The organism is Pseudoalteromonas shioyasakiensis (assembly GCF_022398475.1).
Taxonomy (GTDB): domain Bacteria; phylum Pseudomonadota; class Gammaproteobacteria; order Enterobacterales; family Alteromonadaceae; genus Pseudoalteromonas.
The window spans coordinates 1-41,287 of sequence record NZ_JAKEVM010000023.1 but is presented as its reverse complement, the minus strand read 5'-3'; the positions used below and the strand labels follow the sequence as shown (position 1 = coordinate 41,287).

Here is a 41,287-nt window from a genome sequence, read left to right as displayed (position 1 = left end):
AAATAAATACATTAGTATTTTTCTTGTGTCATTGTACGAGAACTTTATGTCTAAAGTATTTTCAAAAGTCTTAGTAATAACGCTTATGTTGGTTGCCTTCGTTGGTCAAACATTTGCGTACTCTGCTATGCCTTGCGAAATGCCGTTAGGTTCTCACGAGTCACATGTGAGCTTAGATCTTCCGAAGTTGAGTCATCATGAAGGAATGAATCATGGTGAAGTGAATAAAAGCAGTAATAATCAATCAAAAGATTGTTGTGATGTTGAATGTGTTTGTCCTGCAAATGCTTGTTCATCTAGTACAGTCCTAAATTCGAGTATTGATTCTACAGGTATGCATATATTGAGTGAATCTGTAGCTGCTCTGGAATCTAAACAACCTCATTCAATTTCATCTTCCCTTTATCGCCCACCAATTTTTGCTTAATACAGGATTAGTGCGTCCAAATTTCGCGCACATGTAATTAATTTTTCTGTTAGTCAATATAGCGTCGTAGCGCTATAGCTATTTTCCAGCGATGTCTGGGGGCAAAAATGATCAATAAGTATTTAAAAATAGCAGTTGTAATGCTGCTTTCACCTGCGTTTGCAAACGCCAATGAACATAAGCATGCACACAATAACGACGTAACACCTTTGGAGTTAATCGTTTATAAAACCCCAACTTGTGGGTGTTGTAAAAAATGGATAACTCATATTGAAGACAAAGGGATCGTTGCGTATTCCAAAGATTTCCGAAACATCGGCAACATCAAAACTAAATATGGTATCAAACCTAATTACCGTTCATGCCACACGGCAGTGAGTAAAAATGGATTTGCCTTTGAAGGTCATGTACCCGCTAAGTTTATTCAGCAGTTCTTGTCAGAAGAGCACCCCAATGCGATTGGATTATCTGTCCCAGCAATGCCTGTTGGCTCTCCGGGCATGGAAGTCGGCGACCGCTTTATGTCATATAACGTATTAATTTTATTTAAAGATGGAACGAGTAAAGTATATGCAGAAGTTAAGGCTTATGAGGAGCAATTCTAATGAGATTAAATGTTTCAAGCCTTACTCTACTTTCAACTTCGCTAATGCTCGGCTTGTCTGTATTCTCAGCTCAAGCTGAGAAAGTAGTGTCACTTGAACAAGCTATCACCTTGGCTCAGCAAAATGATCCTTGGCTTCATGGGAGTCGGTTAAAACAAAGTGCGGTTGAAAATAGAAGTATCGCTTCAGGTACTTTGCCTGACCCCAAAGTATCACTAGGGATAATGAATTTACCAACAGATACTTGGGACTTAGATCAGGAAGGAATGACTCAACTAAAGGTTGGTGTTTCTCAAATGTTTCCTAGAGGTGATAGTTTAAAGATTAAACAAGAGCAATTAAAAATTGAGTCAACGAAATTTCCACTGCTACGAGAGGATCGTAAGGCTAAACTGATAAGCCAAGTATCACAGTTATGGTTAGATGCTTACTTAGCCCAACAAACCATTAAATTGATTGAAGCGGATTGGGCGCTCTTTGAGCAGATGGCGGAAGTTACTAAAGCTAGCTACTCAAATGTTGTTGGTAAAACCAGACAACAAGATGTTATTCGTGCTCAATTGGAAATCGTGCAGTTAGATGACCGATTAACTTCGCAAAAGCAGAAACTAGAAACAACAATCGCTCGCCTTAATGAGTGGCTTCATATCTACGATGCTGCTGGCTTGAATGAATCATTCAACTTTGATACGCAACCATTAGAGTTTAGGGTTTCTAAAAAGTTGCCTGCAATTCATTTGAACAATTCAACAGTCCTAAAAGCATCTAATTACTCAAGAAATCTATTGGCTCAGGAGCTTTCGAATCACCCAGCCATACTTGCAATTGATATAAAACGCAAAGCTTCAGAAAAAGCAGTTGAGTTAGCTAAACAGCAATATGAGCCGCAATGGGGTGTTAATGCTAGTTATGCCTATCGTGACAATATGCCCACTGGTGATAGCCGAGCTGATTTATTTTCTGTTGGAGTAACGTTTGATTTACCCTTGTTCACCGAGAACAGACAAGATAAGCAAGTTGCAGCTTCTATTGCAGATTCAGAGACTATTAAAACCGAGAAACTATTACTGACGAAGCAAATGATCAGTATGGTGGAAAAGGAGCTTAGACAGCTTAAGCGTTTATCTGATAGGCAATCTATCTATCAAGAACAACTCCTTAAACAAACTCATGACCAAGCAGAAGCGTCATTGACAGCTTACACAAATGATGATGGCGATTTTGCCGAAGTTGTTCGAGCAAGAATCGCAGAATTAAATGCCAGAATATCAGCCTTAAGAATTGATGTTGACGCACTTAAAACAGTTGCTCGTATCAACTATTTCTTTTCGCATTCTCAATCTAACTCAAATGCTGAACATAAGTCGATGCAAACTTCACACAAAACGAATCAGCACTTATCCAATCAGCAGTTTGGAGTAAAATAATGTCAACGAATACTAAAACAATTATTGCCATCATCATTGGTGCTGCACTAGGTGCAGGAGTATTGAGCTTATATCAAGGTGCAGGTTCAAACAGTAATACAGATGAAACAATGTCAGCAGAGAAAAAGCCTCTGTATTGGGTTGCACCGATGGATTCTAATTACCGCCGGGACAAGCCCGGTAAGTCGCCTATGGGGATGGATTTAATTCCTGTGTATGAGGAAGAATCATCTGGTGATGATTTTGGTCCCGGAGCAGTAAAAATTGCGCCTCATGTAGTGAATAATCTAGGGGTTCGCACTGCACCTGTTGAGCTGAAAAATATGCATACTGAAATATCAACGGTTGGTTACGTTCAATATGATGAAGATAAGCTAATTCATATCCACCCACGTGTTGATGGTTGGATTGAAAAACTCTATGTCAAAGCGGCAGGTAACCCTGTAGAGAAAGGGCAGCCTCTTTATACACTGTATTCTCCTCAGTTAGTTAATGCGCAAGAAGAACTTTTAATAGCTTTAAAGCGCGACAATAGTTCCTTAATTTCGGCGGCGAAAGATCGCCTTAAAGCGTTACAGCTTTCAGCAGATTTCATTCAAAAGCTAGAAAAGACTAGAAAAGTTCAGCAAACCATCACCTTTTATTCGCCACAAGCAGGTGTTGTAGACGGTTTGAAGATTAGAGAAGGCTTTTATGTCAAGCCGGGAAACACCTTATTAAGCATTGGCCAACTAGATCAAGTTTGGGTTGAAGCAGAAGTGTTTGAACGTGACGCAGCCTTAATTAAAGAAGGACTGCCTGTATCAATCACACTTGACTATTTACCCGGTGAGGACTGGGCTGGTGTCGTTGATTATGTCTATCCAACATTGAACAGTAAAACACGTACACTCAGAGTGCGACTGAAATTTGATAACCCAGACTATCAATTAAAACCAAACATGTTTGCCCAAGTATCTATTCACGCTAATCAAGCTGATAGCACGATACTCGTACCTAAAGAAGCCGTCATTCGCACTGGGAAACAAGACAGAGTTGTACTTGCCTTGGGGGATGGGCAATTTAAGTCTATCGAAGTGACAATAGGCCGGGTTGATATCGATAGTATCGAAATTTTAGAGGGTCTTAACGAAGATGATGTTGTGGTGACATCTGCTCAATTCTTGATTGACTCTGAATCAAGTAAAAACTCTGATTTTAAACGAATGACTCATGACGAAGTACCTAGCTCTGTTTGGCTGGAAGGCGAAATCAACAGCGTCATGGCAGGACATCGTATGGTTAATATAACTCATGGTCCTGCTGAGGCTTGGGATTGGCCTGAAATGACAATGGACTTCGATTTGGGTGAAAGGGTAGATATTGATTCACTGAAGTCTGGTCAGTCTTTGCACTTTGAAGTGAGCAAAACCGAAGACGGTGGGTATGAAGTTACTGGAATTCATATCATGAGTGAGTCTGAAGTATCTTCTGCAACAGTATCAGGTCTAATCAATACGATTGATATTGATACACGGATTCTAAATATTAGCCGGGGCCCAATAGAGAAATGGGATAGACCTGCGGCGACGATAGATTTTATCGTTGCGGACAATATAGAAATGGTTGATTTCAATGTTGGGGATAACGTCAATTTCACTTTTGAGGTGAGAGAAGACTTCGTAATCACTGAAATCTCTCTTGAATCAGATGAACAACACGGCAAGGAAAATAAGCCTGTAGTTGAACACTCGAATCATTAAATTGGGAGATAAATGATGATTGAATCAATTATTAGATGGTCGATAGGTAATCGATTTTTCGTAATATTGGCGGCCTTAATTCTGATTGGTGGTGGGCTTTTTTCTCTAAAGAATACGCCTGTCGATGCAATACCAGATTTGTCTGATGTACAAGTGATCATTAAGACGAACTATCCCGGTCAGGCACCACAGGTTGTTCAGGATCAAGTAACTTACCCTTTAACAACCGCAATGTTGTCGGTTCCGGGGGCCGTTACTGTTCGTGGCTACTCATTTTTTGGTGACTCATTTGTTTACGTAATTTTTGATGAAGACACCGATCTTTATTGGGCAAGGAGCCGAGTGCTTGAATATCTTAGTCAAGTTGCCCCTTCGTTACCTGCAAGTGCTCGACCTCAATTGGGGCCTGATGCCACTGGTGTTGGCTGGGTTTATTTATACTCATTAATTGATAAAACAGGTAACTTGGATATTAGCCAATTGCGCAGTATTCAAGACTGGTTCTTAAAGTATGAACTTCAGACAGTTCCCGGCGTTTCTGAAGTTGCAGCTATTGGGGGGATGGTTAAACAATACCAAGTACAAGTCGAACCAGATAAATTAAGAGCCTATGGTGTGCCGCTTAGTCATGTTCAAATGGCGCTTAAACGAGGTAACCAAGAAACAGGCGCCTCTGTTGTTGAAATGGCAGAAGCTGAGTACATGGTAACTGCATCTGGCTATATTAAGAGTATTTCAGACATTGAATCCATTCCGCTTGGTATCAATTCCCAAGGTACGCCTCTTACCATTGGAGATGTAGCACAAGTCAACCTAGGACCACAAATGCGTCGAGGCATAGCGGAGTTAAATGGTGAGGGTGAAGTCGTTGGTGGTGTTGTTGTCATGCGCTTTGGCGAAAATGCACAAAAAACCATTGATGGTGTTAAAGCTAAATTAGAAGACTTGAAAAAAGGGTTACCTGAAGGGGTCGAAATAGTCACGGTTTATGATCGTTCAGGTTTAATTGGTGAGGCAGTTGAGAACCTTTGGTATAAGCTACTAGAAGAGTTTGTGGTAGTGGCACTCGTTTGTATTGTTTTCTTATTTCACGTGCGTTCATCATTAGTCGCCATTTTCAGTTTACCTGTAGGCATTCTTGCAGCATTTATCGTGATGCATATGCAAGGAATTAACGCTAACATCATGTCATTAGGGGGAATAGCAATCGCCATAGGTGCGATGATCGATGGTGCAATTGTCATGATTGAAAATATGCATAAGCATATGGAGAAAACGCCATTAACTAAAGAAAATCGATGGCAAATCGTTGCCGAATCTGCCAGTGAAGTCGGCCCAGCACTGTTCTTCTCGTTGTTGATCATTACCGTTTCATTTGTTCCTGTGTTTACTCTAGAAGCACAGGAAGGACGTATGTTCTCGCCATTAGCATTTACTAAAACGTATGCAATGGCAGCTTCAGCGGCCCTTGCAGTGACTTTAGTACCTGTATTAATGGGATATTTCATTCGAGGAAAAGTATTACCAGAGCATAAAAATCCAGTTAATCGTCTATTAACAGCAGTTTATATGCCAGTACTAAAATTAGTGCTGAACTTCCCTAAATCAACAGTTGTTGGTGCTATTTTTGTGACTATCGTTGGATTTTGGCCTGTCGATAAGATCGGTAGTGAGTTTATTCCTCCTCTAGATGAGGGAGATTTAATGTATATGCCAACTACTTATCCGGGTATCTCTATTGGTAAAGCGCGGGAGCTATTACAGCAAACAGACAAATTGATTAAAACCGTGCCTGAGGTTGAGTCGGTATTCGGAAAAGTGGGTCGTGCAGAGACGGCTACTGACCCTGCGCCGCTGACTATGATAGAAACCTTTATCCAGTTAAAGCCACGTTCAGAATGGAGAGAGGGCGTGACAACGGAAAGTCTTAAAAAGGAATTCGACAAACTAGTTAAGTTTCCGGGGTTAACAAATGCTTGGGTAATGCCAATTAAGACTCGAATTGATATGTTAGCAACTGGTATCAAAACACCTGTAGGTATCAAGATCGCTGGCTCAGAACTTTCGGTGATCCAAGATATTGGTAAGCAGTTAGAGACGATCATGATGGATATTCCGGGAACAGCATCGGTTTATTCTGAACGTGTTGCTGGAGGTCGTTACTTAAAAGTTGATATTAAGCGTGATTTAGCTGCCCGGTATGGACTTAATATTGCGGATGTTCAGCAGATCGTTGCTTCGGCTATTGGCGGTATGAACGTCACTCAAACGGTTGAAGGGCAAGAGCGTTACCCTGTAAACCTTCGCTACCCTCAAGACTATCGAGATTCACCGGAACAACTCGCTCGACTACCAATAGTAACACCAAAAGGGTTGCGTATTTCCTTAGCCGATGTCGCCTCTGTTTATGTTGAAGATGGGCCTCCGGGCATTAAGAGTGAGAATGCTCGCATTAATGGTTGGGTCTTTGTTGATATTGACGGTGTAGATGTGGGTACATATGTCGTTGAGGCACAGAAAGTTGTTGCTGAGAAGCTGGTATTACCTGCGGGGTATTCTTTAAGTTGGTCAGGCCAATATGAATATATGCTTAGAGCCAAAGAAAAGCTTACCTATGTTATTCCATTGACATTGGCGATCATCATTGTTCTGTTATATCTGAACTTCAGAAACTTTGCCGAAGTAGCGATCATTATGGGCACATTGCCGCTGGCGATGATCGGAAGTATCTGGTTGATGTACATACAAGGGTTTAATTTCTCAGTCGCTGTAGGGGTTGGTTTCATCGCGCTTGCAGGAGTTGCTGTGGAGATTGGCGTGATCATGTTGGTGTATTTAAATCAGTCATACAATGCTTTAAAAGAACGTTGTATCGCTGAAAATAAATCAGCAAGTATTGCAGATTTACGTGAGGCTGTTTTAGAAGGCGCTGGGATGCGAGTACGACCAGTAATGATGACCGCCGCAGCGATAATCGTTGGTCTTCTCCCAATTCTCTACGGTACAGGGACGGGGGCCGAGGTCATGAGTAGAATTGCGGCACCTATGGTTGGTGGGATGGCGAGTTCTGTAGTACTTACACTTCTTGTATTGCCAGCAATCTATTTCTTGACGCGTATTCCTGCAACCAAGAATCTCGCGAAGGAAAGCTGATGCTTCGATTTGCACGTAAATACCACAAATGGCTAATGGCTTTTGTGGGAGTACAATTCCTTTTCTGGTCTATTACTGGCGTGTATATGGTGACTATGGATATTCACTATATACACGGCGAGTCATTAGCTAAGAGTGAGAAAACCGAAATAGATTTAACAAGTGTGGATTATTCCATTGCAGAGTTTGCTGTTGCTTACCCTGAAGCTAGCCAAGTCAAGCTTACCCAAAGTATGGGCAAACCTTTGTATTCTTTTATTAATGGTGAACATGGGAAAGTAGCAATTGATGCTCAAACAGGGGCTGTTCAAGCCATGGTTGATGAAATCAAAGCTAAAAAAATCGCACAATACCATTATGCGATGAGTCATAAAATGGACAGCATAAGATTGATTAAGTCAGCGACAGATATGCCTGCTGAGTTGTCCCCAAGGCATTTACCTGTTTGGAGAGTGACGTTTGAGCAATTCTCAACACCGACATTTTATATAAGTCAACAAACAGGAGAACTTGTTGCCAAGCGTCATGATTACTGGCGATTGTTTGATTGGATGTGGCGGTTCCACATTATGGATTACTATGATGGAGAAAACGTATCTAACTGGTTTTTGTTCTTGGTCGCAACTCTAGGTCTAATGGGAGCAATTACTGGCGCAGTATTGACTTATTACCGAGTGCTTTCCCCAAATAAAAAGAGAGTCATTTGATGCGACTATTTAAGTTAAATACAACGATACACAAGTGGCTTTCTTTATTTGTTGGTTTACAACTGCTTATTTGGTTGGGAACGGGCCTTTACTTCAATTTGATGGATCACAGTAAAGCCAGTGGTAATGAACTTAGAGTTCATTCTCATCATGAAGGTAGCATTACAGGCTTTGACCTATTCCCTATTAAAGACATTACTAGTAATGCTCCGCAGGAAGTAAACCTTATATGGGTTTTACATCAGCCTTACTATCATTTTGTGTTCGATAAGGGGCAGCATAGCTATCAAGAACGCCACTCAAAGCTATTTGATGCTGTAACAGGAAAACCATTTAATTTGTCTGAAGAACAAGTACTAACTTTGGCAAAAAACTCCTACTCAGGACAGGGTAAGTTAACTACTCCAGTGTTATCTCAACCTCCGTTTTCTGATCACGTAAGGCAGCAAAATCCTATGTGGCAAGTTGCCGTTGAGGATGAGAACAATACAACTATTTATTTAGATAGTATTACAGGTCAAGTACTTCGCCATGCCAATGATGATTTCAGATTGAAAGATCTGATGATGAAGCTTCACTTTATGGACTATGGCAATTCTGGAGGATTTAACCATTGGTTGATCATTGCATTTGCTTTTGCAACGTTATTCCTTTCAATTACTGGTGTTACTTGGCTGATACAACAGTATCGAAGTGGTTTACTGAAGCTAGGTTGGGGCACTAACAGGCAAAAAGTGGCAGTGACGTTTTCCAATGAAAATACTATTACTGACATCTCAGCAGTTGGTCGCTCAACTGTATTAGAAGGGCTAGCTAGTTCACATGTATACCTTCCTTCAGGTTGCGGTGGTGGCGGTACTTGTGGCAAATGCGTGTTCTTAAGTTCAACTAAATTAACTATCACACTATCTGAACAGGAACATTTATCTCAGGAGCAACTTAAGGAAGGTTATCGGCTTGGATGTCAGCATAGGTTCTCTGAAATTAGTTCGATTGAAGTTAATACTGATCGCAATATTGAAAATCATGAGCTAGTTGTGGTTGCGACTAATTTCATTACTCCTTTTATCAAGGAAGTGAAATTTAAGCTGAAATCAGGCAAACAGTTGGCATTTAAAGCTGGTGCATATATGCAATTTGATGTGCCAGCAGGGATGAATAGCTTACGTCCAGATGATATGCCAGAGTGCTATGAAAAATACTGGGATAGCTACTATCATGGAAAATTTTCTCATAACGGTGTAACTCGCCACTACTCATTAGTTAACTTTGACGAGGAGTCTGATGAGTTAATGTTTAATATCCGTTGGCAGACCGCAAAGAATGGTTTTAAAGCAGGAATAGGTTCAAGTTATTTAGGTTCACTCCAAGTAGGTGAAACGATAACTGCAAAAGGCCCTTTTTCTGATTTTTATGCCACTTCAAATAAAAAAGTTAGTCGCGTGTTTATAGGTGCGGGTTCAGGACTTGCACCACTGAGGTCTATTATTTTTGAACAGTTGAAAAAGCATAAGGATAAAAGTGGTTTGACTCTTATCTATGGTGCGCGAACTGAAGATGACTTGCTATACCATAATGAATTGAAGTCACTGAGTGAGAAGCATAAAAACTTCTCTTATATTCCTACTCTTTCTAATCCTTCAGAAGAATGGCAAGGGCACTCAGGCTATGTTCAAAAAGTACTTCTGCCGTATATGAACCAAAAATCAGAACTGCTTTTGGCTGAGTTTTACTTGTGCGGTCCAGAAACAATGATGAGTGAAGTGGAAAAAATAATTACAGATGCTGGGATTCCAAGTAATCAAATTTTCAAAGATAAATTTAGTCGTTAATCCATTAAATAAATAGAGGTATATATGAAAACATTAATTAAACTTTTAACCATAATCAGTGTTGTTTTTAGTAGTGCAGTATTTGCACATGTGCATCTTGAAAAAAGCGTGCCTGCTGATAATGCAATGCTAATGAATACTCCAGAAAAATTGACATTGGGATTTAGCAAAGAGGTACGTGTAGTTAAAGTTACGTTGAAAAATAAAAAAGGTGAAAATATTAAATTTGACTTTAAACCATCAAAAGAAGCTTCCAGAGAGTTTTCATGGGAACTACCTAAATTAGCTCCAACAAACTATATCGTTGATGTGACCTATTTAGGTAAAGATGGACATAAAATGAAAGATAGCTTCGGCTTTATGGTTCATTAGGAAGGCTGTGTGATTGATATGGAAATGTATATCTGGAATACAGTCATTGTACTGTCAAAAATTGTATTTTACGTCGGCTTTGCCTGTATTGCCGGCTATACATTTTTCAGACAAATTTTTGAGCATAATGAATCTCATAGTAATGCTGTAATAGCGAATTTAACGTGGACAAGAACTTATATAGTTATGGCTTTGATCGCTAATATTACTTGGTTCTTTGCCAGTACTGGTGCAATGGCAGAAGAGGGAATTCAGGGGGCGATAGACGCTGATATATTAGCTATTGTGTGGGACTCCTCTGTCGGCACTGGAGCTTTGCTTCGAGCGCTTGGGCTAGTTACCGCAATAATCGCTTTAGCTTTAAGGTTCAAACTCGCTGTGAACTCGTACTTAAAACAAAGCGCTTTAATGTTGAGTTTATTAATCCTTGCATACTCATTCACGTTACTGGGTCATATTTCTGAGTTAGGCACAATTGAAAAAGGCTTGCTTATTTTGCATGTGCTCGTTATGGCATGGTGGTTTGGGGCGTTATTGCCACTAAAACAGGCTTGCCATCAGCTAAGTTATGCAGAACTTCATTTGCTGATGGAAAGCTTTGGCAAACAAGCAAGTTTTACATTGAGCCTATTGTTGGTAGCAGGCCTCTGGCTCGTGATTCAATTGGTCGGAAGTCTTGATGCACTAATAAGCTCAAGTTACGGACAAACACTGTTGTTTAAATTGGCCCTTGTAGTGTCTATTTTGGCACTTGCTGCTAAACATAAACTAATACTCGTTCCACAACTTAAAAATAGTCAAGGCAGAGAGGCTTTATCTAAATCTATCTCGATAGAAATGGTAGTAGCTTTTGCCATTTTATCTGTAACGGCTGGGCTTACTAGTGTTGTTGGCCCTGCAAATTAAAACCTAAAAGAGAGAATGAAAATGAAAACAATAAATATATTACTCGTTTTATTAATGACGTTTAGTTTCGCAGCAAACGCTCATGGTGATAAGAACAAAGACAAAGGTTTGTTTAAAGGTATAGACACCCCTGCCGCAAAAGTTGTTTTGGCATTTCATCAAGCACTTGAAACTGGCAATCAAAAACAGGCTAGAGCGCAGTTAGCGGATGATGTCACCATTTTCGAGGGAGGCCGCGTTGAAAGGAGCGCTGATGAATATGCTCATCATCATATGTTGTCGGATATGAAGTATTTAGCAGCGATGAAGAGCGACACACTTGAACATCAAGTGACGATACTTGGAAATACCGCTATCTCTGCGTCGCGTAGTCAAACTACAGGTACTCATAAAGGTGTTGAACGCAATTATCAAGGCATGGAAACGATGGTGCTGGAAAAACAAAATGGTGAATGGAAGATTAAGCACATTCATTGGTCACATTAATTTATTGGTTAAATAACGGAGTACAAAATGAGAATTAAAAGTCCATTACATCAAGTTTCTACGCCACGTAGACGCTTTGTACAAGGTGTAATTGCTGGCGGTGTATTAGCTGCTTTTCCAAGTGTTCTTCATGCAGCTTCATCTTTGATTGCTGGAACTTCAACAGGTACTGCGCCCGAACTAAGTGGAGAAGTAATAGATTTAGTGATAGATGAGTCACCCGTAAACTTCACAGGTGTTGTAAGAATGGCTACAACAATCAATGGCTCAATACCAGCTCCTACCTTGCGCCTCAGAGAAGGTGATGACGTTACTATCAGGGTAACTAATAAATTATCAGTGCCGAGTTCAATTCATTGGCATGGGATCATTCTTCCGTATCAAATGGATGGCGTACCGGGTATTAGCTTTAAAGGTATAATGCCGGGTGAAACCTTTGTTTATAAATTTAAGCTGCAACAAAGCGGCACATATTGGTATCACTCACACAGTGGTTTTCAAGAAATGACAGGTATGTACGGCGCATTAATTATTGAGCCAAGAGAAAAGGATATTATTAGTGCTGATAATGAGCATGTCATCCAATTGTCTGATTGGACTGATGATGACCCAATGGATTTGTTTCGCAAGTTAAAAGTACAGAGCGATGTATTTAACTTTAATCAACCTACTGTTCCAGAGTTTTTTGATGACATTTCAAATAGCAGCGTTTCAAATGCGCTACAACGCCGGGAAATGTGGAATAAAATGAGAATGAACCCTACAGATCTTGCAGACTTATCAGCATCTGCAATGACTTTTTTAATGAATGGTTGTGCGCCTTTGACAAACTGGCGTGGAATGTTTAAAGCTGGCGAAAAGGTTAGGCTTAGATTTATTAACGGTTCTAGCAATACGTTTTTTGATGTAAGAATACCTGAGCTGAAGTTAACAGTTGTACAAGCTGATGGACAAAATGTTGAACCTGTGACAGTAGATGAATTTAGATTTGGTCCCGGTGAAACTTATGATGTACTTGTCGAGCCAAAAAATGATGCATATACGATTTTTGCACAAAGCATGGATCGCTCAGGTTATGCTAAAGGTACTTTATCAATGGCACCTAACGTTGATGCACCTGTACCTTCTTTAGACCCCGTTGAGTGGTTAACGATGACAGATATGATGGGCAATATGACCCATGATAGTGTGCATTCTACAATGGCTGATACGGCAGGTACGTCGGGCATGAATTCTAATAAAATGGATCATAGTGCTATGGGTCATGGATCGATGGCAATGGATCATAGTAAACATGGAATGACTAAAAACCCATTAGCTGTTGCTAGCACTAAAGTGCGTCATGCAAAAACAGAGTATGGAGCTTCTGTTGATATGCGTGTTGATATGCCTAGAACAAACCTTGATGATCCCGGTATAGGTTTACGTAAAAATGGACGCCGTGTTTTAACACTTGCAGATTTACATTCTCTTGAGGGAATTACAAACCAGCAAGAGCCAGAGGCTGAAATTGAATTACATTTAACTGGAAACATGGAGCGTTATAGCTGGTCATTTGATGGCTTGGAATTTGGAAAAAGCACGCCAGTTCACATGAAGCATAATCAACGTTTAAGAGTTATTTTACAAAACGATACAATGATGACACATCCAATGCACCTGCATGGTATGTGGAGCGATTTGGAGAATGAAAAAGGTGATGTACAGGTTCGTCGCCATACTATCCCTGTACAACCAGCGCAAAGAATTAGTTTTTTAACAACACCTCATGACGTAGGTCGCTGGGCATGGCATTGCCATTTATTATTCCACATGGATGCAGGTATGTTTAGAGAGGTAGTTGTATCATGAGAAAATTAATACTAACCAATACGTTAAGACTATTATTAATAGGTTTGCCCCTTATAAGTGTATCTGTATCTGCAAAAGATGAGATGACTGAGATGGGTGATTCTAAAATGCAAGCACAAGGTGGAGATGCACCTAAAGATGCTAGAGACCCTCATGCTTATGCCGCAGGTACAACATTGACTGAAGGTCCTTATGCACTCAATAGCGACAAACGACTGACTTTGGCAGATGAGCATTCATTTTACGCACTACTAGGGGATCGTCTTGAATATAATGAGCAAACAAGCGCAGGTGTTTTTGACTTTCAGGCATGGTATGGCACTACTTTTGATAGATTAGTCATCAAAACTGAGGGAGATTTTAGCGAAGGTAATTTAGAGGAGAACCAAACAGATTTTCTATGGGGCCACGCATTATCTGCTTATTGGGATACACAAGTCGGTATTCGACTTGATTACAATAACGAAGGTGAAAACCGCAAATGGCTAGCTTTTGGTTTACAAGGTCTAGCCCCCTACTGGTTTGAAATTGATATGACTGCTTATTTAGGAGAGCAAGGTAATAGTGCATTTTCGATCGAAGCTGAGTATGAGCTATTACTTACTCAAAAGTTAATTGTTCAACCACGAGCAGAGTTGACGCTTTACGGTAAGGATGACTTCCAAAATAACCTTGGTAGTGGCTTATCTAGCAGTGCTATTGGTTTTCGGGTTCGTTATGAGTTTACCCGCCAGTTTGCTCCCTATGTTGGCGTTGAGTGGACAAATAAATTTGGTAATACAGCCGACTTTGCGAAGTTAAATGGGCAAAGTACTCGTGATACTGCTTTTGTTGCAGGTATCAAGTTCTGGCTTTGATGTGAAGAAATACTATATTTACTTGATGAGAGCTACCGCAATTATATTGATGGTAGCTTCATTTTGTCTGGGAATTAAAGCATCTTAGTTATATTAGGATAGGCCTACCTAATGGTCTTTCTGGAAAGAGCTAGAGAAATAATCGTCAGCTTAATTTCTATTGGTGTAAGTTAGGTTTAGTATTACCAAGTTTATTATCAAAAAAGTTGTGTTGGCAGCAATTAAAGATATCCAATGCAGCGTTTATAGTGATTTTATTCTCCCTCATTACTTTAATTGATCACTGGATTTATTTTAGTGTTTTACATTTTATAGTTGTTGCTACCACTCTATTAATGTTGGAAGGCCTAAACTTAATCTGCTACTTTTTAAGGCATACATACGATAGAAATACCGTTGAATTGGTCTTATAGTTGTTTTGAGTAATATTATTCAAAATTTTAGTGACTAGGATACTCTTCACCCTTGTTCTTGCTTAGTACTTGGTCTTCATATTTCAAAATCTTTGATATGGTTCTGGCAATTAAAAGGTTTTGAAACGCCTTCTTTTATGACATTGCTAATGTTGCACTCTTAGTTGATTTACTTGTTTCACAAGCCTCTCAAAACAATCATTATAAAGCCAGAAGCTTTAAAGACTTCCAAATGGAAATGATAGGGAGATATTGCTCTTGACCGTAGTACGTAGGTTTCAAGGCGAAGCATGATTTGGTGAGCCACTCGGCCACTGATTGTAAAACAATATAATAAGTTTGAGTATGGATATTTCTTTGGTGCTCTATGTTTAGGCATAGGCCAAACGGAAACGTTGGTAAGTCCATTCGTAAATACGAGGCATATACGTCAGATATCAGTCCCGACACTAGTTGGGAGGCATGCTTTTATAGGCCGGCACATATATAATACTGCGGCAGAATTGAATTTAAGAACCTAATGCTAATAAAACGTTTTCCTTATTCACCAGAACTAAATCCAATAGAATTAGTACGGCTCTGGATTAAATTGATTTAATCTTTATCCGGAATGGTATTGTTGAGTATACTAAAAATTTAGACTTAAACCCTCGTCACTGTCGAAGAACAGAGGGACATTTTGTTATTTTTGATGAGTGGGTGTTGGTTATGCCCAGAATGGAACTGATCGTTTTATGCCCAGAATGGAACTGATCGTTGTAGAGTACTGAGCTTGGATTAAATCAAATGGAGTTAAAGGTTAGTATATAAGCCAAGTGAGCTTAAAGTTGAACAGTTGGAAAAATGCTCTCTTATTTAGGGCCAGTTATAGGTACAGGGCTTTTTATTCTAAAGGTGCTTATGCCTGGGTTCAATCTTATCAGTTTAAATTGGATAGGCCTGCGATATTCAATTAATTTCGAGCTTGAAATGTAATTAGAGGCTCGAGTTGAAACTTTGATCTAGATCAAAAAAAGTTTTCTAATGTATGATAGGGTGAACGGGTTTAATGTGTTCTAGAAGAAAAAATGTTCAGATTCTGTAGTTGGTTTAAAATAATAGTGGTTACTATGTTGCTCTCGCAGCATAGTTTTGCTGTTGCTGAACCCATGAGTTGTGAACATCAAAAGGATTCTTCTACTACACACATTATGAAATCTGCTACAGATATTCATTATGATTCAATAAGTGACAATAACCTCCACCACGTTGAAAACTCACATGATGCTACACACAATCATGTCGATGAAGAATGTGAAAAATGTAATCCTAATGATTGCTTTTGTTGTGAAGGTGGTTTTTGCGCAAGCTTTTATTTTAATGCCTATTTTGAGCAAGAGGAAGAAGTAGCTAACAGCAACATTAACAAAGAATTAATTATTCAACGAATCCCTTCTCCAGATTCCGGCATACATCTCTTACCTTACCGCCCCCCAATTATTGTTTAATTAAGGGATTCGTGCGTCTTTTTTTCGCCAATCTCATCAAAACATAGTTACTTATTAGTTGGTATAGAAAACCAACTGTTTTGAACAATTAGCACAATATTTTGGGAGGCATGATGAACATGCTCAAATTATTGCCTATTGCAATAGCTACAGCTGTTGTGAGTGGACAACTTTTAGCGAATGAACAACAAGAAAATAGTCGCTTCGCGATAGCGGGGTATGGTGATGTAAAATACGAAGACAGTAAAGTAATGGATTCCAGTGCATTTAGTGCACGATTCATACCTATATTCTTGTTTAGTCTCAATGACAAAATTCATATTGAAGCTGAAACTGAAATATCAATTGATCAACAAGGGGAAACCGAGATCGAGCTTGAATATGCTGATATTCATTATTTCCTTTCAGACACTACTACCTTTACCGCAGGTAAACTTTTACTCCCATTTGGTCAATATGGTCCTTATCAACATCCTAGTTGGATAAATCGCTCAGTTTTCTCTCCCGGCATTTATGGTGGGATAGGTGGTCATGGTGGATATCAACCTATGCAAGGTTTACTGCCAGTGATGAGTGATATTGGTGTTGGTATTCAACACATAATTCCTTTAGGTAAAAATCAGAAAATATTCTTTGATTTATATATGACCAATGGTCTTGCTGCTGAAGCACCTCATGATGATGAAGAAGAAGGCCATGATAAAGAATCTACTTTGGAAGGGAACGAAGAAGTTGATGAGCATACTTTGGAACTTCCAGAACTAGCATTTGAAGCAAGAAGTGGGGACAACAATTCTGATAAAGCGCTTGGTGGTCGTATTTCCTACGCTTTTTTACCGGGAGTAGAGGTAGGCGCATCCTATTACACAGCAAAATATGATGATGATCAAAAACTTGGTTTTACCGCAACTGGCTTTGATATCAACTGGATTGGTAACCACTACATTGTCAGAGGGGAATACATCAAAACAGAAACCGATGACTTCGAAGAAGATGAACATGAAGAAAACAAAGTGACCACATTTGATCGCAATGGTTGGTATCTCCAAGCAACCTTTATGGCAGGAAAAATGTTCAATGTATTACAGGGGACAGATTTCGTTGTTGAATATGCTGAGACCAATAAAATTAACGAAGCAGAGCGTTGGGCTTATGGCATTAATTACTGGTTAGACAGTAGAGCTGTCATTAAGGCGACATACGAAGATACAACTGTTCACGATGGTGAAGATGATAAACGCTTCGCTATTCAATACAGCTACGGATTCTAAGGGGGTTACTACAATGAAATCAATTTTACAAATATTACTGGTTGTCAGTTTACTTCTTTTGTCTGCTTTTAGCTCTTATGCAGAAGAGAAAATATCAGGTGCAGAAGTGATCAATAACAACTGTGCAAGATGTCATAATGCTCGTGCTGTGCATGAGTTTTCTATTCCCGAATGGAAAGTCATTATGCCGCACATGCGAGCAAAAGCACATTTAACAGGACAGGAAACGAAAGCTGTTCTTGAATTTTTGGAGCTGACTAGCCAAAGCGTACCTCAGGAGAGAAAAATAGAGCCAGAAAACGCGATAGCGCCTGATGGAAAGCAATTGTTTACTCAATTTGGCTGCCAAGGTTGCCATTCATTGCAAGGTGATGGTGGCACTTTTGGCCCTGCATTAGATGAAACGATTAAAAACAAAGGGATCGGCTTCTTTATTAAGAAGCTCCAAAACCCTCAGTTTAACAACTCATCTTCACCTATGCCTAAAATGCCGCTAAATGATCAACAGATAGTAGCAATAGCTGAGTACATTAAATCATAAGGAGGAGCTTGACCTGTGTTCTAGACACAGGTCTAAGCTGCGGGTGAGAGTACAAACTTAGGTGGAAAACTAAGGAGTAAATATGAAAGTAACAGAGCTGGCAAAAAGCCTTCGAACTACTGCTGATACGGTACGCTATTACACGCGATTGGGACTGTTAAAACCTGTTAAATCAGTGAACGGCTACAAGTCATATTCGAATAAAGAGGTATCGAGACTTAAATTCATTTTAAGTGCTAGAAAACTTGGTTTTTCCGTAGCAGATATTATGCAAATTATTAACGAGTCTGAAGATGGCAAAAGTGCGTGCCCATTAGTCAGAAGTCTGATCAAAGAAAGGCTTGAAGAAACAACTAAGCAGTTTCAAGCCATGCTAACGCTTCGAAACAAAATGTCATTAGCTATTTCACAATGGGAAAAAATGGAAGATAAAGCGCCGACCCCACATATGGTTTGTCATCTCATCGAAAACTTTGAGCAAATAGAAAAGACATAGGAGGAAAAATGGTGATTACTAATACAAATATTGAAAATCAATCCGGCTGTTGCTGTCAGGCAAAAGCTCAATCCTCTTCGTGTAAAAGTAAGGAGAATACGTTGGAGAAAGTATCACATCACCAACAGCTCATCATAGAAGGAGCTGGTTGTGCTAGCTGTGTTGGCAAAATTGAAGGGGCTTTAAAGGCAACTCTTGGTGTAGTCAGTGCAGAAATGAATTTTGCTGATAGAACTGTAATAGTATCAGGGACAGCTAAAACCGAAGAATTGATTAAAGCTGTTGAGTCTGTGGGCTATAACGCGAAACCAATCGATGATAGCTCAGCAATAGAAGCGCTTGACGAGAAAGAGGCTGCTGATTGGGCATATTACAAAAAGCTAATACGCGATACGTTTATTGCCCTCTCACTCGGGGTTCCTTTGATGATCTACAGCATTGTAGTTGGAGAGATGACTGTTGAAACCAACTTTGAGCGTATATCTTGGCTAATTGTTGGCATTTTAACTTTTGGTGTTATGTATTTTTCGGGCAAGCATTTCTATATAGGTGCTTGGAAGAGCTTCAAAAATCATTCAGCCAATATGGACACTCTAATAGCTTTAGGAACAGGCACGGCTTGGGTGTATTCAATGGTTGTTGTGTTTGCACCTGACTCAGTTCCATTGATGGCACGGCATGTCTATTTTGAAGCCACCGCGATGATTATTGGATTAATTGATTTAGGTTTGGCATTAGAAATAAAAGCCAGAGGAAAAACCTCTGAAGCTATCAAACGTCTTATTGGATTGCAGGCGAAAACAGCAACGGTAGTTCGTGATAATAAAGAGGTTCAGATAGGTATCGAACAGGTTTTGCTTCATGATGTTGTGAAAGTAAAGCCAGGTGAAAAAATTCCCGTAGATGGTGTAGTGTTGGAAGGACATACCTCTATTGATGAGTCCATGCTTACTGGCGAACCTATGCCTGTTGAGAAAGCCGAAGAAGATGAGGTTGTCGCTGGTACTTTGAACAAGTCAGGCATGATTTTGTTTAGAGCGACACGCGTTGGTAAAGATACCGCGCTTGCTCAGATCATTAATATGGTGAAACGAGCGCAAAATTCTAAACTTCCTATTGGTCGCTTGGCCGATGTGATTTCCGCTTATTTCGTTCCTGTTGTCATGATCATCTCAGTATTAAGTGCTCTAGCTTGGCTTAACTTTGGCCCTGAGCCTGCCATTGCTTTTGCCATCGTTTCAGCTACTACCGTACTAATTATTGCCTGCCCATGTGCTTTGGGCTTAGCAACTCCTATGTCTGTCATGGTCGGAGTAGGAAAGGCAGCAGAAGCTGGTGTACTTATTCGAAACGGCGAAGCACTGCAAACCGCTTCTAAAATCACAGCCATGATTTTAGATAAAACGGGCACCATTACTGAAGGATCACCGAAGGTAACCGATATTGTTTTAGCAAAGGGTACAGACGAAAATGACGTGTTACAGCTTGCTGCAAGTTTAGAGAGTGGTTCGGAGCATCCATTGGCTCAAGCGATAGTTGAAAGTGCGTTAGAGAAAAATATCGAACTGCTAAACATCAAAGCCTTTAACGCCATTACAGGCTTTGGTGTTGAAGCACGTTGTGAGAATAAAGTATTACTTTTCGGCAACGATAAACTAATGAAGTTAAAAGGAATAGATCTTACTGGCTTTGTTGGAAAAGCCCAGTCTTTAGCAAAAGAAGCTAAAACACCAATGTACTTTGCTGTTAATGGCGAATTGGCAGCAATTATTGCTGTTGCAGATCCTATTAAGTCAGACTCTATCTCCGCTATCAAACGTCTTCAGGCTAATGGTATACGCGTCATCATGCTTACAGGTGATAACAAGGAAACCGCAGCCGCTGTTGCTAAAAAAGCGGGTATAAGTGAATTTCTTGCTGAAGTGCTACCAGAAGATAAAGCTAATAAGGTTAAAAAGTTACAAGAGAGTGGCAAAATTGTTGGTATGACAGGTGATGGCATCAACGATGCTCCGGCACTAGCGTTAGCTGATGTTGGTTTCGCTATAGGCACAGGTACAGACGTAGCCATAGAAAGTGCGGACATTACCTTGATGCGCGGTTCATTGCATGGTCTTGCCGATGCCATAGCGGTAAGTAAAGCGACTTTACGTAATATCAAACAAAATTTATTTGGCGCATTTATTTACAACGTAGCAGGCGTACCTTTTGCAGCAGGTGTTTTATATCCTTTCTTTGGCATTCTACTTAGTCCTGTTATAGCGGGGGCAGCAATGGCGTTTTCGTCATTGACCGTTGTGTCAAATGCGAATCGACTTCGCTGGTTCAAAGCTAAATAGCATTAAGGAGAATCACAATGATGATAATTAACTTATTAGGCTTAATGTTAATCGCGCTGATTGTTTGGTGGTTTTGGCTATATAAACCCAATAAAACAATCGTTCAAGGTAGTGAAGTACTCATTGAAGTGAGGGATGGCGTGTATTCCCCATCCTCAATTCAGGTGTCTGCTAGCCAACCTGTCACCCTGAAGTTTATGCGCAAAGATCAATCACCCTGCGCTGAAACAATGCTTATTCCTTCATTGGATATAAGCGAACAGCTTAAATTGAATGAAATTACTCAAATTACCCTATTGAACTTATCACCGGGAGAGCATGAGTTTCACTGTCAGATGCAAATGTATCGCGGTGTATTGAAGGTCGTGTAGGGGGGCTTATGAATATGAAAAAAGTAACCGCCATTTTTGATGAAATGGTACTGGCAAGAGTGGAAGAGGCATTACTTTCACATGGCTATAAAGGCTTTACCTTACATAAAGCGATGGGAAGAGGGGCATATGCTGATACGTATAACAGAAATCACTTATCTGAACATTTAGTGATGACCATTTATGTTGCCTTCGATGATGCAGAACATGTTGCTAAAGCTTTGCTTGATGCAGCATATACCAACGTTGAAGGAGAAGGACTAGTTAGTATCTCCCCTGTGGATAATCTCTTCTGGATAAATTCTAAGTCTGAAGCTTCAGCGCAAGATTTACGGTCTATCGGAGGCCAACATGAAAAATGAACACCCAAAATTTTGGTCAACACCGACAGGATGGGCTGCATTATTGCTTATTGCAGCAGCTACCTATTTTTTAATCTTTGAACATGGTCAACATGTTGTGCAATTTCTTCCTTATTTGATTTTATTATTGTGCCCGTTGATGCACGTTTTTATGCATGGAAGTCATGGTAAACATGGTCACGATCATTCGCATGCACCTGATGAGAAAAAGGAGGAGAACTTTCAAGAACTCACAGAAAAAAATACCGCCTTTCGAGATGGCTACATACAAGGGTTAGAGGAAGGACGAAAAGAATCTCATCACAAGGAGAACGATAATGAATGAGACATATGATTATGGCTTATGGTCAATGGTGATACTAAATTCGGCAATATTTATCTTCTTTGCCTTTAGTTTCGTAAAGCCAAAAACATCAACTGATTGGCGAAGTCTTGGTGCATTCTCTGCTTTTGTCGTCGCCCTATTTACTGAAATGTATGGCTTTCCTTTAACTATCTATTTTCTGTCGGGGTGGCTGACAGAAACCTATCCAGAAGTAAATTTCTTTGCACACGAGAATGGGCACTTATTACATACTTTCTTTGGTTTTGAAGGTAATGCCCATTGGGATCCATTGCATATTGCTAGCATGGTATTTATAGCTGCTGGTTTCTTCATGCTGTCGTCAGCATGGAACGTATTGCATCATGCTCAAAAACATCATCAATTGGCTACAACTGGATGGTATGCAAGGTGTCGCCACCCACAGTATGTAGCTTTCATTCTAATTATGTTTGGCTTTTTATTGCAATGGCCGACAATCCCAACACTTGCGATGTTTCCGATCTTAGTCGTTGTTTACTTCAAACTAGCGAAACGCGAAGAAGCACAAGCGATTGCTGAATTTGGTTCGGAGTACCACAGGTATATGAAGTCGACACCAAGTTGGATCCCAAATTTTAATAAAAGTGTAGAAGGTAAAAATCATGAAAACGTTAACTAAATCAGTTTTATTTATTGGTTCACTACTGGTAACCACTAGCTCATTTTCCCAAAACAATGAGCATAAACATGAAGGTGCGAACAAAGCTGATATGCATCAAAGCATAGCAATGTCACATGAGAACATGGGAACAATGAATAAAAAGATGGTGGAAATGAAAAAGGAAGTTCTTGCCATCAAAGCTGAAAGTAATCCTGTAAAGCAAAAGCTGATGTTGGCTGAATATTACAGCTCAATGATGAAGATGATGCAATGCATGCACAACAACGTGGAAGTAATGTCAGTGGAAAAGCAAGTCAAGATGGCTGAACATCACCTGGAAATGATGGAAAACATGATGCTTAAAATGAGAGAAAAGATGGCAGAAATGAAAGGTATTAACCCACAACATTCACACTCACATTAGGAGATAAGTTATGAGTGATTTAGAGCATAGAGTTGGCGTTAGAGAGCAGAACTTAGTTGTTCGCAATTTGAGATTGAGTAATGTCACAGAAGAAAAGTGTGATGAGTTAGTCAAAGAAATTGATCAGCTTTTTGGTATAGATGAAGTCAGTTACAACATAAAAGAAGGTGAAATTCACCTAGCTTACGATGCTGTAAATATAAGCCTTGATGGGATAGAGGAAGTGATTCGTAAACATGGTGCCGATGTTCATGATGATTGGTGGACACATACCAAAGAAAGCTACTACAAATTTGTTGATCAAAACGTAAAAGATAATTCAGAACATAAGCCGTGGAGTTGTCACAAAGTTCCTCCGAGTGCAAGTCGGAAAAATAAGTAAGTTCAATCAATTTATAAGTTAGATGAGGAAAAAATAATGAAAACAATCAATGTGAAAATTCTACTGATATTTGTATTTGGCTTCTTTTTAGCAGGTTGTTCTAATACTCCTTTTTATCATAAAAATTTCATGAGGGGCCAAGTGGTTGAGCAGTCTACAGGTAGAACTCTTATTTGTATTGGTGCTAAACATGGTGCCGAAGTAGGACAAAAATACAGTGTTATTCGTTTTCTTGAGGTAATAGCACCTGATGAAGGTGAAGATTCGTACACCATTGAAAAAGTGGGTACGGTACAAATTACAGAGATCGTTAATGATCACTTTGCCACAGTAAAGCTCCTATCTGGTGACATCGAGGCTAAAGACATGGTTGAACTTGAAGAGTAAAGAGTCTTTCAGAAAAACGTCCAAATATGGTAGGGCTGTAAAGAAAATTGCATTTGTCCTGCCATTTCATTCTAGATTGTGTTGTTGTGTTAAATAACAAACGAGAGTGTAATGAAAATAAAAAAACATATCCTTAATGCATATGATATGGGGATTGATACTCACCAAGAGCCTGTCGTCTACATGCGGCAAGACTGTCATATTTGCCGTGCTGAAGGGTTTAGTTCAAATGCCCGTGTTTTAGTAGAAGCGAATAATAACAAACTAATCGCAACATTAAACGTTGTTCGAAACGACACATTGTCTTCATATCAAATAGGTTTATCCGATATTGTTATGGCTGGGTTAGATGCAATTGAAGGGCAACCTTTGCGAATAGCTCATGCTCCCGTGGTCAATTCTTTGGGGTTTGTAAGAAAAAAGATCTTTGGTTTTAAATTGAGCTACGAAGAAATATCTCAAATTATTGCCGATATTAGTGCGCATAATTTTAGCGATATAGAAATTGCTAGCTTCTTAAGCGTTTGTGCTGGAAAAAGACTAAGTAGTGATGAAATCATATCTTTAACTAAAGCGATGGTTAGTTGTGGAAAAGTGCTAGAGTGGGAAAACCATCATAAAGTGTTTGATAAACACTGTATTGGAGGCTTACCGGGTAATAGAACAACGCCATTGGTTGTTTCTATTGTGAGTGCTGCTGGTTTGATCATTCCAAAGACATCATCAAGAGCTATCACTTCCCCAGCAGGCACAGCAGATACTATGCAGAGCTTAACAAGTGTTAGTTTGAGTATGGAGGAAATTAAAAGAGTTGTTAACAATACGGGAGCTTGTTTGGCTTGGGGTGGAGCTGTAAACCTTAGTCCAGCAGATGACATGCTTATTCGTATAGAACGAGCATTAGATCTAGATGGTGAAGGTCAGCTTATTGCATCGGTCTTATCTAAAAAGATTGCTGCGGGTTCAACACATGTCATCATTGATATTCCAGTAGGAGAAACTGCCAAAGTTCGAATGAGGGAGGATGCTGAGCGATTAGCAATGCTATTCACTCAAGTAGGTGAAGCGTGTGGTATCAACGTTAGATGTTTGATTACTGATGGTTCGAAACCCGTAGGGTATGGCATTGGCCCTGGTCAAGAGGCAAAGGATATCTTGGCCGTTCTAAATTGTAGAGACGATGCCCCAAGTGATCTAAGGGAACGCTCACTTATTTTGGCTGCAAACTTGTTTGATATGGATGATGGAGAAGGGCTGGAATCAGGGCTGCTTCGTGCAAGGTCAATTTTAGAAAGTGGTCAAGCTTTAAAGCAATTTAACAAAATTAGAGCATTACAAGGTCAAATAAAAGAGTTAACCAATTCAAAATATAGTCATCAAGAGCTAGCCAGTACCAGTGGGGTACTTGAAGCAATTGATAACCGTAAACTTGCTCGTCTTGCTAAGCTCGCTGGTGCTCCTTTCTCTTTAAATTCAGGTTTGAGACTGCATACTAATGTCGGTAATCAGGTAGTTGATGGAGAACCTTTATTTACGTTATTTAGTGATAGCCAAGGTGAAATGAGTTACGCACTAGATTATTACCTAAACAATTTAGATATGTTCAAAATTCAAGGATAGTTTATGAATTCCTTAACAAAAAAAGTTATTGTTTTCTCATTAAATTCAGATTTATTAGCTGCTAGCTTAAGTGAGAAGTTAGGTGGTTATCTAGGTCAATACAGTTCACGTAATTTTCCGGATGGTGAGTCTTATCTGCGCATTGAAAGTAATTTAGAAAATAGTCATTGCATTGTAGTAGCAGACTTATCCCACCCTAACAAAAAGTACCTACCTCTCATTTTCTTGCTTGATACATTGAAAGAGTTAGGTGCTAAATCTGTCGGTTTGGTAGCACCTTATCTCAGTTATATGCGGCAAGACAGACGATTCATAGATGGAGAAGCTATCACATCCAAGCTATTCGCAAAATCTATTTCTAAGCACATAGATTACTTAGTGACAGTAGATCCACATTTGCACCGTTATCACTCCTTGGATGAAATATATTCTGTGCCTAGCGTTGTGGTACAAGGAGCACCAGTTCTAGCTCAATGGCTTAAAGGACAGTCAAATTTGTTTTTAGTTGGTCCTGATTCAGAGAGTGAACAATGGATCATTAGTATTGCCAAAGTAAGTGGTCACTCTTTCGTAATTGGCGAAAAGAATAGGAAAGGTGACCGTGATGTAGAAGTGTCGTTGCCAGATCTTAGTGCTCAAGCTGGCCTAACTGCTGTAATAATAGATGATGTTATTTCTAGTGGACAAACGATATTAAGCTGTATTTCAGCCCTGAAGAAAAAGGGAATTAAAGATATTAAGTGTGCTGCTGTCCACGGAATATTTGCTGATGGCGTTGATCAAATTTTGCTGGAATCGGGTTTATTATCACTTATTACAACAAATACCATCACTCATCCTTCAAATGATGTAGATATTTCTTCCGTGCTTGTTGAACCTGTTATTGAATGCTTGTCAAAAGTTAAGAGAGTATCAATATGAAAATTACATTTTTAGGTGGTACTGGAACAGTTACAGGATCTAAGTATCTAGTCGAAACAGCCACGACAAAATTGTTAATTGATTGTGGTTTATACCAAGGCTATAAATGGTTAAGAAAGCGGAACCGAGAGCCATTACCCCTAAATATTAATGAATTAGATGGCATTGTTTTAACGCATGCCCATTTGGATCATTCAGGGTTTATTCCAGCCATTTACAAACAAGGCTATCGTGGACTAGTGTACACCCACGGTGCAACATTAGGGCTTTGTTCTATCTTGTTGCCGGATAGTGGACATATTCAAGAAGACGATGCCAAGTTTTATAGTAAGCATAAACTTAGTAAACATGAAACGCCCGAACCTTTGTATGATAAGCAAACGGCTCGAGATAGCTTATCTATTTTTGAAACGGTTGACTTTGAAGAAGAAACTGTAGTCGGCGATATCACCTTTTATCTGCAACCTGCAGGCCATATTCTCGGGGCTGCCAGTATTATTTTAAAAGCAAATGGAAAAACTATTGGGTTTTCAGGCGATGTTGGCCGTACTAATGATCTGTTAATGCCGCCTCCTAAAGCATTACCTAAATTGGATTTGTTATTGCTCGAATCTACTTACGGTAATCGGGAGCACTCTACTGATGACCCTTATGATCAAGTTGCAGATATTATCAATAAAACGGTGAAAAAAGGAGGTGTCACCCTTATTCCCAGCTTTGCTGTTGGCAGAACAGAAGTAATTCAACATATTCTTGCGATCCTGATTGAGCAAAAAAGAATTCCGAAAATTCCTATATTCCTTGATAGCCCTATGGCGATTAATGTTTTTGATTTTTACTGTCAGTACAATGAATTAATTAAGCTTTCAAAAGAAAATTGTCACAAGATGTGTAATGTTGCGTCTTTTGTGCGAACTGTAGATGAGTCTAAATCTTTATCGGAAGTCGCCATGCCGCACATTATCATTGCAGGAAGTGGTATGGTGACAGGAGGGCGTATCCTTCACCATCTTAAGAGACTTGTGGGAAACAGTCGCACTACTGTTTTATTTACTGGTTATCAGTCTGGAGGAACTAGGGGTGGAAAAATGTTGTCCGGCGTAGATACAATTAAGATTCATGGCAAATGGCTCCCAGTGAAAGCAGATGTAGAAGTGGTACATGGATTGTCTGGCCATGGTGATTTTAAAGAATTAACTCAATGGTTATTGTCGTCACCATTAAGTAAAAACACACCCATACAACTTGTGCATGGCGACCCTGAAGCGAGCGAAACATTTCGAGATTATTTGAGTCAACATACGGGTTTTGATGTCAGTATTGCAAGTTATAAAAGCATCATCAAGGTTGAGCAACTCTATTTTAAACAAGCCGATAAGCAATGAAGATCAGAACCAAAATTCTTATTGTAGGTGGTTGTGGAAATGTAGGGCACTTTATTGTAGCAGAATTGGCTAAGGATTATTCTGACGATCTTATCATAGCGGGTCGAGATTTTTTTAAAATCCCAAGCAACGGCAAAAAAGTTTGGTGATAAATTTTCAGCTAAAGTTTTAGATGTAGATTGCAGCGTTTTTCAGGAAGAAGCATTCTCAGATGTTAAACTGGTGATCACGTGCATAGATCAGCGTAACACTACACTTGTTGAGTTTTGTATTGTAGCCCCGCAATATAGTTTCATACTAAGCGGTGTTCTAGGGCCTGTGTTTTTGTTTGGAAATTTGAAGATGGGAAAATAGAGTTTCATACTGAACTGGAGACTCTGTCAGATTGGCCTAGATTTCAAATAATAAAGTTTCACCCTAACGACATATATCCCTATTAAAACACAACGTAAAGTTTTAGCTCAATATCATCACATTAAGTCTGAGCTCTTTGATAAGCTATGTACACTCTGCATATAACCATCAATACTCAGAAATAAATTCCATTACTCAGAAAGAAAGTGAAGTTTTTTTATTAAAGTCATAGGTAAGGAATTCTAATGGTAAAAATTCTGCAAATTCATTTAGTTTAACTGACTGATTGCTAAGATCTATAACATGCAATCAAGTAATTAAAGAAGGCAGAATCCAGTGAAATTATTTAGATGAAACTATCTAAATTAACAATAAATCAGTATCGATAAGCTAGCTATAGCTTTAGAATAGTGTAATGCTATTGCGTACTTAAAAAAGTCACCACGCTATTATTAGCATGGTGACTTGAAAGCTAGTGGTGATAAAATTATCGCGATAGCTCTTTTATTTTTGCTTTTGAAAACCAGTTAAATAAAACAGGTAAAACAAATAATGTAAGTAGTGTTGCAGTTACTAATCCTCCCACGATAACACTTGCTAACGGCCTCTGAATTTCCGCTCCAACGCCATTGGACATTAACATCGGTATTAAACCTAAAGCAGATGTTATTGCTGTCATAAGAACAGGTCTTAAACGCGATATAGCTCCGTCAAATACAGCCTTATTAACTTCTATGCCATCTCTAATTCGCTGATTAATACTCTCGACCATCACTACACCGTTTAGTACAGCAACGCCAAATAGTGTAATAAACCCAACGGAACTTGGTACAGATAGGTATTGCCCAGATAAATATAAAGAGAATACCCCACCTATCACAGCAAGAGGAACGTTTACTAATATGAGCATTGCTTGGCCAACAGAGCCAAAAGCGAAATAAAGTAATAATGCTATTAGAGCAAGTGAAAGTGGGACAACGATAGCCAATCTATTTTGAGCACGTTGCTGGCTTTCGAATTGCCCCCCGATAGAAACAGAATAGCCAGCAGGTAAATCTACCTTATCAGTAATTGCTTTTCTGATATCTGAAACAACACTCCCCATATCTCTATCTTGCACATTTGCTTGAATAACAACGCGCCTTTGAACGTCATCTCTTCTTACTTGTGGAGGTCCTGATTCATACGAAACTGAAGAAACATCACCTAATCTAACCCAAGCACCAGTAGGAGACTGGACGCGTATATCAGCAATAGCATCCTTATTTTGGCGATATTCTTCCTTGATGCGCACGTATATATCGTAACGCTCATTGCCATTGATGATCTGTCCAGCTTCAACACCGCCTATGCCATCTTGTACAACTTCCATTATATCGCTAACTGACAGACCAAACCGTGAAAGTTCTTGTCTATTGGGCTTTACAACAAGTTGAGCTTCGCCTGCAATTTGCTCCAATGCAACATCTCTAGCTCCTTCGATACCACTTATTACTGTTTCAATTTCTTGGCCTTTTGTTGACAATATATTAAGGTCTGGGCCGAATAATTTAATCGCTAGCTGAGCTTTTACACCTGATAATAGTTCATCTACACGAGTTGAAATGGGCTGAGAAAAATTAAGTAACAGGCCCGGATATTCTTCTAATGACCTCTCCATTTTTTCTTGCAGTTCATAGCGGTTTGTTGCACTTGTCCAATCAGATGTTGGTTTTAGACCAATATAAATTTCAATATTGTTCACTGGTTCAGGATCACCTCCTATTTCAGCTCTACCAATACGACTTAAAGCATATGTGACTTCTGGGAATGCCAACAGTTTTTCTTCTAGAATAGGAGCTACCGTCAAAGCGGTGTCTAAGCTTGATGAAGGAGCAAGTGTTACTCTTAAATTTATTGTTCCTTCCTCCAGCTCTGGAACAAATTCAGTTCCTATGTAGGGGATTGTAGCGAAAGCAGAAACCACTAGAATTATTGATATTGAAACAACCAGCTTCGTGCGATTAAGTGCGAATTTAAGCCCTTTCCTATATATCTTATCTAAAGGTTGTAATACAAAACTTTCTCTTTCTTTCACACCTTTGTGAAACATGTAGGTAGCTAATGCAGGGACAATGAAAAGAGCAACTACGATAGCTGATATAACGGCTAAGATGATGCTTACTGCCATTGGTTGGAATAGCTTGGCTTCAACACCTTCAAAGCTAAATAGTGGCGTGAACACAACTAAAATGATCGAAGCAGCAAAGAATACTGGGCGAGCAACTTCTTTTCCGGCTTGTTTAAGACGTAATTTAATACCGTGAACATCGTTTTCTACATCATGTGGATCGTTATCCGATAAAGAAACGCGTTTTTTCACACTTTCTGCGTGAGCGGGGTCAGGTGTATTCAAATGCTTAAACATATTTTCAACCATTACCACAGAGCCGTCTACTAACATTCCGATTGCTACTGCAATGCCTCCCAAAGACATCAGGTTTGCAGAGATCCCCCACCAAGACATTATCATTAATGCAATTCCAATAGAAATTGGGATTGAGATGAGAACAAGAAAGGTTGCTCTTAAGTTCATCAAAAATAATGCAAGAACAATACAGATGAAAATAAACGCTAGTATCAGAGCATTAACGACGGTGTTTACAGCTTGTTCTATTAAATCAGCTTGATCATAGAAAGGTTCGAATCTAACTCCTTCAGGCAGGGCTTGATTAATTAATGGAATTCTTGCGTTTATGCCGTCAATAGTAGCTTTTGTATTTGACCCCATTCTTTTAAGCACAATACCAGAAACAACTTCACCTAAGCTTTCAACTTGCCCATTTTCGTTCCTTCTAGTCATTGTGACAGCGCCTTGTCGAATCTCACTACCAATTTCGACTTTGGCAACATCTGATATTGTGACAACAGCTCCGTCTAGTGTCTTAACTGGAACTTGCTTAATATTTGTGATGCCAGCTTCGCCACTTTCAAACCAACCTGTGCCTCGAATGACGAGTTGCTCTTGTCCTCTATTCATGTACCAGCCACCAACATTGGCATTATTTGCATCAAGCGCTTTAACTATATCCTCTTGTGTTAACTCATACGATAAGAGTTTAGATGGTTCAACATTAACTTGATATTGCTTAACACTACCACCGAAAGATAAAACATCTGTAACACCATCTACAGGCATGAGTAATAATTTGACAATCCAGTCATTTAGGCTTCTAAGTGACATCGCATCATATCCAGTATCATAGCTAGATATCAAAAGGTATTGAAACACTTGACCTAGACCAGATGTGTTAGGTCCCATTTCAGGCGTACCGACTCCTTCAGGTATAAGCTCCTTGGCAGCTTGAAGCCGCTCAAAGACTAACTGCCTTGCAAAGTAGATATCAGTACCTTCTTTAAACACGACAGTCACGCCAGACAAACCTGTTTTGGAGATAGAGCGTACTTGCTCAACGTCTGGCAAAGCGTACATAACGGCTTCTATCGGATAAGTAATAAGTTGCTCTACTTCTTCTGCTGCGAGTCCGGGAGCTTCTGTATTTACGGCAACTTGTACATTAGTCACATCAGGAAATGCATCCAAATTTAGTTTTGGAATCATCATAATCGCGCTTACAACTGTAGCGATTAAAGCTAATATAATGAGGAGCCGATTATTTATAGAAAAGTCTATTATACGATTAAACATACCCGTTCTCCTTAGTGATTGTGCGGATCAAATCCGCTTTTAGCAATTTCAGATGCAACAAAGAAGGCTCCTTTGGTCACAATACGGGTTCCACTATCTAAGCCTATAATTTCTCTCAAATTTCCTAAAGCTCTACCCAATTTTATTTCTGTTGCTTTAAACTCACCTGGATGACCTTCGACGAAAACAGTCCAATCACCATCCGCGCTTCGGATTAGAGCGTCTTCTGGCACAGCCATCACTTTATCTTGAGTTGCAAACTTGAAATTAACCTTTACGAACATACCAGAATGAAGTTTGTCGTCTTCATTGTTAACTGCAAGTCGAATTATTCGTGTTCTAGTTATAGGGTCTATGGTGTGTGCTTCTTGAATTACTTTTGCATTATACGCTTGACCTTCAAAAGTAACGTAAGCTTCAGAATCTATAGATACTTGCAAATTTTTATTTGGTGAAACTTTTGCCTCAACCCACAATTGCTCTTCATCGGCTATCATCATAATCGTATCACCAGCTGCAACGCGTTGGCCTTGAATAAAGTCATCCTGTAAGACAACACCTTCACGCGGAGCTATGAATGAGTATTGACCAAATGTATTAATATCTTTGTTTGAAATTCTAGCGATCGACTTTTCAGTTAAGCCTAAAGCGATGAGCTTACTATATGTGGCGTTGTATGTAGTTTGTGCTTGTAACAAGCGACTTTCACTGACGGTTTTACTACCTAGTGTTCTTATTCTTTGCCACTCTGTTGAGGCTATTAGGTAATCAGCTTGTGCCTGTGCTACAGTCTCACTAAATAAAGTAACTAATGTTTGTCCTATTTCAACATGCTCACCTAGGGTAGCATGGCGGCTAATAATGACAGATTCTGTTCTTGGTGAAACAACGTAACTACTGTAGCCATTTGCTTTTATCTCTCCGGGCGCATAAACGGTACTAAAATGGTATTCTGGGTTAATACTGTCCACTTTGATGGTTGCTAACGACAATTTTTGAGGGTTTAATGTTATACCTTCTTCATGTTCATCTTCGGTTTCATCCTTTTTTAGATTGTTTAGTGGGTTATTTTGATGTGTTAAATCATCATCATGTTTGTTTTCTGAATGCTTATGTTCTTGTTCATTATCATGCTTATGTTTGTCTACTTCCTGTTGACGTTGGACACTTGTTTTATTTTCAGTGTTGAGAGTAAGAGCATAAACTTTATTGTATGATAAAAGCTCAAGAAAAATACTTCCAATTGCTAATATTAGAATTTTACTTTTGATTACTGTTTTCATATCATTTACCTATAATTCTTTTTAAATTTGAAAAATCTTCACTAGTTGAACTGAATGCCTAAATTTCAAATTTGGAAATTTGTCCAATGCTTTGAATAAAAGATACTTCGGAAAGCTTGAATTGTTTCTTTAGTTGAATGCCTGAGAGTAGTCCTTCGGTCCGCTGGCTAAACGCGAATAAATAATCCGAAGTGTTTATATCTCCAGCTTCCCACCTAGCATTTAGCAAACTCAAACTATTACCTAATCTGTTTTGCATAAGGTTTTTCCACCTTTCAAAGTACTTTTTATTTGTGATCAGTGATTCAAATTTAGCTTGAGCTTCAAAAGTTTGACTTCGATATTTTGATTGGAAATTTGCCTCTGCTGCTATGGCTTCTAAATTGGCAGCTTTCATTACATCAGAGTAGTTGTTTCTAATGTTCATAGGCATAGAAAAAGTTAGACCAACTATATTCTCGTCATTATTTTTTCCTGCGCTAACCCCAATGGTGGGATTTGCTTTATACTCTATGGAAGTTAGTTGGGCTTTTAACTTCTGTTCGTGCCATAGAGCTTTTGCTTGAAGAACAGTTGGGTGCTGTTCAATCCATTCTTTCTTGAATGTGTAGTTTTCAATATCAATTGAAAAAGAAAGCTTGTTTTGGAGTTCTGGTGTCCAATCTGGTAATAATTCTCGAACTTTTACTTCAGCAGTTTTCAAGGCAGTCTGATATTCAGCTATCTGAATGAAAACTTGTGATAGGTTTAAATAAACTAACTCCGCATCTAAAGGCTCAAGAATTCCTGCATCTAGCTTCTCTTCTACAATATTGAGTAAAGTTTTGAGTTGCTTTTCTCTTTCAATGACGAGCAAAGATGCTTCTTTGGCTGCCTGCCATGTAACGATGGCCTGAATTGCATTAGCTTTTTTGGATTCTAGTAAATCCAATAATTGCTGCTGGCTAGCATAAAATGCGATTTTACCAATTGAATCATTGATAGTACGTTTATCCCATAAATCTATTGTTTGACTTAATCCGATTGAATAATTGTTAAAGTCACCTTCCTTCTCGAAACTAGCTTCAAAATCGGGGTTATAAATCGCCTGAGTTAGGCTTCTTGCCCGATAATCACTTGCTTTTAGTAATTCTTTCGCTTCAATAACTTCAGGATCTTTGTTTATTTGAGTGTCTATCCACGAAACGTTTTCTTGTTTACTGTAAGCTATACTGGTAAAACTCACAGCCACGGTTAAAGTCAGGAATACACCTGAATGTTTTACATATTTATACATAAGACTCTTAATCTATTTATTAGTTAATCAAACCCATTCATCTGCTATAGATGACTATTAGGGCAGTTAAATATTTAATATGATTAAGATATAGGAGGGCGCAAAATAGCGTCTAAATATTCTTTTGTTTGGTCGAATTTATTAGGAATATTATTGATAGTGGTTAGTGGAACGGAAATATTAATATTATCAATGATAACCCAAGAGAGATGACTTCCACTGCAATGGCCACAGTGATGACAGTCACTAATATTATGACCGTCTTCACTAATTTCTTCACCATTGCTGCTTATATCATTTTTATGTTCATGTTGAGTTTGAATGTGATCAATATCTATTTGATGAAATTGAGATGTAGCAGACGCGACAGCAGCTAACGATTGTAAAACAATCGAAACAACTAATAGCAATTTGATAACACCGGTAAAATTCAATTTAATCACCTTTCAAAACTAGCGCATACAACATACCAGAAAACGGTTGCATCAGCTAGTTTTTATTCCCCATTATCTCGGCAGACTTCACCTGGAAACTCAAATTCAATAGTTGTGTGAGACAAGTTAAAATGAAAAAGTTCCTCTGCTATTATGCTTTTTAATTCGAGAAGCTTTTCAATATCATAGTTCTGAGCTAATTCTAAATGAGCTGTCAGTACATGTTTTTCACCGTCTAATGACCAAAAATGCATATGGTGGACTCCTAGAACTTCAGGGATTCTAGTTAAAACGTCTTCGATATCATCGTGAGATTTTTGATCAGGTGTTCCTTGGAGGAACAGTAACAATGTAGCTTTTAGGTTTTTGAGAACATTAAATAAAATGAATAGTGTAAAGCATATTGACAGCAATGGATCCAATATAGGCAGCTCCACAAAAAGTAGCACAATTGAAACGATTAAAACTGCGACCCAACCTAAAACATCTTCTAGGAGGTGCCATGTTAGGACTCGTTCATTTAACGTTTTTCCAGCTCTTAATTTGTAAACAGCATAGCCATTTACTGTGACTCCTAATAATGCTAACCCTAGCATTCCTTCAATCATAGGCATTTCAGGGTTGAATAGCCTTGGAGTTGCTTCAAACAAAATCCATATTGAACCAACAACTAACACAAGACTATTTACTAATGCACCAAATAGGGATAACCGTTTATAACCGTAGCTAAATCTATCAGATGGCTTTTTATCGGAAAAGCGGCTTAAAATCCACGCAAAACCTATTGAAAGGCTATCGCCAAGATCATGCACAGCATCAGCCATAATAGCGGTGCTATTAGTTAACCAGCCACCTATGAATTCTACTATTGTGAAGGATACATTTAGAAAAAATGTCCAACCTATTCGGCTCTCTTTGTCATGATTATGCATTTTACGCCTCTAATGTTTTTCCGTTTCAAATGACTGCAATATTAATGTTAACTTAAGGGAAATATGTCGGCCTGATGCGAAAAAGGATAAAGCAAGTGATAACTCAAGTACAGCAAATGAGCTGCGTTCCTAAGTTGGCAATATAATTTCAGGGATTAGCTGGCCAATTATGGCCAGCTTTTTGTGCAGGTGTGACCTTGCTTGAATTATATATGCTTTTGCAGTGTTGCTATGTATCTAGATGTTAGGAATGATGCAAATAATAAAGCAATAAAAGGTATGTATGCCCCCGCTGTGGGGTAAAAGTTGGGTAGGGCGAAATAGACAATGACACCTACTAAAATACCTTTGATTAGCTTCTTAATAACTAACATACGAGTCTTTGTTTTGTTACCGAATGTATAAGCCCTAATTCTCCAGCTATAAACACCAATAACTAGTTGAGCAAGAGCGAATGGCACTAAAATATAAAGCCAAATCATTAAAAGGTTTGCTCTGTGTAAGGTTTGGTATGTAAGCGTTTGTATGTTGTTTATTACTCTTTTCACTAAAGGCAAAAGTTTTGCTGTTAGCCTGGCTAAAGGGTTTTTATCGTCTGTATCTCGATTTACTTTGTCTAAGAAATACTGCTTAAATCCTGACCTCACAATGATTGTGTTGTAGTGCCTATACGATGCATCTGTAAGGTTAAGCCAATTTTTTTCACCGATGGCCTTGTAGCTCGCTTTAACTTCATTTTCTAGCATTTTGTTAAAGCTGGTGGGGTTTAAAGCAAGAACCTGTGCTGCTAACGCAAATAGAATAAAGATGAATAACTTTGAGTATTCTTTTTTTCTATTTTGCTCTCCAGACTTATCCTTATACAGGTCTTCGCTGTCATTCTCATAAATCATGACGAAAACGCCTCCTTGAATGTAAGGGTTTTATTTTCATCGAAATTAGGAATGCCGAAATAGAACAGGTGTGAACGCTTCACAATCTTGCTCATTAGAAAGTGCTGTATCATCAATAATGATTCTTGATTTAACTCTTTTTCAATCAAGTTTGGTTTAGCGCGTATTGCTGAGTTCTTGTGCGTGATGAGAAACTGGCTGATTGTCTCTAAGAGTGGGTCCCATACTGCAATACACGAGCCTGAGCCCCCTGTGTAGACCATAACATCGAGTACGGCTGTAAGTTCACTTGTAACCGTGAAGAGAAAGGCTTTAAAAAACTCTGCTCGGCTCAGATGTGAATTATGTACAAGAGAGTGCTGACCAGCTTTGTTAATGATGTGATTAAATAGATCTACATCTTGTTGTGGATGCTTCAATTCATCCCCAATAAAATCTAACAAATATCGAAGTGTTTCTTCCACAGCAGGTGCTTTCTTGTAGATGACCGAGTATATGTGCTTGTTATCTTCTGAAAGTGAATTATTCACATTGCTTTTTTTGTAGCATCTACTTTGGATTTTATATACTTTTTCTCTACTCATCGTTGTATTACCGGTACTTTAGCTTTGATTGTTCTGCCGTCAGCAAGTCGTGCTACATATTGTAAAATAGGCAACGAACCAAGTAGGCTTTCGTTAAATGCTTTGTCGTTTTGTTGTGTAAGCCTCTCAGCGTATGAAGAACCAAAGTCAGTCATGTCGTTTGTGTTCCCTGAACTTTGACCTAAAGTGATTTGTTGGCTGGTTATTGGCACTTCACCAAATTGGCTGGAAGCATATTCTTGAGTTGATGTGTCGTTTGCTCTCATAGAGAAGAAGTTGTTGCACAGACCTAATACACGGTTTGCAGTAGCTGGGTCTGTTTTAGCTTCAATATCAGCTTTAGTTTGGGTTGCAATAAACATTTGCATAAATGCTGCACGACCTTGGGCTAATAAATTCAAAAGAGCATCATTCCCGGCAATCGCTGCATGTACTTCATCCACAAACACCGCTACTCGACGTCCTCTCCCTTCTGAGAAGTTGTATCGTGAACCTGCTACAGCAGCAATGTCAGCTAAAACAAGTTTACTTAAATAACCAGCTGTCTTTGTGTCGCTGAGAGAATCAAGTGCCATGTAAAGTAGTCCTCCATTTTCAACGATGTCTGAAGTGTCTACATAACGACTGTCTTTCTCTCTTATTTTCCCTGATTTCTTTGATACACCTTCAATGTGATTTGATGTGTAATCTATACTTTCACTTTCAGCTGTATCGTATCTAGTATCCTCATCACGCGCATCTAAGCTTTCTGCTATCGCCTCTTCTGGTGATATAAGCTCATCCATAGGTGTAGATGTAAGGACGCTAAAAATAGGAAGTAAATTAGCTGTCATCTTTTGCATATGCTCGGCGTTGTGCGTAAGCAACTGAATTATGCCATCCACTTCTGGTGATTGATGTTGTTGAGATATAACTTGTTGATAGTAATTTAGCATTTGCTCTAAACGAGTTTTCCCGAAAGAGCTCATTTTGGCGCTAAGTTGAGTCTCCCAATCTTCCCCTAAGCATTTAGCGTAGTGTCTTTCAAGGCACTTTTGAGTTAAGGCGGTTTTGCCTGTTGTCACATAACGAGCAATCGATTTGATTTGTGGTTGTATGCCCGCATAAAGCATCGCGTTAACTGTTGAGTTTATGACGTTCCAGTTGAATCGAATGAAGCTATCTTCTTTACCCGACTCAACCATAATGGATGCGATACGTTCAGCTATCTCAGTCGGTCTATTCCAGTTTTTAATCGGATCTATTGTGCAAGATGTAGATGGTTTAGAAGGGTGAAAGTAGTGGAAGTGCTCGCCCTTACCAAAATGTTCCATTTCCAATTGTAAAGCTTTGCGCCAAGATGAATCGTTTTTTGGGTCTAATACAATGACGGTATAGCCTTTGTGGATCATCGCGAGGCTAAGCAAAATGAACATTGTTGTTTTACCGGTACCAACATTGCCCATAATCATAGAGTGGCCAAAGAACGTTTCAGCATCTACGTATTGCCTTTCTGCATCCCCGACACCATCAATCCATGGCTTACCGCCAAGCTTTAACGTTTCTTTACGCCATTTTTTAACGAATGGTTTAAGAAATAGTGGAAGCTTCACTTCTTGTTTGTCAGAGTATAATCCTTGTATTTGATATGAACGATTTGCATGCTCCACGCCCCATTCAAATCCATTTCCAATGAATATCTTGTTATTTCCCTTCTTTTTGTTGTTTGGATTTAGGATATTCTCTTTAGCCATGTGCTCTTGACGTATTGCTTTTATATCCTCGAATTCAATCTTGTTGAAGAAGATTTTGCACTGGCGTTTGACTAGTGGAATTGCCTTTAGAGTGTAGTGTCCACATTGAGCGGTGAGTATTGTAGTGATTCCAAAACCCACCATACCGATATGGCCTTCACTCTCAATAACGCTTGAAGTAAAGGTTACAACACCAGCGGCTAAAGAGGCGTAAGCCTTATTTAATTCATATACAGGTCGGTATAAATTTTCGTGGAATAATGGGTTACTACGTTCCTGCGTCATGTTTCACCTTAATATGTATGTCATTCTTATCTTGTACGATTGAACTCGACAAGATATTTGTTTCGCTGGCTTTGCTGTTTGTGACGGCATTAACAAGAGTTTTCTTATCTCTTATAGGTGCAATTAAAAAGCCGTCTCTTAACTCAACTTTTTCGTGAATAATGTTTCCAAATAATAATTCAGCAGTCTTAAGGGTTAAGCCAATAGCAAGCAGAGATTCAATATCTAACTTTGCTTTCTGAGATGTATTATCAGCCGCGGTTACATCTGAACTATCCTGATTTTCATTTGATTTCGGCTTTTTTTCAGCTTTTTGGTTTTGACTTGGTTCAAGCGACTTCGCTTTAACGTATTTACGCTTATTGATGATGAAGTAACGAATTAATGCTGGTGGCTTTCTTTCGATAAGCCCCGCTTTTTCAAGTTCGTTTTCTAGATTGTCGTCAAGGTTGTCTTTCCATTTATCATCAACAAGGTAGTAGTTTTGACCATCGATTAAAATCGGTTCTAATGTCCTTATGAACTCAATGGCTTTGGTCGTTGAAGTCACCTTAATGCCACTCTTGGGTTTTAGGGCTGCTTTTTTAAGTGTTGTTTCGTTATTTTGCTTTTCCGGTACCTTTGCACTTTGTTGGTTGGTTGGAGCAAATAGCTCACCATTAGTGTTCTTTGGTTTTTCCTTTTTAGGTTTATCTTTGTTTGGGCTATCCTTTTGAGCTGCTTTTGCTTTTTCAGATGGATTGTTAGGCTTAATGGGCTCTTCCGCAGTAGCTTCTCCTTTGGCTTTACTGGTATTAGGCTTGCCGTTTTTTTGCGGGCTTTTTGTTGCCGAATGCTCAACTTTCATTTCTAGAGAATCACTATTAGCTTTTAAGTGAGCCGCAGCCTCATGAGCAATAACATTTTCTTCGCTTATGTATCGGTAACCCTCACTTGAGTAGATGACTGCGTTTAGCCCCATGTCGAGTTTTAATAGGCCGTAACGGTTTGGTGGAATAACTTCACCTTTAAGCAAAAATAAAGGCCACTCCAGACGAATAACGCCAATACCGCCCTTAAGATTTTTACTGATGAGTAAATCAATACCCTCAGACAGGTTAGTAACTGTTTCAAAAAAGAGCGCGTAATCAGTTTTTTCTTGCTTACGAAGAATGCCCCTATCCATCATTTTTTCACGCAAAAGACTTGGGTTGTTAGGAACAGTTGGATCTGATTGATGCATTTCCTTTGCTAACTCATTGAAGCATTCAGGCCACCGAAGGTATATCTCGTTATCAATAGCAATAGCTTTACCTTCTGTTAGCCATACTTTGGCCTTATCTTGCATTAGCTTGAGGATTTTCTCGTGTAATGCTGACTTCCTTGCGCCAAGGTCATTGTCCCAAGTTGTTTGAATGTCTTTCGCAGTTGAAACATAGTCAGCTGAGCGAACAGCTCTCTGTAAATAGCCATCTATACCTTGATAGTTTGCAAGCGTGGTGCTTATATCTTCAAGCAAATTGCCAGGGCATGTGCCTATGTACCTCTTTGCATCAGGTGTGAGGATTTGTTGAAATATGGGTTGCGGAGAAACTTCATGCCCCTTATGAATTCTGTCTTTTCTCCATCTAATGCCAACTTTTGTTATTTTGTTTTTTTCTTTCCAACTAACAAGGTCCTCTATAATTGGAATCCAGATATTATTTGGGTTGCTTTTATCGTAAATATCCATATCAGTTTGCATCTTCCCTGCATCGTGCACTAAGCCGCAAAGCCATGCGGCGTACTGATATCTTTTTGTTCTTTGTCTCTCGATGTCTAGAGGGAATTCTTGAGGGAGGAATTGAGACTTTGCTTGCCTTAATGCCAAATCAGCTACTTGTAAACTATGTTCAATTAAGCCGAACTCTTTAGCATGGTGATAACCCTCAGAAGCTGGAAGGTTGCCACAATATCTAGCGTAGTTTTTAATCGTATCTATAAATAGACCCTGAAAGGTTAGGTTCTCTTTTTCCCAATCATGGCAATTTCCAAAACAGTAGCGAGTTTGAGCAATTAAATATTTATTATCATCAATGATCTGATTAACTAACTCTGGGCTATTCGAACTATCAAGA

37 protein-coding genes are annotated in these 41,287 nt (G+C 39.1%); 28 read left to right on the top strand and 9 right to left on the bottom strand.

Annotated features, from left to right (window positions below; translation table 11 throughout):
- From L1D51_RS06720 to L1D51_RS06585, 28 genes are all read left to right on the top strand, one after another.
- Positions 1-427, top strand: a 427-nt coding sequence (locus L1D51_RS06720; RefSeq protein ID WP_239963259.1) for a hypothetical protein, incomplete at its 5' end; no start/stop codon positions are given.
- Between the two features lie 107 nt (positions 428-534).
- Positions 535-1,032 (top strand): DUF411 domain-containing protein, encoded by a 498-nt coding sequence (locus tag L1D51_RS06715; protein ID WP_239963258.1) that lies wholly within the window; start codon positions 535-537, stop codon positions 1,030-1,032.
- Entirely contained in the window at positions 1,032-2,459 is a 1,428-nt protein-coding gene (locus tag L1D51_RS06710) for a TolC family protein (protein WP_239963257.1), read from the top strand. The genes L1D51_RS06715 and L1D51_RS06710 overlap by 1 nt, the downstream gene beginning before the upstream one ends.
- Positions 2,459-4,201 carry an efflux RND transporter periplasmic adaptor subunit gene (locus L1D51_RS06705; RefSeq protein ID WP_239963256.1) on the top strand — a complete coding sequence of 581 codons (1,743 nt, stop codon included), beginning with the start codon at positions 2,459-2,461 and terminating at the stop codon, positions 4,199-4,201. The genes L1D51_RS06710 and L1D51_RS06705 overlap by 1 nt, the downstream gene beginning before the upstream one ends.
- A 15-nt stretch (positions 4,202-4,216) precedes the next feature.
- A complete protein-coding gene (locus tag L1D51_RS06700) occupies positions 4,217-7,354 on the top strand; it encodes an efflux RND transporter permease subunit (RefSeq protein ID WP_239963263.1) in 3,138 nt (1,045 codons plus the stop codon).
- Positions 7,354-8,061: a PepSY domain-containing protein gene (locus L1D51_RS06695; protein ID WP_239963255.1), complete on the top strand. Its 708-nt coding sequence runs from the start codon at positions 7,354-7,356 to the stop codon at positions 8,059-8,061. The genes L1D51_RS06700 and L1D51_RS06695 overlap by 1 nt, the downstream gene beginning before the upstream one ends.
- Entirely contained in the window at positions 8,061-9,893 is a 1,833-nt protein-coding gene (locus L1D51_RS06690) for a 2Fe-2S iron-sulfur cluster-binding protein (protein WP_239963262.1), read from the top strand. Before L1D51_RS06695 ends, L1D51_RS06690 begins: the two co-directional genes overlap by 1 nt.
- 24 nt (positions 9,894-9,917) lie before the next feature.
- Complete coding sequence (locus L1D51_RS06685) at positions 9,918-10,265, top strand: copper resistance CopC family protein (RefSeq protein WP_016708251.1); 348 nt, start codon at positions 9,918-9,920, stop codon at positions 10,263-10,265.
- 18 nt (positions 10,266-10,283) lie between these two features.
- The gene (locus L1D51_RS06680) at positions 10,284-11,171 is read left to right on the top strand and encodes a copper resistance D family protein (protein WP_239963261.1); all 888 of its coding nucleotides are present in this window, start codon (positions 10,284-10,286) and stop codon (positions 11,169-11,171) included.
- 15 nt (positions 11,172-11,186) lie between these two features.
- On the top strand, positions 11,187-11,657 hold the full coding sequence (locus L1D51_RS06675) for a YybH family protein (RefSeq protein ID WP_239963254.1): 471 nt from the start codon (positions 11,187-11,189) through the stop codon (positions 11,655-11,657).
- 27 nt (positions 11,658-11,684) lie between these two features.
- A complete protein-coding gene (locus L1D51_RS06670; protein WP_239963253.1) occupies positions 11,685-13,508 on the top strand; it encodes a copper resistance system multicopper oxidase in 1,824 nt (607 codons plus the stop codon).
- Entirely contained in the window at positions 13,505-14,365 is an 861-nt protein-coding gene (locus tag L1D51_RS06665) for a copper resistance protein B (protein ID WP_239963252.1), read from the top strand. Before L1D51_RS06670 ends, L1D51_RS06665 begins: the two co-directional genes overlap by 4 nt.
- 206 nt (positions 14,366-14,571) lie before the next feature.
- Positions 14,572-14,778 carry a heparan-alpha-glucosaminide N-acetyltransferase domain-containing protein gene (locus L1D51_RS06660; RefSeq protein WP_275669128.1) on the top strand — a complete coding sequence of 69 codons (207 nt, stop codon included), beginning with the start codon at positions 14,572-14,574 and terminating at the stop codon, positions 14,776-14,778.
- Positions 14,779-15,887: 1,109 nt separating this feature from the next.
- Positions 15,888-16,265 (top strand): hypothetical protein, encoded by a 378-nt coding sequence (locus L1D51_RS06655; RefSeq protein ID WP_239963250.1) that lies wholly within the window; start codon positions 15,888-15,890, stop codon positions 16,263-16,265.
- Between the two features lie 110 nt (positions 16,266-16,375).
- Positions 16,376-17,536: a porin gene (locus L1D51_RS06650; protein WP_239963249.1), complete on the top strand. Its 1,161-nt coding sequence runs from the start codon at positions 16,376-16,378 to the stop codon at positions 17,534-17,536.
- A gap of 13 nt (positions 17,537-17,549) precedes the next feature.
- Positions 17,550-18,077 (top strand): c-type cytochrome, encoded by a 528-nt coding sequence (locus L1D51_RS06645; RefSeq protein ID WP_239963248.1) that lies wholly within the window; start codon positions 17,550-17,552, stop codon positions 18,075-18,077.
- A gap of 82 nt (positions 18,078-18,159) precedes the next feature.
- The gene (locus tag L1D51_RS06640) at positions 18,160-18,573 is read left to right on the top strand and encodes a MerR family transcriptional regulator (protein ID WP_239963247.1); all 414 of its coding nucleotides are present in this window, start codon (positions 18,160-18,162) and stop codon (positions 18,571-18,573) included.
- A 101-nt stretch (positions 18,574-18,674) separates the two neighbouring features.
- Positions 18,675-20,912 carry a heavy metal translocating P-type ATPase gene (locus L1D51_RS06635; protein ID WP_239963260.1) on the top strand — a complete coding sequence of 746 codons (2,238 nt, stop codon included), beginning with the start codon at positions 18,675-18,677 and terminating at the stop codon, positions 20,910-20,912.
- A gap of 17 nt (positions 20,913-20,929) precedes the next feature.
- Positions 20,930-21,283 (top strand): cupredoxin domain-containing protein, encoded by a 354-nt coding sequence (locus L1D51_RS06630; RefSeq protein WP_239963246.1) that lies wholly within the window; start codon positions 20,930-20,932, stop codon positions 21,281-21,283.
- Between the two features lie 8 nt (positions 21,284-21,291).
- A complete protein-coding gene (locus tag L1D51_RS06625) occupies positions 21,292-21,645 on the top strand; it encodes a P-II family nitrogen regulator (protein WP_239963245.1) in 354 nt (117 codons plus the stop codon).
- The gene (locus L1D51_RS06620) at positions 21,635-21,970 is read left to right on the top strand and encodes a DUF2933 domain-containing protein (protein ID WP_038642668.1); all 336 of its coding nucleotides are present in this window, start codon (positions 21,635-21,637) and stop codon (positions 21,968-21,970) included. The genes L1D51_RS06625 and L1D51_RS06620 overlap by 11 nt, the downstream gene beginning before the upstream one ends.
- Positions 21,963-22,628: a methyltransferase family protein gene (locus tag L1D51_RS06615; protein ID WP_239963244.1), complete on the top strand. Its 666-nt coding sequence runs from the start codon at positions 21,963-21,965 to the stop codon at positions 22,626-22,628. The genes L1D51_RS06620 and L1D51_RS06615 overlap by 8 nt, the downstream gene beginning before the upstream one ends.
- Positions 22,612-23,034: a hypothetical protein gene (locus L1D51_RS06610; protein WP_239963243.1), complete on the top strand. Its 423-nt coding sequence runs from the start codon at positions 22,612-22,614 to the stop codon at positions 23,032-23,034. Before L1D51_RS06615 ends, L1D51_RS06610 begins: the two co-directional genes overlap by 17 nt.
- 10 nt (positions 23,035-23,044) lie before the next feature.
- Positions 23,045-23,416, top strand: coding sequence for a cation transporter (locus L1D51_RS06605; protein ID WP_239963242.1), 372 nt, complete (start codon positions 23,045-23,047; stop codon positions 23,414-23,416).
- Positions 23,417-23,452: 36 nt separating this feature from the next.
- Positions 23,453-23,803, top strand: a complete 351-nt coding sequence (locus L1D51_RS06600; RefSeq protein WP_239963241.1) for a hypothetical protein — start codon at positions 23,453-23,455, stop codon at positions 23,801-23,803.
- Positions 23,804-23,914: 111 nt separating this feature from the next.
- Positions 23,915-25,423, top strand: coding sequence for a thymidine phosphorylase family protein (locus L1D51_RS06595; RefSeq protein WP_239963240.1), 1,509 nt, complete (start codon positions 23,915-23,917; stop codon positions 25,421-25,423).
- A gap of 3 nt (positions 25,424-25,426) precedes the next feature.
- Entirely contained in the window at positions 25,427-26,344 is a 918-nt protein-coding gene (locus tag L1D51_RS06590; protein WP_239963239.1) for a ribose-phosphate diphosphokinase, read from the top strand.
- Entirely contained in the window at positions 26,341-27,729 is a 1,389-nt protein-coding gene (locus L1D51_RS06585; RefSeq protein WP_239963238.1) for an MBL fold metallo-hydrolase RNA specificity domain-containing protein, read from the top strand. The genes L1D51_RS06590 and L1D51_RS06585 overlap by 4 nt, the downstream gene beginning before the upstream one ends.
- An 841-nt stretch (positions 27,730-28,570) precedes the next feature.
- Here L1D51_RS06585 and L1D51_RS06580 read toward each other — a convergent pair.
- The 9 genes from L1D51_RS06580 to mobH all read right to left on the bottom strand — a co-directional run.
- On the bottom strand, positions 28,571-31,771 hold the full coding sequence (locus L1D51_RS06580; protein WP_239963237.1) for an efflux RND transporter permease subunit: 3,201 nt from the start codon (positions 31,769-31,771) through the stop codon (positions 28,571-28,573).
- Between the two features lie 11 nt (positions 31,772-31,782).
- Entirely contained in the window at positions 31,783-33,054 is a 1,272-nt protein-coding gene (locus L1D51_RS06575; protein ID WP_239963236.1) for an efflux RND transporter periplasmic adaptor subunit, read from the bottom strand.
- Positions 33,055-33,112: 58 nt separating this feature from the next.
- Positions 33,113-34,330 (bottom strand): TolC family protein, encoded by a 1,218-nt coding sequence (locus tag L1D51_RS06570; protein WP_239963235.1) that lies wholly within the window; start codon positions 34,328-34,330, stop codon positions 33,113-33,115.
- Between the two features lie 83 nt (positions 34,331-34,413).
- Entirely contained in the window at positions 34,414-34,773 is a 360-nt protein-coding gene (locus L1D51_RS06565; RefSeq protein WP_239963234.1) for a hypothetical protein, read from the bottom strand.
- Positions 34,774-34,826: 53 nt separating this feature from the next.
- The gene (locus tag L1D51_RS06560) at positions 34,827-35,696 is read right to left on the bottom strand and encodes a cation diffusion facilitator family transporter (RefSeq protein ID WP_239963233.1); all 870 of its coding nucleotides are present in this window, start codon (positions 35,694-35,696) and stop codon (positions 34,827-34,829) included.
- A 206-nt stretch (positions 35,697-35,902) separates the two neighbouring features.
- Complete coding sequence (locus L1D51_RS06555) at positions 35,903-36,589, bottom strand: IncC plasmid conjugative DNA transfer DtrJ family protein (protein WP_239963232.1); 687 nt, start codon at positions 36,587-36,589, stop codon at positions 35,903-35,905.
- Positions 36,586-37,119, bottom strand: a complete 534-nt coding sequence (locus L1D51_RS06550; protein WP_239963231.1) for a hypothetical protein — start codon at positions 37,117-37,119, stop codon at positions 36,586-36,588. Before L1D51_RS06550 ends, L1D51_RS06555 begins: the two co-directional genes overlap by 4 nt.
- A 50-nt stretch (positions 37,120-37,169) precedes the next feature.
- Positions 37,170-39,191, bottom strand: a complete 2,022-nt coding sequence (locus L1D51_RS06545; protein ID WP_235404409.1) for a type IV secretion system DNA-binding domain-containing protein — start codon at positions 39,189-39,191, stop codon at positions 37,170-37,172.
- The coding region (gene mobH / locus L1D51_RS06540) for a MobH family relaxase (protein ID WP_239963230.1) at positions 39,175-41,287 on the bottom strand (2,113 nt) is incomplete at its 5' end. The genes L1D51_RS06545 and mobH, both read right to left, overlap by 17 nt.

What these genes read in the sequence shown, in the direction of transcription:
- L1D51_RS06715 (WP_239963258.1), top strand. Translation starts at nt 535, where the DNA reads ATGATCAATAAGTATTTAAAAATAGCAGTTGTAATGCTGCTTTCACCT.
- L1D51_RS06710 (WP_239963257.1), top strand. Translation starts at nt 1,032, where the DNA reads ATGAGATTAAATGTTTCAAGCCTTACTCTACTTTCAACTTCGCTAATG.
- L1D51_RS06705 (WP_239963256.1), top strand. Translation starts at nt 2,459, where the DNA reads ATGTCAACGAATACTAAAACAATTATTGCCATCATCATTGGTGCTGCA.
- L1D51_RS06700 (WP_239963263.1), top strand. Translation starts at nt 4,217, where the DNA reads ATGATTGAATCAATTATTAGATGGTCGATAGGTAATCGATTTTTCGTA.
- L1D51_RS06695 (WP_239963255.1), top strand. Translation starts at nt 7,354, where the DNA reads ATGCTTCGATTTGCACGTAAATACCACAAATGGCTAATGGCTTTTGTG.
- L1D51_RS06690 (WP_239963262.1), top strand. Translation starts at nt 8,061, where the DNA reads ATGCGACTATTTAAGTTAAATACAACGATACACAAGTGGCTTTCTTTA.
- L1D51_RS06685 (WP_016708251.1), top strand. Translation starts at nt 9,918, where the DNA reads ATGAAAACATTAATTAAACTTTTAACCATAATCAGTGTTGTTTTTAGT.
- L1D51_RS06680 (WP_239963261.1), top strand. Translation starts at nt 10,284, where the DNA reads ATGGAAATGTATATCTGGAATACAGTCATTGTACTGTCAAAAATTGTA.
- L1D51_RS06675 (WP_239963254.1), top strand. Translation starts at nt 11,187, where the DNA reads ATGAAAATGAAAACAATAAATATATTACTCGTTTTATTAATGACGTTT.
- L1D51_RS06670 (WP_239963253.1), top strand. Translation starts at nt 11,685, where the DNA reads ATGAGAATTAAAAGTCCATTACATCAAGTTTCTACGCCACGTAGACGC.
- L1D51_RS06665 (WP_239963252.1), top strand. Translation starts at nt 13,505, where the DNA reads ATGAGAAAATTAATACTAACCAATACGTTAAGACTATTATTAATAGGT.
- L1D51_RS06655 (WP_239963250.1), top strand. Translation starts at nt 15,888, where the DNA reads ATGTTGCTCTCGCAGCATAGTTTTGCTGTTGCTGAACCCATGAGTTGT.
- L1D51_RS06650 (WP_239963249.1), top strand. Translation starts at nt 16,376, where the DNA reads ATGATGAACATGCTCAAATTATTGCCTATTGCAATAGCTACAGCTGTT.
- L1D51_RS06645 (WP_239963248.1), top strand. Translation starts at nt 17,550, where the DNA reads ATGAAATCAATTTTACAAATATTACTGGTTGTCAGTTTACTTCTTTTG.
- L1D51_RS06640 (WP_239963247.1), top strand. Translation starts at nt 18,160, where the DNA reads ATGAAAGTAACAGAGCTGGCAAAAAGCCTTCGAACTACTGCTGATACG.
- L1D51_RS06630 (WP_239963246.1), top strand. Translation starts at nt 20,930, where the DNA reads ATGATGATAATTAACTTATTAGGCTTAATGTTAATCGCGCTGATTGTT.
- L1D51_RS06625 (WP_239963245.1), top strand. Translation starts at nt 21,292, where the DNA reads ATGAATATGAAAAAAGTAACCGCCATTTTTGATGAAATGGTACTGGCA.
- L1D51_RS06620 (WP_038642668.1), top strand. Translation starts at nt 21,635, where the DNA reads ATGAAAAATGAACACCCAAAATTTTGGTCAACACCGACAGGATGGGCT.
- L1D51_RS06615 (WP_239963244.1), top strand. Translation starts at nt 21,963, where the DNA reads ATGAATGAGACATATGATTATGGCTTATGGTCAATGGTGATACTAAAT.
- L1D51_RS06610 (WP_239963243.1), top strand. Translation starts at nt 22,612, where the DNA reads ATGAAAACGTTAACTAAATCAGTTTTATTTATTGGTTCACTACTGGTA.
- L1D51_RS06605 (WP_239963242.1), top strand. Translation starts at nt 23,045, where the DNA reads ATGAGTGATTTAGAGCATAGAGTTGGCGTTAGAGAGCAGAACTTAGTT.
- L1D51_RS06600 (WP_239963241.1), top strand. Translation starts at nt 23,453, where the DNA reads ATGAAAACAATCAATGTGAAAATTCTACTGATATTTGTATTTGGCTTC.
- L1D51_RS06595 (WP_239963240.1), top strand. Translation starts at nt 23,915, where the DNA reads ATGAAAATAAAAAAACATATCCTTAATGCATATGATATGGGGATTGAT.
- L1D51_RS06590 (WP_239963239.1), top strand. Translation starts at nt 25,427, where the DNA reads ATGAATTCCTTAACAAAAAAAGTTATTGTTTTCTCATTAAATTCAGAT.
- L1D51_RS06585 (WP_239963238.1), top strand. Translation starts at nt 26,341, where the DNA reads ATGAAAATTACATTTTTAGGTGGTACTGGAACAGTTACAGGATCTAAG.
- L1D51_RS06580 (WP_239963237.1), bottom strand. Translation starts at nt 31,771, where the DNA reads ATGTTTAATCGTATAATAGACTTTTCTATAAATAATCGGCTCCTCATT.
- L1D51_RS06575 (WP_239963236.1), bottom strand. Translation starts at nt 33,054, where the DNA reads ATGAAAACAGTAATCAAAAGTAAAATTCTAATATTAGCAATTGGAAGT.
- L1D51_RS06570 (WP_239963235.1), bottom strand. Translation starts at nt 34,330, where the DNA reads ATGTATAAATATGTAAAACATTCAGGTGTATTCCTGACTTTAACCGTG.
- L1D51_RS06560 (WP_239963233.1), bottom strand. Translation starts at nt 35,696, where the DNA reads ATGCATAATCATGACAAAGAGAGCCGAATAGGTTGGACATTTTTTCTA.
- L1D51_RS06555 (WP_239963232.1), bottom strand. Translation starts at nt 36,589, where the DNA reads ATGATTTATGAGAATGACAGCGAAGACCTGTATAAGGATAAGTCTGGA.
- L1D51_RS06545 (WP_235404409.1), bottom strand. Translation starts at nt 39,191, where the DNA reads ATGACGCAGGAACGTAGTAACCCATTATTCCACGAAAATTTATACCGA.